The following is a 57,084-nucleotide window of genomic DNA, read 5'->3' on the forward strand; positions in this document are numbered from 1 at the left end:
CAGCGACCGGCGCAGACGCTCGGCGATGTCGACAGCATCGAAGGGCGAGCATCGCGGCAGGATCAGGCCGAATTCGTCGCCGCCGAGCCGGGCCACCACATCATGCGCATGCCGGTCCTGCTGCAGCAGGCGCGAGACCTGGCAGAGCAGGCGGTCGCCGGCGAGGTGGCCGCAACTGTCGTTGACGCTCTTGAACTGGTCGAGGTCGAGCAGGATGAGCGCGAGCGCACCCGCTGCGGCATTGTCCAGCTCGGCTTGCAGGCGCGCCTCGAAGGCGCGGCGGTTGGAGAGGCCGGTCAACCAATCATGCGATGCCTGCCAGGCCAGGCGCTCCTTCTCGGCATGCAAGGCGTCTTCGAAGGTCTGCCGTTGCCGCACCAGGCGCCGCGTATGCCAGATCAGGAGCAGGATCAGCGCCGCGGCCGTGAGGATGTTGATGCCCGTCAGCGTCAGCTTGATCGCCCGGGATCCTTCGCCGAGGACGGTGGAGAATTGCTTGGCGTGCACCGTGAACTGGGCATTGAGCTCCGATAGCCGCGACGACAGGAATTGCAGGCGGTCGTCGTCCTGAATGGGACCTTTCTTCAGCTCGGATCGAATGACCTCGCCGAACACGCTGAGCTCCAGCAGCATGGGATCGGTGGCGGTCCATTCCCTGATCGCGTCCTGGAGGAAGCTGACGCGATTGAAATAGCGAAACAGCCAGATCAGTCCCGGGACGTCATCGGGATGGTTGCCGCCTTGCAGAAAGCCGATGCGGGCGGCCTCGACGTCGACCGGATCGCGTTCCAGCGCCCAGCGCGCGAACTCGTCGCCGATGGGGACGGCGAGTGAAGCCTGATATTGCGCGAACTGGCTCGGTTCGCCCGAATGCAGATAGAGATTGAGGAAGTAGACCGCGTTCTTCTGCGAGCGCGACCAGAGTGCTTCGCCGGCGACATAGGCGCGGACCGACGACATCACCTCGAGACTGAATCCGGCGATCGCCGCCTGCAGCACGACGACCATCACGAAAGGCGAGACGAGCTTGATGACGTGAAGGAAGTTGCCGCCCTCCGCCGACGCCGCTGTTCTGCGAAACACACTGGTCCCCAAGTCGATCGACGCGCCCTAGAGGGCGTTGCGCCTGCAACGCAAAGTAGACGAGATGGTTGCTTAACTGGACCTGAAAAGTGCGAGGGATTGTGACGGAGGGTGAAGGTAATGTGACGTGGGTGCGCGCAGATCGTTTCAAATGCCGCGAAATCGGAGCTGATGCGATATCGCGAACCAATGCCTTGTCAATGCGAGCGCAGCGAAGCAATCCAGCCTGCCTCCGCGGCATCATTCTGGATTGCTTCGTCGCAAGAGCTCTTCGCAATGACGACGGGCGCTACACGCTCTCCGTGGACGTGTGTCCTACACCAGCACCGGCTTGCGCACGCGACCGGCGTCGCCGAACACGCGCAGATAACGCTCGATTTCCGAGGGCAGGCCGGTCGCCTTCTCCGGATTGTCGGAGAGCTTGACGGCCGGACGGCCGTCGACTGATGAGACCTTGCAGACCAGCGAGATCGGATCGAGGCTGATCGAGCCGTCCGGCGTGCAGCCGACGAAATCGTTGGTGAGATTGGTGCCCCAGCCGAAGGAGAGCCGCACGCGCCCTGCGAAGTGGCGATAGGTGTCCTCGATCGAGCCGACGTCCATCGCGTCGGAGAAGACGAGCAGCTTGTCCTTGGGGTTGCGACCCTGCTTCTGCCACCAGGCGATGATCTCCTCCCCGGCCTGGATCGGCGGCGCGCTGTCGGGGCGGAAGCCGGTCCAATCGGCGACCCATTCCGGTGCATCGCGGAGGAAAGTCCTGGTACCGAAGGCGTCGGGCAGCGCGATCAGGAGGTTGCCGCCGTAAGTCTGACGCCACTGGTCGAGAATGCGGTAGGGCGCCCAGCGCAATTCCTCGTCGTCTCTGGCGAGCGCGGCGGCCACCATCGGCAGCTCGTGCGCGTTGGTGCCGATGGCTTCGAGATCGTTGTCCATCGCGAGAAGCACGTTGGAGGTGCCAATGAAGGAGGGGCCGAGGCCTTCCTTCACCGCCTCGACGCACCAGCGCTGCCAGAGGAAGCCGTGGCGGCGACGCGTGCCGAAGTCGGAGAGTCGCAGGTTCTCGAGCTGGCGCAGCCGTTCGACCTTGGTCCACAACTTGGCCTTGGCGCGGGCGTAGAGCACATCGAGCTCGAAGCGGCCGCGGCCCTTCATGGCCGCACGCGAACGCAGCTCGTTGAGGATCGCAAGCGCCGGAATCTCCCACATCGTGGTGTGGGTCCAGGGCCCGTGGAAATGCAGCTCGTACTGGCCCTCGACCTTGCGCAGCTCGTATTCGGGAAGGCGGAATTCCGCCAGCCAGCGGATGAAATCCGCCGAGAACATATGGGTCTTGCCGTAGAAGGTGTTGCCGGCCAGCCAGATCAGCTCCTTCTTGGTGAAGCGGATGGTGCGGGCATGGTCGAGCTGGGCGCGCAGCTCGCCCTCGTCGATGATCTCGGCAAGGCGCACATGGCGCGAGCGGTTGATGACCGAGAAGGTCACATTCTGACTCGGGTAATCCTCCCGAATCATCTGCAACATCAATAGTTTGTAGAAGTCGGTATCGAGCAGGCTGCGGATGATGGGATCCAGCCGCCAGCTGTGATTGTAGGTCCGGTTCGCAATGTCAGTCACTGTCATGGGGGGATTTTAGCGCGGCTCCCCCTGCGCAACCAGTGGGTTTGGGAAGGGCAGTCTTGCGGAGCGCGGCGCCTGCTATCAGGACATGAGAACGGCAGGTCAGAACGTGGCGGCCGTCGCCGCGACGGCCTCGAGCTGGCTCCTGACCCAGCGGTGGGCCGGGTCCTTCTGGTAGCGCTGGTGCCAGACCATGAACATCGGCAGCTCGGCCAGGGTCTTCGTGCGGGACGCCAGTGGGATCGGTGTTTGCGCAAAGCCGCGCATTACGCCGGACGCGAGCAGGCTCGGCATGCTCGCCAGCATCTGTGAGGCGCGCAGGAACGACGGCACGCCTGAGAAGCTCGGCACGGAGATCGCGATGTCGCGGTGCAGCCCGTTCGCTGCCAGCCGGCGGTCGAAGTCGAGCCGCTCATTGTCGGTATAGACCACGGTGATGTGACGCGCCGCGAGATAAGCGCTGCGGCTGGCCGGCGCGGCGCGCGCTTTGGGATCGTAGTAGCAGACGTAGTGATCCCTCAGCAGCCGCTTCTGCACGATGTCGACGCCGGAGGGCGGCAGCGGCGTGATCAGGAGGTCGCAGCGGTTTTCGCGTAGCATCGCGGGCGAGGGCGATTGCGAGGGGATCACGCGCAAATTCAGGCTCTTCACTTGTGCGGCGACGTGATCGAAGAACCGCGGCAGCAGCAGGTCGCGCTGGAAATCGTTGGCCGCGATCGTCAACGACAGCTGTGCGCGGGGCGGCTCAAAGCTGACGCCGCCGGCGAAGCTGCGCATCTCGTCGATCAGCGCGCGTGCCTTGCCGGCCAGTGCCTGCGCATGGGCCGTCGCAACGATGCCACGGCCGGATTTGGCGAACAGCGGATCGCCGGCAATCCGCCGCAGCTTGTTCAACCCGTGGCTGACGGCAGACTGGGTGAGGCCGAGCCGCGTCGCTGCCGCCGTCACCGAGCCTTCCTCCAGCACCGCTAGGAACAGCTCGAGGGCATGGCCGTCGAGGGCCAAATGATCGATTTCCTTCATGCAATTCATTATAATTCATCTATTTATCTTGAGAATAGGCTGGCTCATGCTCTCCCGATAAGCCGCCCGACCTCGGGCTCCCAGGGAGAGACAACGCCGATGAATGCCCAGGCGCCAGCCTTGCGGGATCCCCGCCTTAATCGTCCCGAGCCCTTGACGCCGCCGCTCGGCGACGGCGGCTTCTTCCAGCGCGACCGCGCGATCCATCCGCCGGCGCATGCGCCAGGCTACAAGTCCTCGGTGCTGCGCTCGCCGCGCCAGTCGCTGCTGTCCTTGGAGAACTCGATCTCGGAGATCACGGGGCCGGTGTTCGGCCACAACGATCTCGGCCCGCTCGACAATGATTTGATCCGCAACTACGCCAAGGACGGCGATCCCGTCGGCGAGCGCATCATCGTCCACGGCCGCGTGCTGGACGAGACCGGCCGGGGCGTTCCGAACACGCTGGTCGAGTTCTGGCAGGCCAATGCCGGCGGCCGCTACCGGCACAAGAAGGACACCTATCTGGCGCCGATCGATCCGAATTTCGGCGGCTGCGGCCGCGCGCTCACCGACGACACCGGCTACTATTACTTCCGCACCGTGAAGCCGGGCCCCTATCCCTGGCGCAACTACGTCAACAGCTGGCGCCCCGCCCACATCCACTTCTCGGTGTTCGGCTCGGGCTTTGCGCAGCGGCTGATCACGCAGATGTATTTCGAAGGCGATCCGCTGATCCCGGTCTGCCCGATCCTGACGACGATCCCGGACAAGGACGCGCTCGACCGCCTTGTGGCGCCGCTCGACCTCAACGCCTCGACGCCGTTCGACTCGCTCGCTTACCGCTTCGACATCGTGCTGCGCGGCCAGCGCTCCACCTATTTCGAAAATCGCACCGCGGGGAACTAACGCCCATGCCGCAACCGCTCAACTATCTCAAGGAAACCGCCTCGCAGACCGCCGGGCCCTACGTCCATATCGGCCTGATCCCTGCGATGGCCGGCTTCGACATCTTCGAGAAGAACTTCTCCAACGTGCTGGTGACGCCGAACACCAAAGGCGAGCGCATCACGCTGGAGGGCAAGGTGCTCGACGGCACCGGCACGCCGCTGCGCGACGTGCTGCTGGAGATCTGGCAGGCGAATGCGGCCGGCCGCTACAACCACCCCGCCGATCGCTCCGCCGGCGCGCTGGATGAAGAGTTTCGCGGCTGGGGCCGCGCCGGCTCCGACTTCGACAGCGGCCTCGTCACTTTCGAGACCATCAAGCCGGGTGCGATCACCGACAGGACGGGGCGCAAATGCGCGCCGCACGTCAACGTCTGGATCGTCGCGCGCGGCATCAATATCGGCCTCAACACGCGGCTCTATTTCTCGGACGAAGAGGCGGCCAACGCCGCCGATCCCGTGCTCAACCTGATCGAGCAGCCGGTGCGCCGCAAGACATTGATCGCATCCCGCAGCGAGCGCGCCGGCAAGGTCGTGTATTCCTTCACGATCAATCTGCAGGGGCCGGAGGAGACGGTGTTCTTCGACGTGTGAGGTGTCGGGCCGGCGTCCTTCGATCATTCCACCCGGTCGTCGCGCCTGATCGTTCCGCGCGCGAGGAATTGCGGTGGCTGCCGCATTTCGCGCGATACCGGTCGATCGGGTGGATCGCGCCCCACTTTTGGTTTCAACTCCACCAGATCGATGAATATGTCCGCCTGCCGGCGCAGGTCGTCGGCGATCATGGGCGGCTGAGTGGAGAGTGTGGAGACGACGGTCACGCGCACGCCGCGGCGTTGCAAGGCTTCGACCAGCGAACGGAAATCCCCATCGCCCGAGCACAACACGATCTGATCGACGTGCTGGGCAAGCTCCATCGCGCTTACGGCGAGGTCCACATCCATGCTGCCCTTCACCTTGCGGCGGCCGGTAGCGGAGTCGACGAACTCCTTGGCGAGTTTGGTGACGACGGTGAAGCCGTTGTAGTCGAGCCAATCGATCAAGGGGCGGATCGACGAATATTCCTGATCCTCGATGATGGTCGTGTAGTAGAAGGCCCGTAACAGCGTAGCTCGGCTTTGAAATTCACTGAGCAGGCGTCTGTAGTCGATCTCGAAGCCGAGCGCCTTGGCGGTGGCATGGAAATTGGAGCCGTCGATAAAGAGCGCGCTCTTCCCAAGCGAAGACATTGTGCACAACTCCCCGGGTTCGGCACGAAAGCCGACCGTCGAGCCGAAATGGCGCGACGCATCGGCGGGAATAACTAAAGGCGCCGATGGCTTTGCTGAAAAGGCGGCGCAGACGACCGGACAGGGTTGGCCGCCTTGCGCCGAGGTTAGGGAGGTTCCATGCCACCAGCGCCAGGGCGCCGAATGCCGTCACGCTAGGGCGAGGGCGTGCCCCGCTCAATTGTACGGAGGTAAAGCGCCTCTATCCAAAGGATGGGGCGCTATATACGAAGGTAAGTGGCAACGAGAGACATCGCGGATCCCAGGCGCGTCGATCAGACGTGCCCTGATCCTTTGTCCGGTGGTTCAGCCTTCGCCGCCATGGAGCCGGGCGCGAAAGGCGCGCGGTGAGACCCCCGTGGCGGCGGCGTAGACCCGGCTGAAATAGGCGGGGTCCTCGAAGCCGAGGGCGTAGGCGATGGTCGAGACCGGCAGGTTGGTGTAGACGAGGTTGCGCCGCGCCTCCCGGATCAGGCGGTTGAGGATAAGATGCGAGGCGGTGTCGCCGGTCGCCGCCCGTGTGATCCGGTTGAGATGCGTCGGCGTCACCGACAGCGCCTCGGCATAGTCGGCGACGCTCCAGCGCTCCAGATGATGCTGCTCCAGCAGCGCCTCGAAGCGGCGGAACAACCCGCTTTCCGCGGTGCCGTTGCCGCCGCTCTCGCCCGTGAGCGCGCGGGCCACGAGCCCGATCATGGCCGACGACAAGGCGCGGAGCACATGTGCACGGCCGAAGTCGCGCGCGGCGTGCTCGGCGAAGATCTGCTTCATCGTGGCGCGGATCTGCGGCGTGCCGCGCACCACCGCCGACCGCGACAGCGCACCGCGCAGGCCCTCGGCGGCGAGCAGCGCTTCATCGAGGATCTCCGCGGCGATGGTCAACACCCACCCTTGCGTATCGGGCACGAAGCGGAAGCCGTGGACGTGGCCGACCGGCACGTTGACGATCTGCATTGGCCTCAGCGGCACCACGCGCGCCTCGAGCGTCGCCTCGCCGCCGCCGCGCTCGATCAGCAGCACCTGGTGCAGCCGGGCATGGCGGTGCACGGCCAGCGTCCAGTCGTGCAGCACCGAACGCGAGGCGATCGTCTCGCAATGCACGACATCGGGCAGATCGCCGGACTCGCCGAACAGATTGTAGACCCGGATGGCCGGGGCGGGGGCCGCGCTTCTCATGTTCGAATAGTACAAGACAAAGGCGAAACCCTCCATCGGCTTGCGCCTTAACGTATGCAAAAAAATGCCGACGGGAGGACGCAAAAATGAAAGTTCAGGTCTGTATCATCGGCGGTGGGCCGTCCGGGCTGTTGCTGTCCCAGCTCCTGCACCTCAAGGGCATCGACACCATCGTGCTGGAGAAATACAGCCGCGACCACGTGCTGGCCCGGATCCGCGCCGGCGTGCTCGAGCACGGCTTTGCGAAGCTGATGCGCGAGGCGCAATGCGGCGAGCGGATGGACCGCGAGGGCGAGATCCACAACGGGTTCGAGATCGCCCATGACGGCGTGCTCTCCCACATCGACCTGCACAAGCATTCCGGCGGCAATTCGGTCCTGGTCTACGGCCAGACCGAGCTGACGCGCGACCTCTACGAGGCACGCGACCGGATCGGCGGCAAGGTCGTGCACAATGCCGAGGACGTCACGCCGCACGATCTGACGTCGGATCGGCCCTATGTGACGTATCGCTCGAACGGGCAGACGCTCCGCGTCGATTGCGACTACATCGTCGGCGCCGACGGCTTCCATGGCGTCAGCCGCAAGTCGATCCCGAAGGACGTGCTGCGCGAATATGAGAAGGTCTATCCGTTCGGCTGGCTCGGCGTGCTGTCGCGCACGAAACCGGTATCGCCCGAGCTGATCTACGTGAAGCACGAGCGCGGCTTTGCGCTGTGCTCGCTGCGCTCGCAGGTGCTGAGCCGCTACTACATCCAGGTGCCTTTGACCGACAAGGTGGAGGACTGGAGCGACGATGCGTTCTGGGTCGAGCTGAAGCGCCGCCTACCGGACGAGGTCGCCGGCCGCCTGATCACCGGCCCGTCGATCGAGAAGAGCATCGCGCCCTTGCGCAGCTTCGTCGCCGAGCCGATGAGCTATGGCCGCTTGTTCCTCGCCGGCGATGCCGCGCACATCGTGCCGCCGACCGGCGCGCGCGGATTGAACAGCGCGGCGTCCGACATCTACTATCTCTATCACGCGCTGCTCGCGCATTATCAGAGCGGCGACGATGCCGGTCTCAAGGGCTATTCCGCCAAGGCGCTTGCGCGAATCTGGAAGGCACAACGCTTCTCCTGGTGGATGACGATGATGCTGCACCGCTTCCCCGACCGGATCGAATATGAGGATCGTCTGCAGCAGACGGAGCTCGACTACCTGCTCTCGTCCGAGACGGCGCAGCGTCTGCTTGCGGAGAATTATACGGGGCTGCCGTTTTAGGCGATCTACCCCCTCCCCTGGAGGGGCCCTCCAGGGGAGGGTAAGAAGCCGCTACTTTCCTTCCAGCGTATTGACCGGTGTCCAGTCCGGCGGCGGCGGAGTCTGCGTCAGCACGTTCGCACGTTTGGCGAACCGGGCTGCCGCAGGATCGATCTTCGCGACGCCCTCGAACGCGTCGGCCGCCTTGGCAAACTCCCGTGCCCGCCAGCACGCCAGCCCTTCCGCATAGGCTGCGGCGACCTTGGCCTGCTCGGCGCTTTCCGCGCCGGTTTCCGCCAGCGGCTCGAACACCCTGATCGCCTCGCCGCGTCCCTGCACCCTGATCGCGTCGAGCTCGCGCCAGGCGAAGCTATCGCCGGTCTGCGCCATCGTGGATTCCGAGGCCATGATCGCGGTGCCGTAATATTTGTTGGCGCCTTCGAGCCGCGAGGCGACGTTCACGGTGTCGCTCATCACGGTGTAGTTGAAGCGGCGGCGCGAGCCGATATTGCCGACCACGGCTTCGCCGCTGTTGAGCCCGATACGGTGCGACAGGCCGTGACCGGCGAAGGCGGGATGGCCTTCATTGAGCTCGGCAAGCCTCTCGTGGCACTTCAGCGCGGCTCGCACCGCATTGCCCGCGTGGGCGGGATCGTCGGCCGGGGCGCCGAACATGGCGACGATGGAATCGCCGATATATTTGTCGACGTAACCGCCATGACCTTCGATGATGTCGGTCATGGCGGACAGATATTCGTTCATCAGCGTCACCAGCTCGACCGGCGTCATCGTCTCGGCGATCGACGAGAAACCGCTGAGGTCGGAGAAGAACATGGTGACGTTGCGCATCTCGCCGCCGAGCGCCGGCATCTTGCCGGAGGCGACCATGGTCTCGATCACCTCGGGCGCGAGGTAAAAGGCAAAGCTCTTGCGCAGGAAGCGCTCGTCGCGGTCGGCCAGCACGAAGCGATAGCCGATCATGATCGCGAGCGCGGCAAGGCTGGCGAGCGCCGGCTCGGTCAGCGGCAGCGCCAGGGCATGGACGAATGCGCCGACGGCAGCGACCACCCAGACGATGGTGAGACCGAGCCAGGCGATCAGCGCGCCACTCGGCGCAAACACGCCGGCCGCGCAGGCGATGACGGCCGCGAACGCGATCGTGAGAAGGGTGCGCGAGGGAAAGCCGAGCTCGGTCACGGCGTCGCGCTCGATCAGGTTTCGGACCGCAGCGGCGTGCACGAACACACCGGCGACGTCGCTGCGGGCCTTTTGCGCGGTGCCGGCAGCCTCGGGCAGGGCACATCGCGCCGACGGCGTTCCGTCATGGCCGCCGGACAAGCGCATCGAGGTGAGCTTGCGATCCTCGAAGTTGAGGACGGTCCCGAGCAGCACGACCTTGCCCTCGAAGGCGCGCCGGAAGAAATCGCGGTCGCCTTTTTCGACGCAGGCGCGCAGATCGGCAAAGGAGAAGGTCGGAACGTCGCGGCTGAGGCCGCGGAAGTTGAGCGTCAGCGTGTTCGGTACAGTGCTCGGGATTGCGTAGCCGGACAGCCCGGCCGCGCCGGATGGCGCCATCTCGACCTTCGCGTCGAGCGCGCGGGCGGCGAGCTCGACCGCCATTGTGGGCACCGGCTTGCCCTCGATCGAGAAGCTGAGCGGCATCCGCCGGATGACATCGTCGGCGTCGGTGTGGACATTGAGCGCGCGGACGTTGTTTCGCACCGCCAGCCGCTGCGCACGGTAGGGCACTTCCGGATGGTCGTTGCTCAGGATCTCGCCGAGCACGAGCTTGCCGTTGTCGGAGATCTGCCGCAGTGCGATCAGATAGTCCCGGTCAAATCCGCGCATGCGGGCGCCGAGCGGCGCGTCGCCAAAGGGAATCTCGGATTGCTCGATCGAGTTCTTGAAGATGACGTCGAAGCCGATCACTTTGGCGCCGCCGTCGCTGATACTGCCGAGCACCCGGCCGATCTCGCGCGTCCAGGTCTGCGTCGGCGATCCCTTGAAGGGAGGGGTCTCGTAGGTTTCGCCGTCGATCGCCACGACGACGACCGGCGACGTCGCGGGATCGCGGCGCTCGCCGACAACCTTCCCACGCAGTGCGGTGAGGATGTCGAGCGAGAGGCCTTGCAGCGTCTGCAGTGGTGGGGACGTGAAGACCGCGCCCGCAAGGAGCGCGATCAGGATCGCTGCAACGATGTCCCGTCCCCCGAGCCGCCGCATCGCCCCGTCGCCAGGTCCGCTTATTCGAGCCGCAGCAGGCGGCCGATAATCGGGGTCGGCGAGGAAGTGGCGCTGGCGTCGATCTGGAAGGTGTAGCGTTTGGCACCGAGAATGGCGAGGTAGCTGCCGCCCGGGGTCAGTGTCTTTCCGGCCTTGGCGAAATCATAGAACTTGCCGCCGCCGGTCATGGCGTCGCGCTTGAGCGGCACGCTGATCGTGGGCTCCTTGCCGTCGGTGCGTTCGATCACCAGCGTGCCGCCGGCTTTGGCCTGCACCAGTGGCGAGACGCCGTAGAGCGTCGGCAGCTTGGCCGGTCCGCCCTTGGCGTCCGAGCGCACGGTGCGGAAGGTCGTTGCGGCGCTCTGGTTCGCCTCGCGCTCGGACAGTTTTGCCGCATTGGTATCGCAGGGCACCTTTTCCCGCTTGACCTCGCCCAGCTGCACGGTGCTCTGCTCGGCGCCGACCAGGACGACACCTTCGCTGATGGTCTCGCGCTGGCAGGATTTCAGGTAGCTGAGCGTGATGCTGGCCTTTGGTCCGAGCTTGATGATCTTGCCTGGCGCCACGTAATCCATGAACGCGATTCCGTCGACCTTGCCCTGGACGTCCTCGACGATCGCAGCGGGAGTCTCCGCCCAAGCGGGGGCCGCAAGGCAGAATGCGCCGACACAGGCGCCGATCAGGCTTTTCATGGGAATTCTCATCCAATTCGACGATGCTCTGGTGCCCGTCCTGGTTCGATGCCTAGCAGCAGGGCGCCGGGGCAAGTGTGACCAGAATCACTCTCAGGTCTTGGTGCCACTTTAGCAGGAACAGGTTCAAACCGGCGACCGGAGAAAAATGGTGCCGCGGCAAGATGTTGGCGGATCGATCGGGTCAGGCGGTCGGGACGCGGGATGGCGCGCGTCTGACGAGCTCGCTGCTGCACGCTCTATATCGGGAGCGGGAGGGGCCGCGGCGACCGGCAAGGGACTTGTCCGCTGACCGCCGGCGATCTCGACCACCTCGTCCCAGCGCAACAGGAAAGCCTCGACGCAGCCAGGATCGAACTGTCGCCCGGCGTTCTCGACCAGGTAGCCGCGCGCGACCTCGAGCGGCATTGGCTCCTTGTACGGCCGCCACGCGCCGCGTCGAAGTCGTGGAAACGGCTGACGACGGCATCGAATTGTTTTGACGTCGCCGCCGCCGCGTGCGGCCGCAGAAATTTGACGGATTGATTTTGCAGGGCGTTAACCGTGGCGGAATGCTCGCCGTGTCGGTCATTGTCGCGCCTCAAGCTTCGTTGCAAATACGCGTGGAAATTACGGGTGGATGTTTCCATGCTGAAAGAGGGCAAGTACGCGGCGTGGTTCAGAACAGCGCACGCGCAAGGCACCGGCATCGTGCATCTGGCCCAGGGACGGATCTCGGGCAGCGACAGCTTCTTCAATTATGGCGGCTCCTATCAGTTCGACAACGACCGGCATTTCACGGCCGTCCTGACCACGCGGCGACATGCCGACGGGCCGCCGACCGTGTTCGGGCTCGACGAGGTCGAGGTCGAGCTCTCCGGCGTTTATAGCGGGGCGATGGCGACCTGTTCGGGAACAGCCCGCCAAGCGCCCGACGTGAGGTTCGAAGCGACTCTGATCTACAGCCAGGAAGAGGCGCCGGCTCCCGACCCCCGGGGCGCGGTCGTGAAGCTCAAGGCCGACAAGCTGCCCAAGAGGCTCGACAGCCGTTCACGGCCGCGGCATCCGTTCACGACGGGCGCGCCCAAGTGACAGTGGATCGGCAACAAGCTGCGCCGGTCCACCCGGCTCGCGTCTGCGCCGCGCTTAGCATTGCGTTGACGTTGTTGGCTCGAATTCGCGCTGCAGCAACTCCGCCTTCAGAAGCGAGAGCTATCTAGTCTGCGATAGATCAAGCGTGGTGGAAGAACATGCCTCAAATCTGGATGACATATGACGAACTCGGCGCGCTTTGCGGCTGCGATGCTGTGGAGGCGAGGAACCGCGCGATCCATTTGTCGCTCGATCGTCGCAGGAGTCGCGACGGTGCCACACGCGTCAAGCTCGATCTGGCGCTGACGGCCAAGTTCTTTGCATCCGTCCGCGAGGCGGATTTCGATCTCGACTGCGCCATTGAAGCGCTGCACGACACCCACCGGAAGATGGCCGAGCTCCTGGTTCCCTCCGAGCGTCACACGAGGCGCGGGGCAGCTTGAGCGGCGCGTGTTTCGCTTGCGAAGGCTAATTCCTGCGAGCGTTGTCCCGAATCAGCATAAGCTCTGCGGTGGGCAGTCCTCGGTGTTTTCATCGCGGGGACCAACGAAATCCGCAGGAGGAAAGTGCATGAGCAAAGCCGTGTGTCGACGGTCCGTGGCACTGTTGGGGGCATTGGCGCTGGTCGGAGGCGTCAGCGCGACGAGCGGAACGGCAGGTGCGGAGGTCGTGAAGCTGCGAGCGGATCTCAAGGGAAGCAATGAAGTGCCGCCGAACAGCTCGACCGGGTCGGGCAAGGCGGAGGCGAGCTACGACACCGAAACGAAGGTCCTGACCTACCTCGTCACCTTCATCGGGCTGACGGGACCGGCGATAGGCGCGCATTTTCACGGCCCCGGCGAGGCCGGGAAGAATGCCGGCATCGCCCTGCCGTTCAAGACGGCGCAAAGCCCGATCGAAGGCAGTGCCACCCTCACCGAGGCGCAGGCGGCGGATCTGTTGGGCGGAAAATGGTACGCGAACATTCACACGGCCGCCAACCCAGGCGGTGAGTTGCGCGGCCAGATGATGAAGTAAGGACCGGGTCGCCCGGTCGCTCCGCCGAGGCCATGCTCGCCGTTTCAGGCAGGTGGTCTGGGCAGGAACGCCAGGATCATCTGGGCGAGCATGACGCCCACGGTGCCGCCCGCCGCCTTCTGCAGCACGTCGAGAAAGCCTGGATCGCGATCGGGTATGAACGCTTGCATCAGCTCCAGTCCCATGGCGACTGCGATGACGAGCGAGCAAGCCAGGCTAAACCGTCCCGGCAGCAGGAACGACAGCAGGAAGCCGAGCAGGCCATAGGCGCTGAAGCGCTCGATCACGACGATCCAATAGGCCTCATGGTGACCCATGAGCGCAGGTCGGCCCGACAGCTTCGCCAGCGTGGCATAGGCGATCAGCGCCAGACAGATGCTTGCGGCTGCTATGAGATGGTTCCTGCGCATGGCGCCAACATACAAGGTTGGTCGCCGCTCCGGTTCGAAAGCCGAAAATATCGTTAGAAAGTATCGTTAAAGCCTCTGGGGGCCGGCCAGTCAGGCCACCAAAGCCTTAGCACCGGATGTCGCCGCATCCGGCTGCGCAATCCGACGCGACTCGATGAGCTCATTGAATTTGGCGGCGGGCAGGGGCGGCGCAACCAGATAGCCTTGGCCTTCCTCGACGCCGGAGGCGAGCAATGCGCGGAGCTGCTCCTCCGTCTCGATACCTTCGGCGACCACGCTCATATCGAGGTCCTTGGCGAGCGCCACCAGCATTTCCACGATCGTGGTCGTCGATGCGTCCACTGTGATCGTGTCCACGAAGAACTTGTCGATCTTGATCGTATCGGCGCCGAGGCCCTTCAGCCGCGACAGTCCGCTATGGCCGACGCCGACGTCGTCGATGGCGACGCGGAAGCCGCGGTCCCGCAGCTCGGCGACGACCGACGCGGCGCGGGCGAGATCATCCAATTCGTCGCGCTCGGTGATCTCGACCACAATCTGGCGCGCGGAGACGCGTGCCGTCAGAACCGTGCGCCGCAGTGTTTCGACGAAGCCGGCGCTCAGGAGGTGCTTGGGCACGACGTTCAGCGACAGCTTGAAATTCTTGTCGGCCCTGAGCAATGGCCTGAGTTCGGTGAGCGCCGATCCCAGGATCTGCCAGGTCATTGCCTGGATGCGTCCGCTGGATTCGGCGAGCGGAATGAAATTCATCGGCGGGACCACCGAGCCGTCGCGGCGCAGCCAGCGCGCCAGAATCTCGCAGCCCTTGATCCGACCTGTCCGGAGGTCGAAGATCGGTTGGTAATATGGCTTGAATTCGCCGGCTGTCAGCGCCCGGTCGAGATCGGCCACTGGCCCCTCCATGCGGCGGTTGCGTGCCAGCAGGATGCCGAAGATCGCGCCAAGTCCGAGCGCCACTGCAAGCGTTGGCCAATAGGCCTCGTTGTTCCAGCTCGACAGCACCGCGTCCTCGAGCCGGATCGTGGCATGAAGCGGGAGCCGAGCGGACGCTCGCTCGAAGCCGATCGGCGCCGGCAGAGACTTGCCGGCCTCGGTCTGGAATTCGCCGAGCTTCTCGCCATTGCTCAAGGCGAGGATCACCTGGCTGTGCGCGCGCAGCTCGGCCGGCATGATGTCGAACAGGCTGGCATTGACACCGACAATGGCGACCAGGGCGGAGTTGCCATTGACGTCCCTGAGCACGCCCAGGGCGTCGCCGCCGAACTGCTCCACGCGGAACAGGAAAAGCGTCTTGTCGCGCGAAGGCAGCATGTCGCGGCGATCCACCCATCCCTTGTCGAATTCGAGCGTCTCGGAATAGGCCGAGCAGATCACCGAGCCGTCCGGCTTCACGAGGCGGACGTCCTTGATCGCCGAGCGCTGGTAGACATGCAGGCGGATGGCTTGCAGCGCCGCCGGCTCGCAGCTGGCGAAATTGCGCCGCGCGAGCTCGTCCAGGCTGCCCGCAGCGAAATCGACTGCAAGCTCCGATCGGCGCAGAACCACCTCGGTGAGCTCATTGAGCTGATGCGCCTGGTGCTGGCGAATGACGGCGCCAGCGGCGAAATGACCCGCCAAGGCGAACGCCATCGTGCTCGCAAGCACGAGTGCCACAAACGGGAGGTCTGGTCGCAGCACTCTCATCCGGCTCAGGCGAAAAACAGGGCGGGGCGGAAATTCAAGCAAGGCGTTGAGATTGATCCTAGCCAGCGGGGGCTAAGATAGGGTTTAACGGAAAGACCGGCCCGAAGGGCCCCGCCTGAGCAGTGCCCGGCCAATGGTCTGGCGGCTCGGGGTCAGAAACAAGCATGGAAAGTTGAGCAGTATGATCAGGACGTTAAGTCTCATCGTGGCGTTGACAATCGGGAGCTCTCTGGCCTCGGCGCAGGGGACCAAAGACACGCCATCGGGCACGCAACCCACCTCCGCGACGCGCAGTGGCACGGGCACGAATTCCGGATCCGACACGATGGGCGGCGCCTTCAAGGGAACGGGGACGCCCAGCTACGGAACCAGCCCAGGGATGGGGTCCCAGAAGAGGACGCAGAATTAAGTGTGGCGGCTGGCGGAGCACCGCCGGCAACCCGCTCAATCCACCTCACCGTCCAAGACGATGGCGGACCGGAACGACCCCGGGATAAGGGGCGGCTGGCCTATCGATGCGGGGCCCGTTGGACTGCAGCGGCCGTACATGAAGCCGAGGCGAGCGCCGGCACTTCTAAGATCAGCTCTTCTTTGCCGGCTTCGACTTCAAGGAAAGACCAAGCCGCAACGCCATGCGCTTGATCGCATCGGGCGAGCGCCCGAGAGCTTTCGCTGCCTGCTCCAGCGAGGTTGAAGACTTGGCCAGCTCGATGAGCCGACGATCTTCCTTGAACGACCAGGGCCTGCGCGCCATAACCGAAATGATCCTCTCGTCGACACAACGACAAAGCCGCCAAGCGGACCCATGTTCGCTCGACGGCTTTGCTTGGGTGGGGCCGGGCTTGGGGGAGCCCGGTGCGAGATGGATAAGCAATCGCCGAAAGTTCGCAACAAACAACGCGGGTTAAGCTAACCTCTCAACCTTACCGCGATGAAGTTGGTGCATGGCGCTCCGTAGAAGCACGGATGCTTCTTCAGCGGTCTCGTCCGAGAGGCCGCTCGATACGTTCGAGAACGTTTCGCAAGACCTATCGTGCAGATCGCAACTGTGCCCGATGACAGCGCATCCGGCCGCTTCGTTCGAGGCTGCTGCCGCCGTGAACACGGGTTAACATCGCCGGCTGGATATCGCCCCCGAACGATGCGAGATTTCATCATCCTCCGGGCTCGTGGTTCTCGCGACGGCCAAAATTCAAGCACCACGTTGCACAAACTTCATCTTCCTCTGACAAAACTTTCAGCGCCGATGATCTTGAAGTCGTCAGAACATCACGTTGAAATGTACCGGGAGGAGCGTTCCGATCATTGGGAACATTCCAAATGTTTGCAATTCTGGTTCTGATTTCGATTTTTGCAGCTGGCTTTTGCTGCGGCTACGGCGTGCGGGCATGGCGCTCGCGCAGGCGATCGGCACGATATCGTCTCTATGCGCCCTACACGCCGGCAGCGATGGGCGCCAAGCAGAGCGAGCATCCATCGTAGGCGCACAGCCATGTGAGCGCACACTGATCCTGCCGTGCGGCCAGGTCGGATAAACCATGCGCAGTTAGGTTAACGTGGTGCGGCGCTTGAGAGCTTTGGAAAGGCAACCTAGAACGTAGCAATTCATGGTGAGAGTCTAGCCGCCTGTATTTTCGCGGCTCGCATAGGTGGGCGTGAATGGCGTATTTGATTGCTTTGCTGGGCGCGACTTGCGTCCTCGTTTTGATCGCGTTTGTTCGTGGCTTTGAGCGGCGGCTGAAGGATCGTCCGGGGCCTTGGATCATGAACGAGGGACCTGCGAATGACTGATCAAAGGCACAACGCGCCGCGCAGATACTTCGTCGATGCCCAGGGGCATCGCGTGCTGATCGGCCTGTCTCCGGAAGAGACGGCGGAGTTCGAAGCGCTGGATCTCGCATCGAACGAGACAGGGCAATTTACATCCGAGGTCCGCGCGCGAAAAGGAGCCGCTGCCGACGGCGAGATCCGCTGGCACGAGCTCTATTCCAAGCACGCGGGAGCTTGGCGGGCATGGATTGCACAAAGCCGGACCGCACGGGCGCCGGATTCAGGATTTGTTAACTACGTCTGACCGATGGTACCCGCCTGGATCTCGGATGTGGGATGGCCCGGATGTTTCAGCTGTTCCTGAGAGCGCGCGCACACAATCTTCTCGGCTCCCGCCGCGAGGACAAAACCTTCAAGGCCCGCTCGGCCGAGCGTGATGCGGAGACCGACCGCGGGCGGATCGGTGCCGTTTTGGCCGCGATCGAAACCGCCTTGCAGGAGGCGGAGAGGGAGCAGGCCGGGCTCAACCGGCGTGTCGACGATGCGCTTGCCCGTGCCTCCGTCACCTTCGGAAACGGCACCGATGAGTATCTCGAGCGGGAGCCGCTCGACAATCATCATCAGGATCTCTTTGCGGCCGACATCTCGAACGGCCAGCGCCGGCTCAAGGAATTGGCGAGCAGCATCGCCCACTTGAAGTTCGTCAAGACGGCAATGCTCACGCGCTTTCCGGATTTCAAGCCGCCGCAGCTGAACAGCTAGGAGCGGTGATATTTCTGCGCGCTCTGCGGCCGTGCTTCGAGACGCGGCTCTGGAGCATGGTCCGAACAAGGGCGCAGTGACAATTCAGCGCGCTTTGCCGTTTGGCGCCTCGTTCCTTTTTGGTATGGTCCGGCAAGCATTCACCGAGTGAAGGAGCAACGACGTGCCGGTCAAGAATTTGCGGACATTGGTTGGGCTGGCATTCGCTTTGACATTGGCCGTGCCGGCGACGGCGTCGGCCATCACTGCCGAAGTGGCGCGGGCATGTGACGCCGCGGTGGCCAAGGCCTTTCCGCCCAGGCAGATCGGCAACCCCGCAGCGGGGAGTGCCAAGGGAACGGGCAAGGACCAGCGCGAGTACTTCCAGAAATGCGTCGCCAACAACGGCAAGGTCGACGACATGCCGGCGGATGCGCCAAAGGACAGCAAGCCGGCCAAATAGGAAAGCAAAGGCTGCGTTATCGCCGCGGCGGCGGGCAGGGCGAGTAGAACGCGCCGTTCGCCGCATTGATGCGCTCGACGCATTGGTTGGGATCGGTGATCGTCCCAGCGATGGTGAAGTCATAGCCCATGCCCCTGACCACCACGACGTAGCGGCCGGGCGCGAGCGTGAAGCCGTCTTGCTCCGGTTGCAGCAACAGCATTCTCGACTGGTCGTCGATCGGACCTACCTTGTAGGGGTAGGACATGCTGCGGATGACCCAGGAATCGCCGGCGCTGACCATGGCGGCCTTGCCCGTGGCATCGATGCCCATCGACCGGGACACTTTCGCGATCACCCGAACTTCGGTCCCGGTCGCATCGACACCCCCGTCGGGCCTGAACACGATGAATTTGACGTCGCCGTCCATCAAAGTGGTCGCGCTCGGCGTGTTGATGGCAGCCGAGATCGCGACCCGCCGGTCCGGAATCTTTCCCGGCACTGGCTTGAGCTCATGGAGCTGGCCCTCGCTCAAGGCGTAGACGCCGAACGTCGTCGGCAAAGGCATCGAGGGGTGCGCCGCCGGCGCCGGCTCCTTTGCGCTCTCCGGGATTCGTTCAGCGGCCTCGCTGGCCGAGGGAGTCGGAATCGCGGTCAGCTGAGGCTCCGGGCTCTTGGCCGAACGTTCGGGCTGCGCCATCTGCGACGGTGCCGTCAGTTGTGCCTTCAGCCGCGGCCAATACACGACCGCGGTGCCGGCGCCCGCAATGAGCAGGAGGATCGCGGTCAATCGAACGAGAGACTTGAAAGCGCCGCTCCGTTTGGGGTGGTCGGGTGATCCTGGCGGTGCGGCAGGACGCCGCGGCGTCTCGGCAGCCATCGGAATGGCTGATGATGCCGAGGCAGCGAGTGTCGGAATGGGCGGGGGGACGGGGACGTTCGCCGGTGGAGAATTCGCCACGGGGACCGAGGCATCCCTTGTCGGTGAAGACCTCTCGCTTCGCTCAAAGGCGCGTTCGACCTCCCGAATGGCGCGTTCGAGGACTTGCTGGAGCTCTCGCGCTTCCCGCGCATCGGCGTGGGTGAATTGTTCCAGAAGCTTGACGCGAGCCAGCTCGTAGACGACATCCCGCATTTGCCTGGGGTCGCCGGAGACTTCGCGGATCCGCTCTGACAACAGGCGGACGAGCCCGGCCTTGATCTCTTGCGCCGTCGAGGCGTTGGCTGCGGTGTCGCCGGTCTCGGTCATCAAGAGCGATCAACTAGCCCGGATAGTGCCGTTTCGCTAGGTTTTTTCACCCCGGATCGCGTCGGTTGCGGTGAAACACGCTGATGCTCCGGCCGGAAAGGTCCTGCGCGGTCGTTTCGTAGCGCTTGCTTTTGGGCGGAAACCTGTGACATTTCGACCGGCTCCTTCCTCCGGTGTGTGACCATGCGCGGCATTTTGACAGCAATCATGTTTTTGGCCTTTCTGGTTCAGTCTGCTTCTGCACAAGGGACCAAGGATCAGGCCAACACGACTAGCTCCAGCATCGTGACGACGACCGACAAAAAGAAGCAGACCACCCAGGCTGCCTCGCGGCCTACGGCTGTCCGGAACGTGGGTAGCGGTTCTACCGGACAGGCGGCCCAAGGTGTCTGGAGGAATGGCAAGCTGATCGCGGTGCCTCGCTAGGTCACCCGTGCCGCGGTGAGGTCGCGCAACGAACCGTGATGCCGTCGTGAAGGAACGGTCTTCGCCTCCCTGACGTTCTTGCTCGGGAGATATCGCATGAAACGAATAGTCTTGATCACACTCGCCCTTGTGGTGCCTGCGGGCGCCTGGGCCCAGGGCGTCAGCGATCCGTCGACGCCCAACCGCAATGTGATCATCGTCAACCCGTCGCAGCCCGCGCGCCCCAACGCGACGCCGAATATCCCGAGCCGGATCGAGCCGCCCGTGACGACTTACGGACGAGCCCGGCCCTATCGCGGGAACACAACGCGGGGCAGCGGGTCGAGCCGACGTTACTAAAGCGTTTTCGGGCGAAGTAGATACCCCTTCGCGCGTCGTGGGCCTGCCTATTGCGGGTTGACTTCGACCTCCAGAGTCGACGTCCCGGGATCATGACGGTTCTTGCCCGAAATCAGCAGCGTGAACTTGTCGGCGCCTCGCGCTTCCCTTTCTGCAGAATAGCGAAAGCCGGACCCGACCACCGCCAATTGTCCCCGTGATGGTCCGCTCACGACCGACACGCTGAAGATCTGCATATGAGACCAACGCAGTCCCTGAATGCAGTCGGCTCCAGGCGCGATCGACATCGTCCATTTCACCGTGTCGTGGGACAAGGCGAAGGGCGTGCGCTCCTTGATGCAGAGCGGGCTGGCGTGAGCCGTGAGGGCGGACATGGCATACGCCGCAACGGCAACACGCAACAACGATACCAGGCTTGCACGCATTCTCGGCAACTCCATCAACGGATGCCAAAGTCTAGCAGCGATGGTCTAACGAGGCCTTAGAACGACGCCATTGTGAACGACGCCATTGTGAACGACGCCATTGTCCTTGCGGCGCTCATCCGATGCCGATCGCAGATAGGTCGATCATCGGTCAGCCTCGCTCCGGATCATGCCATATTAGCCCTGTTTTGCCCGACGGATCAACCCGGATTTCGGAAAACGCGTAAGCCATTGATTCGGTTGGTGCCGGCTACTGTGCATGGGGTTGTTTTCTCGCTTTTTGAATGGACGACCGCCGCGTTCCGAAAATGTTGCAATTGGAAGCCGCATCAGCTGAAGTTGCGGCTGCCGCTCGGCCCGCCATCGGAGTCATCGGAGTGCGACCCGTCCGCTGCAAGTCCCTGTCAGAGCGCCGGAGACCGGCGCGCGCCCCGGTTCAGGCGGCCGTGGCTGCCGCTGTCGGATTGGCTCTCTACGCCTGCCCGCTCTCGTGCCATGCTCAGACCGAGCCGGAGCCGTCCATCAACGACTATCTTCCGCCGAGCGAGCCGGAAGTCTCGCGCGACGAATGGCGGCAGCGCATTGAGGATGCGCGGCGCCGTGCCAAGGGGGTTGCGCGCGAGCGGCGCGAGCATCCGGAGCTCTACAAGCCGATCCCGGAAGATCCGGACCTCGTCGCGACCGAACGTCTGCTTCGCGACGACAGCCTGCAGCCAGGCGACATCGTCGCCACCAAGAAGGGCATGTTCGTCTACCAGGGGCGATCCGATCAGCCGCGCCGCGATCAGGACTTCGTGCCGGTCAACCCGAAATCGGTGCGCTGAGTTAATACCGCCGCAAGATCTCGTTGAATCTTGGATCGGTCACCTTCGTCGTCTCCAGCAGCAGCGACTTGCCTTGCGGAGTTGCCTGCACATAGGCCGCGATCAGCAGCGGCTCGTAGCGCGAGCGGTTGACCAGCGCCGAGCGGATGTCGGATTGCGCCAGCAGCTTGATCTCCTCGTCGGTGGCAGCGGCGCTCGAGGTCACGGTGCGGACGCGTGAGAAGGCAACGTCGATCGGCACCGACCCGGTCAGGTACGACATCTTCACCGCAGGCGTGACCGCCTCGCCGGCCTGGGCCTGTAGCGTGCCGAGCGTGAGCCAGAGCGCCGGCCTGATCGGCGAAACTTTCAAGGCTGCCACGACAGCGGCTTGGGCCGTCTTGTTCTCGCTGGCTCTTCCGCCTGCCTCGGCCGACGGACGATGCAGAACGTCGGCGGCCATTGCCGCCGCATGATTTGCCAGGAGGTCGCCATCCCACGAAAAGGATGCCAGGCTGCCTGCGGCCGCGAGCTTGGCCTTGTCCGGCGGAATCTCGCCCGAGAACAAGTCGCTGGCGCGAAAGTTCGGTCGTACGAGATCGCCATAGAATGTCATGCCGGCGTGGAGCGCCAGCGCGATCGCGGTCAAGATGCCAATGGCGCGAAGCGTGATCACCGAAGTTGCGGCCTAAGCTTTCAAATTGCGAGAAGACTATCGCCTTGGATCGTCAACAGGGTCAAGTTGCCGGTCGCATAAGCGCCGGTGTCGATGTTGATGCGGTTCGAGCGGATATCGGGCGCGCTGACCGGCGTATGGCCGTGAACGATGTATTTGCCGAAGCGCTCCTCGGAGGCGAGGAATTCCTCGCGGATCCAGAGCAGATCCTCATCCTTCTGGCGATCGAGCGGGACGCCGGGCTTGACGCCGGCATGGACGAAGAAGAAGTCGCCGCAGGTAAAGGACGAGGGCAATTGCTGGAGGAAGGCGAGGTGCTCCGGCGGGAGCGCACGTCTCAGTCCCTCGATCAGCTCGACCTGCTGCTCGGCGGAAGGGTTCATCGTCGGCGTGATGCCGTAGGAGACCAGCGTCAGGAGGCCGCCATAGTGGCGCCACTCCTGCAGGCGGGAGGGGTCCTTCAGCACCTCGAGCAGGAAGACCTCGTGATTGCCCTTCAGACAAACCGTCTCGTGCGACTTCGAGCGTTCGATCAGGACATCAAGAACGGCGCGCGAGTCCGGTCCGCGGTCGACATAGTCGCCGAGAAAGACCTGAATGGCGCGTTGGGGGGCCGAGCGGGCCAGATCGGCGTCGATCACGGTTAACAGCGATTGAAGCAAGTCGGCGCGGCCATGCACGTCGCCGATCGCATAGACGCGGACGCCGTCGGGAAGCCGCGGCTTGGTCTTCTTGCGAAAGCGGGAGGAAAGGCCCATCGGGTCGGTCGAATCGCATCCAGCGTCACGAGCGGAAGTCGTGACCGCTCTTAGCAGAACAAGTCACACATCGGTATTCTTAATTGTTTCCGACCGATGAGCCCGCATTTTGATTAAAGCCTCGCGTGGCCTTTGAGCCGTATTTCAAGAGGTCTCGCGTAGCGTCTCCCCAACAAGAACGGGGAGCGCGACATGCGCAAAGTTGTGAAGTTCCTGGCGGCCGTCGCCGCCATCGTCGTTGCTGCGGGGGTGCAGCAGAAAGCGGAAGCCGCCTTCGTCGGGGCGCCCCTGGGGCTGCGTGGTGCCATCCACTACATCAAGTTCGACCAGCCGACGCTGCCGCCGATGGCGTTCACGCTCTTCTGCCTGAAGTACAAGGACGAGTGCAAGCCGCGGCCGCAGCGGATCGTCTTCCGGGGCGGCCGCCTGAAGCTGACGGCCGAGCGCATGGCGCAAATGCAAGAGGTCAACCAGCAGGTCAACACCGCGATCCGTCCCGAGGCCAATCTGGAAGGGCTGCGCGGCGAAAAGTGGCTGCTGCATCCGGCGAGCGGCGACTGCAACGACTATGCCGTGACAAAACGCCACGATCTGATCGCCAAGGGCTTTCCGGCGCGCTCGGTGCTGCTGAGCGAGGTCGTGACCAGCTGGGGCGAGCATCATCTCGTGGTCGTGGTGCGCACCTTCTCCGGCGATCTCGTGCTGGACAATCTCTCCGGCCACATCATGCCGTGGTCGAAGAAGCCCTATCGCTGGGTCCGCATCCAGTCGCCCAAGAATCCGAACTACTGGGCCTCGCTCGGCGACCGCGCGGTCTGATCAACCGCGCGCTATCGTGATCCGGATTGGCTGACGCTCTGCGACAGTCCCAGTCCCAAGATCACCGAAAGGCAAAGGATTGCTGCCGGGTGCAGCAATCCGGGACCGGCAAAGCTCTGAACCAGCGCAAACAGGACGCAGGCCGCGGCCGCCGCCGGAAAGAACGAGTCGCGTCCGCGCTGCAGGGCGCCGACGAACAGGCGAACCAAAGCAAGCAGGCTCACCGCGATCATGGCGACCAAGCCGACCCACCCCATCCCCGCGAACACGGATGTGGCCGCCGAGGGCGCCGTCAGGACGGCGCCGGCATCGCTCTGATAGATTCTGCCCACCGCAGCAAAAGTCCCGGCGCCGGCGCCGAACCAGCGGGTGTCGGCCAGCATCCGCTCAAGCGCGGCCTTGGTCTCGGTCCCCATCTCCGGAACGAGCCGCAGGAGGATCGGTCCGGAATTCTTTTCGAACAGGAAGGTCAGCACGATCGCCGCGCCGATCAGGGCTGCCACCGACAACGCGCTCGCGGCCAATGGCGACAGATCGAGTCTGCGGATGACGAGGATCAGCAGGATCAGCACGACGCCAAAGGCTGCTGCCATGGCGCTGTTGGTCCCGGACAGCCCAAAGATCGCGGCGGCACTGACCAAGGCTCCGACCAGACCGCAAAGTCCGATCGCGACCGAGCGAACGATCGAATGATGCGTCTCCGCCCGTTCAGCGGCGAGCTGCATCACCGCCAGATTGAGCATGAGGCCGAGCCCGGCCAGGCTCGTCGTGAGGTCATGGGGCACGGATACGGCAAGCGCCGGCGAGAGCCGATGCAGGTCCAACATCAAGGCGGAGATCGCGGTTACGCCGCTCAGCACGAACAGAACCAGCTCGGCACGGCCGCGGTTGCGAACCACCAGGATCGCGACGCCGAGCAATGAGATCGCGGCGAGCGCCAGCAGCAGCGCGTTCACCGTCAAGCCGATATCAGCCGTGATCGGCCCGAGCGACAGGCCACCGATCCCCTCGTGGGCGCTGGCCCAGATCGGATGCGCAAAGCGCAGCGGAAGCGGAGCGAGCTGGGCCGCGATGCACAGCGGAATGGCGAGCAGAATCCAGCGGCCCCAGGAGGTCGCACGGACGTAGTGCTCGTAGTCGGCCTTGCGCGAGCTCGAGGCCGCGGCCAGCAGGCCTAGCGCTGCGGCGATCGACCCCAGCTGCGCGCCCAATGAGGCGCCGGCGATTTCGAGAGCGGAAGCGGAGACGATGGAAACGATGAGGGCAAAATAAGCGAGGGACAAACGGCGCGCTCGAAGCGAATCCTGAAACGGTCAGGTCACCATACAAGCGAGCGGTGCGTTTTCAAACAGAGGCTTGCGTTGCGATCAGCGCGTGGCCTTGACCGGCCGACCGAAGACGCGGGTGGCGCGTGCGGCGGCAAGGGCAAAGCGCGCCCCCGAGCCGAAGAGGTAACCGCCCTGGAGGGCGATGGCCGCGAACGCCGCAGCCTTCATGCCCTCAAGGAAGCCAAGGCTGGTCATCATGCTGACCGGCAGCATGGTGAGCACCAGCGCAAATGTGACCGGCAGGAGCACGAACACGCGAAAGCGTTGGCCCAGCACGGCACCCGTGAGAAAGCTGAAAATCAAAAAGGCGGTCATCCGAAACACTCTCCGTGCTCCGGACCCTAGATTCCCCGCCTAAAAAGACCCTTAAGTTGTATGGCTAAATTTAGCCTATTGGCCGCAATTTGCCAGCAGCGAATGATAGGCCTCCCGCAGCCCGTTGAGCGCCACCATACCCTTGATTTCGCTGTCGCCTTCCCTGACCACCACGGCCAGGGAGGTCGTCGTCTGCCACTTCCCGGCGGCAAAGGCCGAGACCTCGTCCGGCAACAGCACGGCCGCTCCCGCGGCCGCCATGCTGCCCTCGAACCTCAGGGTGCCGCCACCGCTCGCTGCGATGGTCACCTTGGGGCGGCTCCGGGGCGGGAAGGGCCGGATCAAGGCCACCAGCACGTCGACCTTGCCCTTCGGGGCGCAGCGCACGATCAGGCCGGCGAAGTCCGGGTCCGATTGGGTGGTGTCGGCAGTCTTCATGATGGCTGCGAAGCTCTCGCCGTCCTTGGCCCCTTGGGTCCGGGTGAATTTCCAGACGGAGGAGGACGCAGGAGCGGCGACGGCAACAACGGGTGCGCCGTGACAGGAGGCTGCGCTGCCAGGGCAGGACGTGGCGGAACTCCAGGAGCGATCAGCCGCGCCAAGGAGGGAACCCGCCAATAGCGGGATCAGAAGGAGGCCAGACAAGGGGGATTCCTGCTCTTAACGGGCCCAGCTTTAGCAGACGGCGGCGAGGCTAAGAAGCCTTGCGCTCGACACGCTGAGCCCTCGACTAGGGCGATTTGCGCTCGAAGCGGGCACACGAAATACAACAAATGGTCACAAAGGGTTAAACGAGGCCCCAAACAGTGGCCTGCACGCAACAGTGGCCAACGGATCGCTCCGTTAACCACCGGGAACACTTGTCGCACCACCCCCTAGGCCGTACCAATTTACGTCAATTGGGGACCCTCGGGCGCGATTCATGTCATCTATTGCCAAGACCTACGTGTTGATGCCTGCGTTGCTGGCGGCTGCTTTGGCGCTCGGGGCGTGTTCGACCAATCCGGGGTCGGGACCGCTGACGGACGACGTCAACAACAAGATCCAGACAGAAAACGCGCCGGCTTACGAGCTGGTGCCGCTCAATCCGGCGACCGTGAAGATCCTGCACACCCACGAGCCCAAGGGCCTCGCCGGCGTGTTCACCGACCGCCGCCCGCCTGCCAGCATCGTGTTCGGCATCGGCGACGTCGTCAGCGTCACCATCTTCGAAGCCGCAGCAGGCGGTCTGTTCATCCCGGCGGAAGCCGGTGTCCGCCCGGGCAACTATGTGACGATCCCGGATCAGTCAGTCGACAATGATGGCTTCATCACCGTGCCCTATGCCGGTCAGATCAAGGCCGCGGGCCTGACGGCGGTCCAAATCCAGCGCGCGATCGTCGAGAGGATCGGCAACCGCGCCATCGAGCCGCAGGCGGTCGTGGCGATGTCCTCGCAGCGCACCCAGCTGATCAGCGTGCTTGGCGAGGTCAATTCGCCGGCGCGTTATCCCGCGAGCGCGGCGGGCGCGAAGGATCGCGTGCTCGATGCGATCACCCGCGCCGGCGGCATCAAGGGCCAAGGCTTCGAGACCTGGGTCATGCTGGAGCGTGGCGGACGGCGGGCCACCGTACCGTTCGAGAATCTCGTGATGGCGCCCGAGAACAACGTCTATGTGCGTCCCGACGACAGCATCTACGTCTATCGCGAGCAGCAGAAGTTCCTGGCGTTCGGCGCCAGCGGCCAGAGCGGCGAGTTCAACTTCGACGCCTGGCGCATCAACCTCGGCGAAGCCGTCGGCAAGGCCGGCGGTCTCCTGGACGGCCAGGCCGATCCGGCTGCCGTGTATCTCTATCGTCGCGAGCCGCGCGAGGTTGCGGCCCAGCTCGGCATCGACGTGAGCAAGTACACCTCGGAGACGATCCCGGTCATCTTCAACGTGAACTTCCGCGATCCGGGCGGCTTCTTCCTCGCCACCAAGGTCATGATGAAGAACGGCGACATCATCTACGTCTCGAACTCGCGCAACGTCGAAGTTGCCAAGTTCCTGAACTACCTGCGTGTGATCATGGCGACCGGCGGAGACGCGGTGAACCTCGCCAACGATGCGCTGATCTTCCGCAACAACATCAAGCTGGCGCCGTAAGACGCCGACTTGACCGACCAAAGACGATGGCACCGGGGCTTTGTCCCGGTGCCATTTTCGTTTAGCGGTCCAACCGGTATTGTCGCCGGCCGGCGAGCCGGTTCGGATCAAGGCGTCATCGAGTAGAACGCGCCCGCCGCCGGTCATCCCGTTCTGTTGCAAAGGGCTTCATGCGCTTTCGAACGTTTTTCCTTCTTTTGGCTATCGTCCCGCTTACCTTCGCGCTTGCACCGGTCGGGCCGGTGCTCGGTGCTGCCGCGGAGATGGGCGTGCGTCACCGCATCGATGTGATGGTTTCCGCCGAGCCTGATGCTCCCGTCCTGGCGCACCTGAAGGGCGCCAGGGGCGAGCTGTCCTTCACGGTTCGCCTCTCAGCGAACTCCAAGGAGAGCAAGTTCTTCGGCATGTTGCGTCCGTCCTTCCCCGACATCGTCGTGCCCGATAGCCCGGGCAAGCCACTGGTGCAGCAGACCAAGCTGTGGGAGGAGGATGTCTGCCATCAGCGCCGCGGCCTGCCGAAGGTCACGGTGACCCAGCTCGGCGGGCATTTTGCGCAAGGGGAGGGGCGGATCGAGATTTCCGCCATCAACCGGCACATCGGCGTCCTGGTCCCGCCGGATGAACTAACCCCCGGAATAAAACTCGATCAGGGGAGTGATAGCTTTGGATTATTCTACGCGTTCCGGGCGCAGAGCCGGAGCAGCCGCCTCAACGTCGATCTGAAGATCTATCCGATCGATTGCTTCCTCTAAGCCCAAGAGCAAAGCTCGCAAGACATAACGATGCGCCTTTGGCTTCCCAAGATTCGCTGGTCGTGGAGTTTGCCCGCGGTCTTCATCCTGTTCTTCGTGGCCGCCGGCGCGCCGTTTCCGTTCGGCTCGACCAATGATCTGTCGATCGCGTTCTGGTGCCTGTGTCTCGGCATCGCGGTGATCTTCGCGCCGACGCGCGATTTGCGCCCGCCGCATCTCTGGCTGCTCGCCGGCATCGGCGTGATCGTTGCTGCTTACGCTTTCGTGCTGCACGAGCAGCTTTCCGATCATCCCTGGGTCGCGCCGTTCCAGCCGATCTGGAAGCAGGCCTCGGATCTGCTTGGGGTGCCGATCGCCCCGTCCGCTTCGATCGTCAAGAACGAGGCGTTCTTCGCCCTTGGCGCGCCGCTTGCCAACATCCTCGCCATCGTGCTCGGCATCACAATCGGCGCCGACCGGATGCGCGCGCGCCGCCTGCTCTGGGTCATCGCGATATCGGGCGCGGCTTACGCCCTCTACGGCGTCGCCTCGTTCCTGATCGAGCCGACCATGATCCTGTGGCGGGACAAGACGGCGTATCTCGGCAGCGTCACCGGCACCTTCATCAACCGCAACACGGCGGCGACCTATTTCGGCTCGGCTGCGGTGATCTGGATGCTGCTGATCCTGGAGGACGTCCGCCGCCGCCTGCCGGAGCGGCACATCGAATGGCGCCGCCTGTCGCTCGACCTGCGCGCGATCCCGCCGAAGGAAATACTGCCGCAACTCGCATGCCTGTTGATCTGCCTGATGGCGATGTTCATGACGACCTCGCGCGCCGGCGTCGGCCTGTCGCTGCTGGCGATGATCGTCGCCTTCACGCTGTTCCTGCGCAAGGACCTGCCGCCGCGCACCGGCATCTGGATCTCGCTCGGCTCTGGAGCCGCCGTCGCGCTCGGCCTGTTGCAGCTGCTCGGCGGCCGCGTCTCCAGCCGCTTCGACAGCCAGGGCCTGGTCGACGAGGGCCGCATCGAGGCCTGGAAATCGACGCTCCGGATCATCGCCGACAATCCCTGGTTCGGCACCGGCATGGGCACCTTCCAATGGGCCTTCCCGCCGTACCGCAGCCCGAACATCTCGATTCGCGGCGTCTGGGATGCCGCGCATTCGACGCCGCTGGAGCTTGCCTCCGAGGTAGGCATCCCGATGGCGCTGCTGGTGGCGCTCGGCTGGGCCATCATGCTGCTGGTGTTGGCGAAGGGCGTGTTCACCCGCCGGCGCGAGGTCATCATTCCGCTTTCGGCCGCGGCGACCGCGACGCTGTCGCTGCTGCATTCGTGCCTCGACTTCACGCTCCAGATGCCCGGCTACAGCATTCCGTTCTTTGCGCTTTTCGGCGCCGGCCTGGCACAGTCCTTTTCGAGTCGGGAGGGCCGCGCGAGCGCGGGCGCCAGCGCCACCGCACCGCGAGGCGAGGGCCACCTTGCAACCGCGCCTCCAGCTTCCCGCGCTCGGCCCGAGCTTCACAAAACTGTCTAGATTTGAAGCAGTTGCGCCGTTTACGAAGCTTTTAGTATAAATGGACAGCCCTTCTTTCTTTCGCTAGGTTCTTGCACTGCACAGCCATTTTGCCCGGGCCGAGGACGCAGATCGGGGCAGCTGATTTTTTGGAGGTTGTTTTATGAGAGTTATCAGAAACGCGCTTCGCATGGCTGCCGCCGCGGCGCTCGCCGCCACGATCACTTCGGCCGTCAACGCCGCCATTTACCCGCCGCAGCGCCAGCTGCCGGCCACCGTAATTTCCGAGTTCAAGTCTTCCCCCAACAGCCTGCTGCAGCAATATCCGACCGGCGGCCCGCAACTGATCTCGCGCGTGCGCGACCTCGGCGCCTCCGATCCGACCACGCTGCCCGGCCTGATCGCGCTCCTGAAGGATCCCGCGACCACCAAGGACCAGATGAACGCGATCGTCGCCGGCCTCGCCCAGGTCGCCCGCATGGCCGCGCAGCAGGATCAGGCCTACGCCAATGAGATCCAAACGGCGATCGCCGGTACCGGCAACCCAGACGTGATCGCCGCCTACCAGGCCGCGACCGGCGACGTGGCAATCGCCGCGGCCGGCGGCGCGGGCGGTGGCGGCAGCGGCGGAGGCGGGCCGACAGGTAACGGCTTCCCCAGCGGCGGCGGCAGCAGCGGCATCGTCGTGTTCGGCAACAATACGACCGCCAACATCCCGCCCGGCACCTTCGGCGTCGGTGTCGGCACCGCCGCCAACAGCGTCAGCCCGTTCTGATTGAGGCCGGCCCGCAGGCTGCATTCTAGGAGACGGCAGCGGCGCCAGCGGGCGCCGCTTTGCTTTTGGACCGTTAAGCTTCACATGAAATGTCACGCGGGGGACACTGTGCGGCGCATCAGGCGCGTTCAATTGAACACGAGAGTGTGCTAGTCTCTCGTGTGGCGCGGGTTTGCTACGAATGCAGCTGCGGCAGTTAGTAGATTTTCCAATCCTCAAGAACGCATCGATCCATTTTCAGGAATTACTAGATGTTGCAGGTGAACAAGCCGTCGCCGGAGATCAACCGTGATTTCACCGAGGCTGATGGCTCTGCGTCTCAGACGCTGACCTCCTACCTCGATATCGTTCGCCGTCAGTTCCCGACCATGGTCGCGATCGCGTCGGCCTGTGTGATCCTCGCACTGCTCTATCTCTTCACCGCCGCGCCGCAGTTCACCGCCACTGCCTCCATGGTGATCGACACCCGCAAGGTGCAGTTGTTTCAGCAGCAGTCGATGCTTGGTGACGTTGCCGTAGATGCTGCAGCAGTTGAGACCCAAGTTGAGATCCTGAAATCTGAGAACATCAGCCTCGCTGTGATCCGTGATTTGCATCTCGTCGACGATCCTGAATTTACCGGCTCGGACGCCGGCCTGCTTGGCTCGGTTCTCAGCTTTGCGGGCAGCCTGTTCTCCGAGCAGCATTCGCTGTCTGAATACGAGCAAGTCCGCAATGCGCTGGGACGCTTCGAAAAGAACCGCAACGTCTCCCGGATCAAAGGCACCTATGTGATGGAGGTTGCCTTCACATCGAAGGATCCGGGGAAAGCGGCGAAGATCGCAAATGCGATCGTAGACTCTTATATCGTCGATCAGCTCGAGGCCAAATACCAGTCGACTCGCCGCGCCAGCGTCTGGCTCCAGGACCGCATCAAGGAACTGCGTACCCAGGCATCCGCCGCGCAAAAGGCGGTGGTGGACTTCAAGACCACTAACAATATCGTCGACACCGGCGGACGGCTGATGAACGAGCAACAACTTGCCGAGGTCAACAGCCAGCTTATCCTGGCGCGTGCAGCCACCGCCGAGGCCAGGGCGCGGCTGGATCGCATGAATGACATCCAGAAGCAGGATATCCCTGACGCCAATGTTGCCGATGCGTTGAAGAATGAGACCATCGTCAAACTGCGCGCGCAATATGTCGATATGGCTTCCAAGGAATCGATCTGGTCGGCCAAATATGGCCGGGATCACCTCGCGGCCGTGAATCTGCGCAGTCAGATGGCGGAGATCAAGAAGAACATCCGGGATGAACTGAGACGTATTCAGGAGTCTTACAAGAGCGACTACGATATTGCTATGACCCGTGAGGAAAGCATCAAGTCGAGCCTCGCCAATGTTGTCTCGGAATCCCAGCTCACCAATCAGGCTCAGGTGCAGCTTCGCGAGCTCGAGAGCAATGCGCAGAGCTACCAGGCGATGTACGACAATTTTCTGCAGCGCTATATGGAAAGCGTCCAGCAGCAGTCGTTCCCGATCACCGAGGCGCGCGTGATTAGCGCAGCGACCATGCCGCTGTGGAAGAGCTATCCGAAATCTCTCCTCGTTCTGGGCGTCGGTCTGCTTGGAGGCCTGATGCTGGCCTCTGGTGTGGCGATGGCCCGGGAGCTGACTGACAAAGTGTTTCGTACCACGAAACAAGTCGAGGACACTCTTGGAGTCAGCTGTATCGCGACTCTTCCGGCTCTGAGCACTCTACCTGTCGGATCGCGGTCCGGCTGGAAGATGCCGGGTGGTCGGGGATTTGGAAGTAGCAGCCAGCAGCCTGATCTGCTGCGATATGTCGTGGGCAATCCGTTATCGCGCTTTTCCGAAGCCGTACGTTCGGTGAAGGTTGCTGCCGATCTCAATCAAATCTTGCGCGAGAATCGTGTGCTGGCGACCACCTCGACCTTACCGAACGAAGGCAAGAGCACGCTCTCGAGCAATCTCGCTCAACTCGTGGCGCATGGCGGTGCGCGCGTCATTCTGGTTGATGGTGACCTGCGCAACCCGTCACTCTCGCGTGCGCTGGTGCCGGACGCGGAGGCCGGCCTGGTCGACGTCATCGCGCAGAAGGTCAAGCTCGAGGATGCGCTGTTGCTCGATCCGGAGACGCAGCTCTCGATCTTGCCGGCCGGTACCACCTCGAAATTGTTGCACACCAACGAGATCTTGGCCTCGAAGGCGATGCGTGAGCTGGTCTCTCTGCTCCGCACCCAATTCGACTACGTAGTGATTGACATGCCGCCGATGGCGCCCGTTGTGGACGTGCGTGTCACGTCCAGCTTTGTCGACTCCTACATCTTCGTGCTGGAATGGGGCAAAACCAAAATCGACGTCGTCAGGCATAATCTGCGCACCGCGCCCGAGATCCAGGATAAGCTGCTGGGCGTAGTCTTGAACAAGGCGGATACGAGGGCACTTGCGCGTTATGAATCGTATCACGGACGTTATTACTATCAAAAGTATTACGCGCGCTATGGATACGTGGAGTAGTGGGCCGTCCGCAGATTGGTTCTTGAGCTTCTTGAAATGGCGACTGGGATGTGAGCGATCTTCGTAGAAGATGCCTGGGAAGCGTGCTGCGCGTTTGCCTGCTTGTGTTCGGTCTGGTCGGCCTCTTGTGGACCGCGATCACTTCGCCGGTTTTTGTTTCAGCTTCGCCGGCCCGCGATATCATTGGTCGAGTTATGGCGGCTGAGTACTTCAAGCAAGGCGCGCTAGGAGAAAGCCTGGCGTACCTCGAGGAAACATCGAGGAGCTTGATTTCGGAGCCATCGATTTCACGGGCGAAGGCTCTCATCCGTTTGGAATTGGCGCAGCGAGCAATGGGGCGTCCCGATGGAATGGATGATGGAGAACGCCAGATCGCTGATACCGAACGCGACCTGAAAACTTCGCTTGCCTCGAATCCAAATGACGCTTTTCTGTGGATGTTGTTGTATTCGGTGGCGCTGACTAGAAATGGATTTGATCCAGTCAACATTAAGTATCTTGCTGCATCGTATCGGATAGGTCCGTGTGAGGGTTGGCTCGCGCTGCGCCGGAATCGGATTACTCTTGGACTGTTTCCGTTTCTCGATGGCTCTCTCAGGCGTGTGGCTATCTCAGAGTTCGCTCAAATCGTCGATGCCGGTTTCAGCAGCGAGGCGGCTTTGATCCTGAAAGGGGTGGGCTCGGCACATCGAGAAGAATTGCTTCCGGCTCTCGTGCAGGCGAATTTGGTGTCGCGAGAAAACCTCTACAGACGCCTTGCTGCGGATGGCCTCAAGTTGAGAATTCCCGACGTTCCCTATGACGAGAGGCCTTGGAGATGAAACAATTCCGATCACGATCTTGGTGCGGCATAGCTACTTGGACCCTGCTTGTCACCGTGAATGTCGCGGGGCAGGCACAGTCCGCAAGTTCTAGCCTGACGCTGCAGGGAGCGGCAGAGCAGACCACTGCACCGATCATCAAAAATGCATTTGGTCGCCCCTGTCTGGACGTGGAGGCGGCAGCAAGATCGCGCGTGGTCAATCCCAAGCTTATGGATCACGTCGTGAGCGTCAAAAACAGCTGCCCTCGCGCGATCGGTGTAACGGTGTGCTATTTCAACTCAAGCAAGTGCAACGCATTTCATCTGTCGGGATATGGCCGTGTTGATACGATCCTTGGAACGACGACGGAGCGGAATTTTCGTTATTCGATCTCGCAAAAATAGCGGTTTTGATGTCGGGTCGATTGCAAGCGGGTGTTCAAGAAATATTGTCTAACCAAGCCGAAGACCGGCTTTGCGACATGGAGTCTTCGGGCTTGCGATCGATATGAGGTGCACCTTGGCACGTATGTAAGGAGCAAGATGTTGATATTCGCTTTTGACGAATTGAGATTCTGGAAAGCTCAGAGCATTGAGATGCTCGGTAGCGAAGCGTCCGCATTCTCCCGGCCGCTTGAGCCCGACGCATACTAGTCCATGAAATCGAAGATGACCGTTTTGGACGGGCTCCAGGTAAACAACCCAGCTCTGCGTTCAGCACACTCATGAACTCTCGCGAAGAATCTCTCGTGATGTCGTCTTGCGCAGTCATCGTCGGAAGACAGGTAGACGGAATATGAAGCTTGCTTTCGTCGGTTGCGGCTATGTCTTCGACATCTATATGCGCACACGCTGGGCTTATCCGGAGATGGAAATCTGCGGCGTCTTCGATATCGACCGGCGCCGCTCTGAGATCGTTTCGAAACATTACGGCATTCATGTCTATGCGGACTATGACGCACTTCTCGCCGATCCGCGTGTGGAGATCGTCGTCAACCTGACGACGATTAATTCCCACTATGACGTCACTAGACGCGCTCTGGAAGCAGGCAAGCATGTCTACTCCGAAAAGCCGGTGACGACCGAGCTCAATACGACCAAGGAACTCTTTGCCTTGGCGGAGAGACGCTGCCTCGTATTTGCATGTGCTCCATGCAATCTCTACTGCGACTCCGTCGCCACGATGTGGAAAGCCGTGCTGGACGGTGCTATCGGCAAGCCGGTTCTCGTTTATGGCGAGTTGGACGACAATCCCGCCCATCTGATGAACCTGGAAGAGATGGAAAGTCCGACCGGCGCGCCCTTCCCCTATGTGGAGGAATTGCAGGAAGGCTGCACGGTGGAGCATTTAGCCTATCACCTCGTCTGGATCTGTGCGATGTTCGGTCCGGCAAGAGCGGTCACCGCCTATTCCAAGCATCTGATAGCGCACAAGACGGATACACCGCTCAATCCCGCCGATACGCCGGACCTCTCCGTCGTGTGCCTCGACTTCGAAAACGGGGTCGCCGCGCGTATCACCTGCTCGTGGGTTGCGCCGCGCGACCACCGTTTCCGCATCATCGGTGATGCCGGTGAACTCGGCGCGGACAATATCTTCCACGATCAGACGCCGGTCCATTTGGAGCGGTACTCACGTGTCAGCCTGGCTGCCCGCAAGGCCTATACGGCACGTAATCAGCCGCTCATCGGGCGGATCTTCGGCATTGGCGGCAGAAAGCTCAAGTTGGTGCGGCGCTGGAAATCCCATGCGGTCGAGGCGGAGAAAGGCGTCGGCATATCGCTTAAGCACAAGTTCGTCAGTTGGCTGCGGCGGCGCGAAATTTACGCGCAAGACAAGCTTCTGGGGCTCGCAGAAATGGACCGGGCCATGCGCGATGGACGAAGGCAGCCGGTCCCGGCAGATTTTCTGATCCATATCAATGAACTCACCATGATTGTGCATCGCGCAGGCGCCGGCGGCATTGCGACTGTGCCCCAGACCACATTCGAGAAGATCGCCCCCCTGCCTGACATGATCGCCGGGCAACGCGACTACAAAGCCGGCTACCGGCAGCATCTGATGGAAAGTCGACTCGGCAAGCTTATCGACAAGTTGCAAAAGCGCTGATCGCGCGAAAAGTCAAGGAACCGGAAAGTGGCATCCACCGTGCAAGCGGACGCATCCATCAGCGACATGGCCCGCATCGGGCTTGGTTGCAGCCGGCTAGGTTCGATCGGCGCCAAGAATGGCACACCGCCGGAAAGGCTTCTTCAGACTGCCGCGGAGGTGGGGATCACGTTTTTCGATACGGCCGATATCTACGCACAAGGCGACAGCGAACGTCATATCGGAAGATTGCTTCGAAGCAGCAACGGCAGCTTCGTCATCTGCACCAAGGTTGGTCAATACTTTCCGTGGTACTTCAAGCCTGCCTTCCTGATGAAAGGCATGATCAAGTCGATGATGAATCTGGTCGGCGGCGCATCGGCTGTCCGTACGGTCCGCGCGCGAACCCTGCCGCAGGATTTTTCGAGCGACTATATCGAACGGAAATTCCGCGAAAGCCTTGAGCGGCTGCAAACAGATTCGGTCGATGTTCTCCTATTGCACAGCCCATCGGCGGGGGTCCTGAGACAGAAGGACGCTATTTCAACGCTTCAGGCAATCAAGCGGCGCGGCGCGGCGAAAAGGATCGGCGCGGCCTGCGAAGACGTCGAATCCCTTGAGGCTGCGCTCGACGACGATCGGATCGACGCAGTCCAGGTCACGCTTGACGTCCTGGATGGTGTCGATGCGGAGCGGCTGCGCAAGCGCCGGGCAGCCGGTTTGTTCGTGATCGCACGCGAGATATTCGGTGGTGCCCGCCCGGCCGACAGCGTGCCTCTGTCACCAGAGTTCGTGAGGGATCGGCTCATTTTTGCTGCGAGCCGTGTCGACGTCGATGTCGTCCTTATCGGAACGACGAATGAAAGCCGGCTGCTTCGCCTTATCAACGACTACCAAGCTTCGAAACGCGTGGCCCCGGACGTCGCGTAGCAACGGCAGAGACAGGAGACAACGAGTGCGGGTTCTTTGGCTAGGCCGTTCGGTTGATTTGACCCTGGATGCAGGAGACCGCGTCTACAGCTACAGTTTCGTCTGCGCCGTCGCTGAGCAGCCCGGCGTGACGCTGTCCTATATAGGCCTCACCGACCAAAGCAAAGGACAGTTCCAGCCGTCACCCTCCTCGGTGAACTGGCGGCCCGTCTATGCCAGGACAAACTCGAGCCTGAAATTCCTTTACAGCAGTCTACCCATGTCGGGTGCAAAGAATGACGTGCGGGAATACACGGACGCGATCTTTCAGGCTCTGACGCGCGAAACCTGGGACGCTGTGGTGCTCGACCACTACGCGCTTGCACTTGCGATTCCCCTGATCGACAAGGCGGGCTTCCGGGGAGCGGTCGTTCATGTCGCGCACGATTTCGAAACGCATGTTACCCGGGACATCGCCGAAACCTATTCCGGCAACCCGGTCAAGAGGACCCTTCTCAAGCTGAATGCCAAACGTACCGCAGCCGCCGAACAGTCGCTCGCCGCCCGCTGCGATCTAATGGTCACGCTCACGGAGAAGGATGCTGTCAGCTTCAGAAAGGTCAATCCCAAGCTGGACAGCCTGATCATCCCCCCGGGACATCGTGGCGGCGTCGTCGAATCCCGCACGATTTCAGACGCCGTACCGAAACGGGTGATCGCGATCGGCTCCTATACTTGGCTCGCCAAGCGAATGAACCTGCTGGAATTCGTCGAAAGCGCGGACGAGTTCTTTTTCCAGAACGGAATCGAATTCCGGGTCATCGGCAAGATCCCGGAGGATTTCCATGAAATTCGAGCGCGCCAGTGGAAAGCGACGCGGCTGCTCGGTTTCGTGGACGACCCGACCGCCGAGTTCGACAATGCTAGGATGGGCCTTGTGGTGGACCGGACCGGCGGTGGCTTCAAGCTGAAGATGCTGGACTATATTTTCCAACGCGTGCCGGTCGGTGGTTATACACATGCCCTCGAAGGGCTTCCGGATACGGTGGCTCCTCACGTTGTGAGCCATTCGGAAACGGAACCTTTGCTGAAGGCAATCGTCGAAGCGGTGAACGATCCCGACAGGCTCCAGCGGATGCAGGTCGCGGCCTTCCAAGCCGCGAAAGGGCTCTTCGACTGGTCCAGCAACGGCAAGCGGTTCGTCGAGAAAGTGAGTGAGGTTGGAGCAACGTTGCAATCGCGTAAAAGTCAGTGGCGGGCGAGCTAGGGTGGGCCGTAGCGAACCTCGATCGCTGCAAACTCAACGGTTATCAAAATGGCCTCGGACATTCATAGCAACCCACCCAAGTTCGCTCCGACGGGCTTCATTGTCGGAGATCCTGGCGCGCGAGCCTTCCATACGCTCACCAGAAGAGCTGTGCTCGGCATCATCTTTTCCTTTATTTTTCTTGCCTATTTCGGGATTGGTTTGAAGGAGGATTTTTCCCTCAGCATCAGCATGATCGCGATGTATGCGGCACTGCCGGCTCTGTTTCTCGAAAGAAACCTGGCGCTCGATTGGGCGAAGCTGGGAGCCTACCTCATTTTTGTCTACAGTATTCTACTGACGAAGCTATCGGCGACTGGGCCGAACATTTCTTCAGCGTCGATGTATTATCTCATCGTCCTTTACTTCCCGTTCGTGTTTACGGTTGCTCGAACTGCCATCACGGACAGACTCTATGAAAATGCTATCCGTTTCTTCCTGAACTGTATGATCGTTATCTCCGTTATCGCAGTGGTACAGTTCCTGTCCCAATTCGTCGTACGGCTCTCCTGGGTTTTCAATATTTCGCTGATCATTCCTCGTGCCATCGTGGATAAAGGCGGCTGGAACACGGGGGCCGACGCTGGCAGCTTTTTCAAAGCCAATGGATTCTTTCTGAGAGAGCCTTCGGAGCTGTCGAATCTTCTCGGATTCGCTATTCTCATAGAATTCTTGTACTTTCGCAGGTTGTTGCGTCTCGCAGTGTACGGCGTCGGCATCCTGCTGAGCTTTTCAGGCACCGGAATGTTCGTCGCCGCGGCAGGATTGCTGATACCGACCAAATCGAAGGCGCTTCTCCGTGCAGCGGTCATTCTGGTCGTCGGCTTTGCTATCATACCCCCACTCGATGCATTTGTTTTCGATGGTTACTTCCTGCATAGGTTAGACGAGTTCAACCGGGAAGGTTCAAGCGCTTGGGCGCGCTTCATCGCACCACAGTCGGTCGTCGGAGCGGGAATGAGCTCTTTCGAAAGGACATGGCTTGGCAATGGTTCCGGCAGCCTTGCACCTTCATTGAATATGTATGCCGACATTTGGTATGAGGGCCGATGGGAAATCAACGGCCCGACCTGGGCAAAACTGCTCTATGAGTACGGGATTCTGGGTGCCGCTGCGGGTGTCCTGTTCTTGATCGTCTGCCTTTGGAGATCCCGAGGACCTGCAGAACTGAAGATCGCCGGATTTTATGCTTGGCTCGCTTCCGGAGGACAATTGCTCCAACCTGTATTCCTGGCCGTCATATTCGGTTTGATTATCCTGTGGCCAAAAAACTGGCAACTCCCATCCCGCCGAAGCGCTAAGCTGGGTCGGTCTTACACGGAAGCCAAACGATGATGGCCGCCGTCGATAACGTGCCCTGTCGGATTGCCGCAGTGCGCGGTGACAGTACCGAGCTGGGCATCGAAGACGCCACCTTCGTCAGGGGATAGCGGGAAAGTGTCGGGGCAGAACAACGCGATCTTGATTCTAAGCGACACGCTGGATTTCGGCGGGCATGAGATTGCCTTCTTGAGTTTCCTCGATAAGCTGCTCACTCAGGCCGAGTATCAAACGTATCATTTTATCGTCCCAGCCGAAAACAAGCGCTTCATTCAAGAACTGCAGTCCATATCGGACGGACGTATCGAAATTATTCCAAGTAAGTTCTACAAACTCAGAGGGGAACCTTACCGAGCTCCCTTCCGCATCCGCTACAAGAACTTCATCCGAGAACAATACAACGCGCTGAAGCCGAAGACCGTTCTTTTGTTGCAGGGACGCATCGAGCATCTCTGCACCGCAGCCTTGGCTCTGCCGCGGTGCGCAGATCTCGTGAGCTATTTGCCGATGGCGCATTTGATGCGTGACTTACGCGGCCCCTCATTCTCGTCACGGTTACAAGACGCACTGCGAATGCTTTATTATCGTTTGCCGAAGCGCTACATCGTGCCTTCCAACGCTGTCGCCGCGCAGTTGCGGGAAAATCGCTTCGAAGGCCCTATTCAGGTCGCGAGGAATTTCGTGCCGGCCGCATCCTCCGCTTCGAAAGGCGATGCACGCACCGAGCTGTCGCTGCCGCAGGATAAGAAGATTGCTGCCTTCATTGGCCGCTTTGATGTTAGGCAGAAAGGGATCGACTTACTCCTCCCCCTCGTCGAGCGTTCGACCGAATGGCATTTCCTCTTCATTGGCGCGGGCGAATACGCTGAACGAATTGCCCTGACTCAGAAGCAGTGCGCTTCAGTTTCCATCGTATCCTGGACCGAGAGGGTTGAACTCTATCTACAGGCTATCGACGTGCTTCTGCTGCCATCACGCTATGAGGGAGTCCCTCTTGTCCTCCTGCAGGCACTAAGAGCGGAAACGCCGGTCATGGCGTCGTTCATCGATGCGTATATCGAATATCTTCCCGCCAAGAATCTTTCTACCTTTGATTCCTCGATCAATTTAGACGCCGAATTGGATCGATTGATTGCCCCAGATGCAGCGAGCGAATTTCAGGTTCATGCTCGGCGTGTAGTGAGGGATGCGATTGACTTCGATGCATCGTTTAAGAGTTTTCTGAACGGACTGACAACAAACGATGGGGCGAATTCGTGAGCCTTCATCCAAGGAAGGCGCTTGCCTCCGTTAGCTGGAGTTTTCTTGAGGGCACCTCGCTCGCTGCGCTGTCATTTGCGACACTTGTCATTGTGACACGGCGTGTAACGCCTACAGAGATGGGAGCATTTGCAGTTGGGCTCGCTTTCATTGAGATCGCGACCACGGCCGTCACGATGTTCTTTCACGATGCGGTAATCCGTAAGGCGGAGCTTTCTGAAAGAGATCTAGATACCGCGTTCACAACCACGGTGGTGACAGGCCTCGTAATGGCATTGATCATTGCCGGATCAGCCCCCTTTTTAAGTTTGTTGTTCGAGAACGACCTAACTTGTTACGTCTTGGTGGCGCTCTCTCCATGCGTTCTAATTAGCAGCCTCGGCGCGGTCACTGTCGCCGATAATAAGCGACATCTTGAATTCAAGTCGCTAGCCGTGAGGTCAATCCTTGGCCGCGTTTTGGGTGCACTGATCGCGATCGCTCTGGCATTCGCTGGCGGGGGACTCTGGAGTCTTGTAGCGCAGCAGTTCGTTATGGTGTCGGTCTCGACATTCGTCCTTCTTTGGAGGGCTACAAGAAAGCCAAAGTTGCTTTTTGACCAAGTTTTATTTCGCGAATTGATTGTATTCGCTGCGCAATCAATGACTGTCCTTCTACTGAACTTCTCGTTGCGGCGTATATTCATCATGGTCGTGGGGGTCTTGCTTGGAGTCGCGCAAGCCGGTTACATCAACGTCGCGTTTCGAACGATTGATACGCTCTGGTCGCTTTCCGCAGGCGCCCTGCAGCAGGTCGCCTTGCCGGTGCTGTCGCGAACGCACGAAGATCTCGTAACGTTCAGACGACATTTCGCAACATTCATGTATCTCGCAAGCTTGGCGCTTTACCCTCTGTTTGCGGGCTTGGCATATTTCTCAGAAGAGAGCATATCGCTGCTATTTGGCGAAGCTTGGCTCCCATCTTCTATCTATGTTGTCTATCTGGGCACTCTCGTTCTTCTTCAGGTGCCGCGTATGGTCTTGAGTACAACGCTAATTGCCGCCGGTTTTCCGGGTGATCAAATCGTCTCGAGTATCGCCCAGTTCGTATTGCTCGCAGTCGCTATCTTGGTGTTTGGAGTGGAGCGTCCGCTTGACGCTGTGCTCATCTGGATCAGCGTTGAGGCGATACAAGTGCCGATCCTCAGCCGATGCCTGAAACTCCGGACACAAATTTCCTTCGCAGGTCAGATTCGTCCCCTCGCGCGCCCGTTGCTTGCTTGTGCCGTCATGACGGTCGGCCTTTTCGTGCTGACACCTTTTCTACGACCCAATGTCCACCTTGCGTCGTTTATTCTTGCTGTCGCCGCAGGCGGATGTATTTACGTACTGTGTGCGGCGGCTCTGGACCTGAAATCATGCCGACTGGTCTTCAAGCACGTGCGGTCGCGATTTGACGTCTGAGCCGATCATGCTCCGAGCTCTAGGATGGATCGGTAGGTTTCCGCCAGCTTTTTCGCCTGTGACGCCGCAGAAAACTTCAAGGTCTGGGTGCGGCGTCCGATATTGATGTTCCCTAAAGCGTCGCTGATGAAGCTCGTGATATCGATATCCTTCCGATATTGCTCGTCCGGAATCTCGAACATCTCCGGATTGCCGAATAACGAGACGTTGCTGGCATCGGTAAACATCAGTTCGGTGAATTCTGTCCTCGGTACCACGAGTGAAATACCTGTAGACAGAGCTTCCCAATAAGAAAGGGTGAAAGTCGTATAGATAGCGACATCCGCTGTATTAAACACGGCGCGCAATTGCTCGGTCGGTACTGAGGGAAGCACAATCTCATTGCCCGGTGGTAGTTGCCCAAGGCTGTCTCTAACATCATCAGTCATATCGCCGACGAGCATCAGTCGCAGGCCACGTGCTCGACACGCCCTGACGATATCTGCGATCTTTTTAAGACCGTGTAGTTTGCCTGTGATCACAGCAACACGTTCGAAATCTGCGATGCCGAGATCTTTCCGTCGTTTGGTTCTCTCTTCCGAGCAAAAATAGAAAAGTTTCGGATCAGCGCCGAGTGGTGCGAGCATTTCCGGCACGCGCCTGAAAGTGCAGGATCTAAAATGGTTCCGATTTGCCAATACCGTGTGACGGACCTGAGATACCGCCAACGATCCAATGAAGATGAATAGGCGTCGAAACAAGCTATCTACACGGCTATACCATTTCGATGTCCTGTCGCCGCGCTGCTCATGATCGTAGATGACAGGCTTTCCAAGCGATTTCGCCAGCAGCGCAACAATGGCGGTGATGCCCTGGCGAAACTCGATAACATGGACGATGTCCGCCTCTCGGATAGCCCGGATTATCGGAACGTAGAGTACGAAATCGCTGTAACGGAAGAAGACCTTCCGGCGATACAACCGGACACCGGTCTCGGCCGTAAATAATTGGTCGTTGATGGTTGGATTCGTGACGGGCAGTTTGACGCGACTTCTCGACCATATATGGCTTTTGTCACCACACATCAGTGTTACATTCAAACCGAGCAACGCTAGTTCTTTTGAGTAGGAGTATTCTCTGTAAGAAGGAAGGCTACTTTCGAAGAAGCCGCTGCAAACAAGCACTCTTATGCCGTTCTTCGAAGAAGCGTTGCGTGTTTCCTGCATCTGTCGGCGCTTTCCAGGATTCTAAGAATAAACGCGATATCCAAGCTGACGGCTCCGCCCTAAGGATGGTCCGAAGAGCTATCTGGGACGAGGTGATCTGGGGGGCGTGGCTTGCCGACGCTTGGACGGTGCAACGTTCATGGAGCGATCAACTGGCTCTGCTGCCGGGGACTCACAGGCTGCTGCGCGCGTAACCGTTCTCTTACTGATTTTCCCATGCGCAACATCGGCTTTTCGGCAAACCACCAGCTGATCACTGCCATCGCCGCCGAACCAACAAGAGCCAGGATGACACAATACCAGCCGCTATAGCCAAGTTCCAGAAACAGATTCATAACCGGCCAGTGGAACAGGTAAAGACCGTAGGAATAGTCATTTCCTCCTAGAAGCTTTCGTCCCAGATCCGGATAACGAAATGCGAAGCTGAACACCAGCGCCGCGATCGCGGCCATATTGGCCAAGCCGACATTGTTTCCGAAGGGGCGAAGGACCCCCGGTATCTCCCACAGCGTCCCGACGACCGAGAGAACCAGGAAGATTGCCAAAATTGGAAAGAACCAACGGACGGCGGGCCTGACGATCGTGTCGAACCATAAGGACGCAAGTCCGCCGATGCAGAACATCCATATCCAGCTGATGAAGGACAGCGGCGATACGGTAAGGATCTTCGTCGCGAAGCTTGCCTTCTCGCCTGCTGGCGTCATGAAGTGATGCGCGTAGACATTTACAGCCAGCGAGACTGCGATTACCGAAATGAGAAGGCGCGTGGTTCGGTGGCCATCCCGACCCCAGAGGCCGATTGCAGCCGCACAAGCATAGAACGAAATCTCGACCGGGATAGTCCAGAGCGAGCCATTGACCGTCCCGTTGCCGTACTCTCTCAGAAAATCGGGATTCCAACTTGGGAGAAGGACGATCTGAGCAACGATCCATAGCCCCATTTGCTTTAGATTCTGATGAACCGAATCGCTGTAAAGCAGCAGGATGGACACAAGCGAGAACAAGAACACGGCGTAATAGGCGGGCAGAATGCGAAACGCGCGTGATACGCAATAGCGAAGAATATCGGGGTCGCGACGCCATGCGGCGGCTATGACGAAACCGCTGATGAAGAAGAAAACGGGCACGCCGGGAAAATACTTCAGCGCCTCAATTATCCAGCCGCCGCTCTCGCTCGGTTGAATGCGGGTCCAAACGTGATAGACCGCAACCTGAGCTGCGGCAATTATCCGAATCAAGTCGAGGCTATTGTCGGAGAAGGAAAAGGCTGACTGCACCGAAGTGACTTGCTCACGTGCCATAGCTCTGATCTCAATTCGTCACACAATACGGTTTTCGTAAACGCCAAGTCACCCGAGAGCGGGCCCCATGATGGATGCCCCTGTTCGAGCAGTCTCGGTTTGCGCGATGCGTTGCCGCCTCGTCTTGAAAGGCTTCAATCGGCCCACCGGTAAGATGCGCAGGCGCTTCAATCGGAAACTTCATCGGAAACCGGCTCGAGTCGAGCGAGATGGAGCCGTTACTGGTGACGTTTGCGGAAGTTCGTTCCTACGGCCAGATTGGCCGCGATCTGTGCCTCCGCCGTGCGTGGCGCGATCGCTGAACTTGATCGCACTCTGCATGGGCCTTTCAAGTAGGGCATAACCGATCGAGCCGACGACAATGCCGGCGAGCGCTAGGAATGCAAATGTCGCAATGTCGCCGATTCCCATCACGATCGCCGCCTTCGCGGCGGCAGAGATCGCAAGCGTGTGCCACAGGTAAATCGAGTAGCTTGCGTTGCCAAGGAAACGCAATACCGGCCATTTTCCGACCGCGCCAATTTGTTCGTAACGGAGAGCGCCAATGAAGACAAGCAACATCGGGGCACCATAGAAGAGCAGGCGGTACTGATCGAGCGCAAACCGGCCGTAGAGCATGGTAGCCGATAGCAGCAGCACTCCGACGCCGATTGAGATTACGCCAAAGAATGACGGAATTCGGTAGCCTTCTTTCCAGGCCAAACCGATCCAGCATCCCGCCAAAAACTCAAGGAGCATCGGGTTCGAGAACGTCTTGAGTATGGCTTGCTCCGGCTCCAGTGTTTGCCCCGCTGCAATCAGAACGACAAATACAGTCGTGAGAACGATGAGCCTGCGGCGTTCAGTGGTTCGTAGGCAAAGCATCATACCAAAGCTGAGATAAAAGAACATTTCGTACGCAAGCGTCCATCCTGGAACGAGAAGCGGATAGATGTGTCCGTTACTCGGGGACACGCTTGGAATGAAGAGATAGGAAGAGACAATGTGCCAGACTGTCAGCCTTACACTCGGAAAAAATCCTGCTACTGCCCCGATCAAAAAGACGGTCGTGGCCACCCAATAAAGCGGAACGATACGTTGGAGGCGTTTTTGAAGGAATTCTCGCGGATTGCTGTGCTCGTTGGTAATCACCATCATGAGAAAGCCACTAATGATGAAAAACAGATCCACGCCGGATTGACCGACTGAGAAGTCGATATGTCCCTTGCCGCCGCAATGGAAAAAGACGACCGCGATACTGGCGGTGGCTCTTAAGTATTGTAAGCTATTCATTTCATTCATGCGGCTAAGCTCAAAAGCAGCCTGAACGGAAACGGATTTCGAGCTCGCAGCGAATGCGGTCGCATTTTCATGACCACTTCGTTGAAGTCGCTGGACACCCGTGCATTTCCCGATGGTAAGAGCGCTGGCATGGATGGTGACCCCTGTTCAAGCAGTCCTGGTTTTCGCGTGGCGTCGCCGTCACGTCCCGAGAGGTTCAGTCGGCCGCCGCCAAGATACGCAGGCGCTTCAATCGAAACTTCATCGGAAACTGACTAAAGTCGAGCGGAAAGAAACCGTTGCCGGTGAAGTTCGCGGAAGTTGTTCCGACAGCCAGATTGGCCGCGATCTGCGCTCGTGCCGAGCGGTTGTAGGTGAAATTGCGCGCCCAGACCAAAATGCCGTCGATGTAGTAGAAGACCTGATCGGTGGACCAGATCGCCTGAACCTTGCGGGTCTTCAGCCCCATGTTGTTTCCCACCACGTATTCACCGTTATGAAAGGCGGTGTTGCGATAGATTTCGCTCGTAGGTTTGCCATTGGCGGGGCGATGGCAGTTTGTGCTCAGGTTGGACCAGTAAACGAACAGGTCAGTCATGTCGATTTCCGAGGCGCTGTCCTTGGGAGTAGGCATGTCGGTCAATTGATTGAAGTCACGAAATAGCCAGAAAGCCGGCCATGCGCCGATATCGGCGGTGTCGGGCAGGTCGCATTCCAGTTCGAGGGCGATCCAGTCACGTCCGAACTCGCCAGGCGTATAACCGAGCTTTGACCATATTTGCCCCGAATGGATCGGGGGATGGAAGAGGGCTGTGCCGTCCGCCGGCATGGTGACGCGCCCGCTGAGTGTCACTGTTTGCGGCGAGGACGTCCGGTCGATGGCGACGACTTTGACATTGTTGTTGGGATTGGTGTCCTGCCGGATCATCTGCTGTCCCACGCGCACTCCGGCGGGGATCATCTCGAAGGTGAGTACACTGTTGTTTTTGACCTCGGCGGCGACTTTCGCCAGCCAGATCGGCTGCGAGGTGACGAACAGGCCCTCCGTGACGCTGACGCTGTCGTTGACGGTGATACTGTCGGCCGTCTTCGAGACGATCGGCCGATATTGACGGTCATTGTAACCGAAGGTGACAGCCTGTCCGATCTCCAGCCCCTCGGTATCGGCGAGCGGAATCATGGCGGAAATGCCCTGATAGGCATCGGACCGCTCCATCATTTTTGAAGGCATGAGGAAAAGCCTCTGCCCAGCCTGAGCAGTCACCGGATGGTTGAGAGTGATTTTGTTGCCCTCGCGTCCCGTCACCCAAGTCAGGACGACACTAGACTTGCGCTCATGCGTCACGCTGCCGTTCCGGCTGGCCGAAAGGCTCAGCCATTGCATGGAGCCATTCGCCGCCCTACCGAACGAGGGGCCGCCGGGATTATCGAGGCGGGGATAGGTGATCCAGTAACTGCCGGGGCTGACTCCCTTGACGGCGGCAATGCCGAGCGCCCTCAGCCGCGCATCGGCGTTCACTCGGTCGACGAGATTCTGCGCCAGCGTCCGATAGGTAGAAGTTGCGCTTGCGGTCTCGCTAAACGTGATCCCCTCCCGGCCGATGGCCGAAAGATCGAAGCTCAGCGTGACATTGTCGCCATCCGCCAGTTTGCCGCGGATGCTGCATCCCAGCGTGACGTGCTGGTTTTCGAGCTGCCGTTCTCCGAAAGAAACGACCTGCCCGACGAAGACGGCGCTTGCGTCCGAAATGGCGAGGGTCCGCGAACCGGCCGTATTCGCAGTTACGGTGACCGCCGCGAGACCGCCGCCATGCGGGAGCGTCGCGGTCAGTTCCAGCGCGTCCTCGGCGAAAACGAAGTTTTCCCTTGAAGAAAAGGGCATGTAGCGCTGGTTCTCAGTATTGATCGTCGCGGTCGGCGACCTGAGATTTGCCGCCCAGTGGTTGAAGAAGGAAGCAAGGCTGTCAGCATCGGCGATACGCGTGGCTCCACGGGGTGCTGCGCCCGTTCCGAAGCTATAGTCGGCGAGAGGGGTGTAGTTCTCGACGGCAGCGTCAAACGAGGCCGTGAAGTTCGGCTGACGGGCATTCGCTCGTCTGGCGAAATCGAAGCCGAGCCCGATTCCGGCGCCGTAACCCAATGCGAGAAATCGTCTTCTGGTCGCCTTCATCGCCCAGCTACCGGTTGTCGTTTCGTACTGGAATCTGGCCACAGCATACTATCTGACAGCCTCATCGCTTAGGGTCTAACCCGCTTCAATGCTCGGGGGATCTGCATCAGGCGGCAGTCTTCACGGGCAGCCAACGCTGTTCTCTTATGTTGATGAATCCCCAGAAAAATCCCGATGCCCATGAAAAATGCATACATGCCGCAGCAACACCGGCCAGCAGCCCGCAGACGGATTTGTGCTTGAATGCGAGCAAAAGCGACATGGCCGTCAGCACGACCAAATACAGGAACGGCCAGGCAAGAGCCAGCCAGCTTCCTGCGATAAGCGCGACAAGTAACGAAACGATCGTAAGTACGAAATGGGCCGGCACCACAATCTGGCGCAGTCGCATTGCATGAGGATGTCGGCGCACAGTTCGCGAGCGGCCCTTGCCATAATTGAAATACTGTTTAGCGAGGCTGCGGAACGTATTGCGTGGGTGATATTCTAGGCGGATATCTCCGTCGAGAAAGACCCTTCCACCGCGAGCATTTAGCCGACAGTCGAACTCGGCATCCTCGTTATGGCTGAAGGTCTCGTCATAACCTCCGTTATCGAGGAAACTCGACAACCTGAATGCTGCGTGATGGCCATGGTCGACCAAGCCACTGCGTTTGCCGCCGCGATGCGCCGACCCGCCGGATCCTAAGGGAGTGTCTGAAACCCAGGCCACAGCCTTCTCCAAGCAGTCGCGCCCAATTGAATCCATCGGGACCACGACGGAGTCCGCGCCGGTATTGATAAGTGTCGTGAGCAATTGCTCGACGAAGCGTTCAGGATAGTGCGCATGTGCGTCGCAACGAACCAGCACGTCGGCCTGATTGCACCATTGCCGAGCAACCAGATTGACGGCTGCACTTTGCAAGCGCTTTGGGTTGTTAATGACGTTAACGAAGGAAAATATCTTACCCTGTTCCTTGGCTAACGTGACTGTTCGGTCCGCGCTACCTCCGTCAGCGACGACAATCTGGAGATTGGTTAGTCTGGCCTTTTCGCGAGCAAGCGAAGCAATAACGGCAACGATCGTCCGCTCTTCATTCAACGTCGGAATCACGACGATTATCTTGGAGTTTTGCCGAACCGTCTCTGAAAGGGGGGTGTGATGATTCATGATCTGCGTCGTGCGGTCAAAAGAAAGATAACGTAATCCGTTCGATAGCTCCTCATCGCAAGTACGTACACTCCCTCTCTAGCATGCTCGAAGGAGCAGCTATGTGAACAGTCCGGATGACTCGTCTTTCCAACGGAGCAATGCCGATTGCAATCGTCCAAGCTGCGCTTGACCTTTGGATTGAAGCCAGCCGGGGACAATATCCGTCGACCTGACGAGCTTCATGACACGGTCGGGATGAATGCCCAAACCAAGAGCAGAGAATGGCTTGAGAATGCCTGCTGCAGCCTTCACGGCCGGCTCGGGAATGAGAAACTCGCGCGCATTTGGAAAGGAAGTCGATCGGAACGCGGTTACAATATCCTCAATTGTGTAGCGATCCGGATAACATGCGTTGAACAGCACGAAACGCTCGGGGGACGATCGGGCAAACTCAATGGCATCAAGCAAATCGCCGACGTAAATGCAGGCTTTCACGGTGTTCTTTCGTCCCGGGTAAACGAAGAAACCCTTCTGGAGGAGCCTTGCAAGTCGCGTGAAATTGCCGCCTTCGCCCTTACCGAAGACCACGGCAGGTCTCACGATGGTCAGCCTGCGACTGCTATCTCCGTCGAACCAGTTTTGATGTATGCGCTCTGCGAGCGCTTTGGAGTGCCCATATGAGGAGGCAGGCTCTAACGGAGTTTCTTCTGTCTTTACGGACTCGCCAGGTCCATACACGGAAATCGAACTCGTGAAGATGATTTCAGGAACGCTATGCCGCGCCGCGAAGCTGGTTATCTCCAACGCGCCGGCGACGTTCGTCTCGAAGTACTCGTGGTCCGCATGACCGGGGGTGGTATGGATCGCCGCCAAATTATATATCCGCGAAACGTCGAATTCTACGTTGACGTCGTGCAGGTTGCGCACATCGACAACCCGGTACGTGACTCCTGGCAGCCTTTCCTTGGGATGGTTGAGATCGAAAGAGATGATGCTGTTCGCGCCTTCTGAAACAAGGCGGCGAAGCAAATGGGTGCCGATAAAGCCGGACCCTCCAAAGACAACAATTGACTTAGGCATTTCAATGTTCCGATCTGGAGTTAATAAGCCCTAGCCTGCCCGAGGCTGATCAAAGCAGTCCGTATGACAATCAGGATGTCCAACCACAGCGTCCAATTGTTGATGTACCAGAGGTCGAGTTCGACGCGCTTCTGCATCAAGTCGAGCGTACTGGTTTCTCCGCGATAACCATTAACCTGAGCCCAGCCGGTGATGCCCGGTTTGACGTGGTGGCGGAAGGCATAATTGCCGATGATCTGCTCGTATTCGGTGTTGTGGGCGGCCGCGTGCGGGCGAGGGCCGACCAGCGACATCTCGCCTTTGAGCACGTTCAGGAGCTGCGGCAGCTCGTCGATCGAGGTCTTGCGCAGCCACTTGCCGATGGGGGTTACGCGCGGGTCGTTCTTCTGCGCCTGTTGGATCGTCGGGCCGTCCTCGAGCACGCGCATGGTGCGGAACTTGAAGATCCTGAACGTGCGCCCGCCGAAGCCGTGGCGGGTCTGACGGAAGAACACAGGCCCCGTCGATGTCACCTTGATCAGAAGCGCGGTCACCAGCATGACCGGGGCGAACACAAGCAGCGCGAGGCAGGCGCCGACGATGTCAAGCGCGCGTTTGAGCGCGCGTTCGCGCAACGTGAGCGGGGCGCGGCGCAACTCGGCGGTAAGGGTGCTGCCGGTCCCGACTAGCGGGTAGCGCAGGAAGCGCGCCGTGTTGGCGTCCGGCACCAGATGCACCGGCAAGGGCAGGATCTTTAGCGCGTCCAGAATACTGTCGATCGCATGCTGCCGGCCCCAGTTCATCAACAGGAATATGTGCTCGATACGATTCTCGCGGGCGTAGGTGATCAGTTCTTCGAAGCGCGGCGCCAGCGAGGAGAGCAGGAGCGGCGAAGCGAGCTCCTTCGCCGGGATCTCCATCACCCGCATCAGGCGGTAGCCGTGCTGGCCGAGGTCTTCGACCGCGTTGGACGAGGTGGCAAGGCCGAATTCGGCGATCATAACCGCGCGCCCGTTGGCAAAGGCGCCGGTGCGTAAGGCATGCGCGGTCCAGCGCGCGGCCACGCTCTTCCAGGCGAGCAGGACGGCGAGGCCGACCAGATAGAACGAGATCGTGGCGCCGCGGGAGAACTCTTCGCTGACCTTCATCGTGAACGCGATCGCAAGTAGCGCGCCGAACAGGCCGGTCCACGTCGTCAGTGTCATCCGAAATGTGCGCGGCAGATCGGTGATGATTTTGAGGCGATAGCCCTGCTGCACTAACGTTAGAAGGATGAAGTTTATAGCGACCAGGACGCTAGCCGCTGCGTAGACGTTGGCTTTGCCGACGGTGCCTGCAGTGGACAAGAGATAGCCGACCGCGCAGCCAATTCCGCAAATAACGATCAACGCTCCATCAATTACGGCCATCGAGCGTTCAACAACCAGCGGACGCAGCCAGCTGGGCGAAAAGCCCGCAGATGTTGATGCAGTTTGCTCGACCACGCGAATTCCCGTCGCAGAATCAGAGACGGGCACAGGGCGGATAGTAACAATTGTCATTCTGCCAAATCCATTGACGCAAAATTTATTGCCCGAACAAGCCGTGCTATCGATCAAAGACGCTGGTAAAACAATGTTAAGGGAAAATTAACCTTACCCCGGTCGCATTGTAGCTCACCTCACATCAATTGATATGCCAAATTTACAGCTTGCTAGGAGGTTCTTATTGCCAACGAAATCCCGGCGGCGGATCCGGCCGAGAGGGAATCGTTACCTAGCCATTGGCCTTGCTGCCGTGGCATTCGTGGGTACTGTGCTTCTCCTTCTGCCCGACAAGCCTTTACGAGGGCCGACGGCTTCCATAGGCGTGGCGATTAAGCTCTTCCTGGACGGGACACCTAGCGCACGGTTCGCGGGCGAGCTCGCCGCATTCAAGCAGGGGTTTTTCTCCTCTCGTATTGAAGTGTCCGCCGAGCCCGGCGATCCTGACTTCGTCCAGACGGTCGCACGCCAACATGCCATCGGCGTGACAAGTGGCCAGAAGTTCTTGCTGGCGAGCTGGCGTGGTGTCCCGGTGACCGCTTTCGCTGCGAGCTTTCTCGACACCTCTGTGGCGATCTTCACGCTCCAAGCCTCGGGATTGCGGCGGCCAGCTGATCTGGTCGGAAAGCGAGTTGGATACCGCAGAGCAAGTGAGGGAGACGCTGTTTTCGATGCCATGATGGCGCAGCTCGGGCTTCCCCGCAGCCAAATCACCAAGGTCCCAGACCGCGACAGCTTCGAAGCCCTGAGGGCCGGGGAGGTGGATGCGATCATTGCCGCGATTGACGATCAGCCTGATCCTTCCAGCTCGACCTTCTTGAAGCTGAATGTCATCAAGCCGCAGGACTACGGCATCCATGTACCGGGCCAGGTCTATTTCGCGAGCAATGATCTCATTCATGACAAGCCGTCCGTAATCGCCGACGCTCTTAAGGGGCTCATTCGAGGATGGCAATTCGCCTACGCCGACTATGCAAGGAGCGTGCCTGTTCTTGCCGTCGGCGGTCAGGCCAGGTTGAACCCCGAACGGCTCAAATTCGAGCTCCAGCAGCAGCGCTCGCTCGTGCTGCCGACGGGCGGCCGTATCGGAGACTACGACGAAAGCCGCTGGCGGACGCTTCGGGATGTCCTGCTTTTCGCCAAGCTGGGTGAAGAGGATGTACCGCTGGCACAGGCGGTCAACTACCAGTTTCTTCGGGATGTGTACCGCCGTTCACCCGGCCTCGCTGTTCCGGGCGCCTGGAATGAGGACAAGTAGGACCAAGAAGCCACACCTGCGCGCCATATCGACCTAAAAAGCTCTCGGCCGCCCGGCAGCGGTTGCTTTTCTGCCGGCAGCGTTGGTAAATTTCGTCAACTATTTGGGCTGGCCGCGCGGCTCACCAAGGCGCTTCTATTAACTGGGATGGGGCGGGCGCGACGGGAAGCCGCAGGCTCGAGGAGCTTTTCGGGATGTTTAAGACGTTGATGCGAGCGGGCCTTGTTGCCGTCGCGGTTACTCTGTGCGCAGCGAGCGGAGCTAATGCCGCGATGCAGATGGCGGCACCGGCGGTCCTGCTCGCGGGTCAGGGCCAGGTGACGCCCATTACGTTCTGGGCGCAGCCGTACCCGTACCGCTATGTGCCGGTGCGCCGTTGTCCCTTGGTGCGCGTCGAGACGCCTTATGGTTGGTATATGGACCGGGTTTGTACGCCTGTCGGTGCTGTCCTGCGCCGGGCGTACTAGGTTGAAGTAAGCCGAGCGGCGGGCCGTTTTCAACGATCTTTCAAGGCAGCCGCAGAGCCGATGCGGCTGCCTTACTCGTTTCTGTTTCACTGTGTGCTGACCTTTTATGCGCGCAGCGTAGGTTCACCATGAATATCTTTGTCGGGCCGGGACAGGCTGTCGCATGGCGAAGATTGTGTTAGCTGTTTGGTGGGACTGCATCTCACAGAGGTGATTGGAGCGTGTGTTTTCCTCCGCCCTCAAGCGATTTCAGGTAACTTTGATAACCCAAACTCCGTCCATGCCTGAGCGGCATAGTCGCCCGCCAGCACGAGCTGGGCAAGGCGGCCGACGTCGAGCAGCTTTCGGGGAGTGCCATCGGGACGCGAAGTGTCGAAGCTGATCGCGCCGCCATAGCCGACGATGTCGGCTTTGGCGCGTGCGAATTCAGCGATGGCGATGTCCTCGCCGACGCCGATGTCGACCAGCTCGGCGCCGGAATAGGGTCTTCATCAGGTACAAGCAGGCATCGGCCATATCGTCGACGTAGAGAAACTCGCGTCGCGGTGTGCCGGTGCCCCACACCACGACGTTCTGCGCGCCCGAGACCTTCGCTTCGTGGAAGCGGCGGATCAGGGCGGCGACGACGTGGCTCATTTCGGAGTGAAAGTTGTCGCCGGGGCCACAGAGGTTGGTCGGCATCACGCTGATGAAGTCGCTGGCATACTGGCTGCGATAGGCCTCCACCATCTTGATGCCCGCGATCTTGGCCATCGCATTGGCTCGTTGGTCGGCTCCAGCGGACCTGTGAGCACCGGCTGCGGCGCCAGCTTCGGATAGATGCAGGACGAGCCAAGCAACATCCGCTTCTTGGCGCCGTTCTGATGCGCAGCCTGGATCACGTTGGACGCGATCGCGACGTTGTCGTAGATGAACTCGGCGCGCAACGTGTCGTTGGCGACGATGCCGCCGACCTTCGCCGCGGCGTGGAAGATCACCTGCGGCCGCACGCGCGCGAACCAGTCGAACACGGCGGCTTGATTGCGTAGATCGACCTCGCGCCGGTCAGCTGTGACGAGCTCGACCTCCTCGCGTGCCAGCCGGCGCACGAGCGCGCTGCCGACCATGGGCCGCGATGGCCGGCGACGTAGACGCTTCTTCCCTTCAGTTCAAACGGTGCGCTTGCCATGGGCTGCGTCCTTGTTCGCCTCGGCGAGATCGTTCGCCACCATCTCCTCGACGAGCTGGCAAAGCTCCGCTTCGGCCTCCAGCCGAGCACCTGCCGCGCCTGCTGGCATCGCCGACGAGGAGATCGACCTTGGTGGGTCGGAAATAGGAAGGATCGATCTTCACAACCGTCGTGCCGCTCTTTGCGTCGACTGGCAGCAGCTCAGGCTGCTGACCGCAGCAGATGTTTGTGACCGACCTTCTCGGCTATCCAGCTCGATCTCGCGGCATCGAGACACTCATCATCGTGCGATGCTCCTTGCCATTCAAGCCGCTGACCTGCTGGTTAGGTCGGCCGGCGAGAAATCTCTTCGGCTGATGGCGACCGGAAGTAGTGTACTTGAATAGCCTTCGGCACACCCCGCCGGCTATCCAAATTAATGAACTCGCAGCCGCTCGTACTCGGCCGCCCTGGCACTTCGTTAGCAGTTCAAATGCAGCGCGGTATTGGCCTAGGTTGATCGCTCTTACCGCCAATGCACGAGCGAGCACGAGTTCTCCTAACGCAAACTGTCGAGCGAGGTTAGGGTGTGACGGGAGGAATTCAGCTTCGACCAATCTGCGCGAGCGCATCATCTGAGAAAAGTCATCGGACATTGAGCCAGCTGAGATCCGATATCCAATGAGATATTCCGGTACCATTCCTATTTCATGCATATCAGCAATCTGAAGGTAGAGCTTCCAATCTTCACAACCTTGTGCCCCGCGGGCCCGCAGCGTTTCGTCAAACCCCTCAGCCGCTATTACGGCTTCCCTCCGGATCAAGGCATTACTAGCGCTTATCACGACGTTGCCAAGGCACATCTGCGGAAGTATTTTACCTTCAAGCCGGCACGGTGGAGCGGCGCCCGTGATAACGCCCGATGGGTCGATCCAGCAGCACCATGCGTAGACGAGTGCAGTATTGGAACCCCTCGATGCAAAGCGTTCCATCTGCCGTTCCAACTTCGTGGGATACCAAAGATCGTCGGAGTCGAGCGTCGCGACGAAGTCTCCCTTCGCCTCGGCAATTCCTCGATTGCGGGCCGACGCTACGCCACCATTCTGTTGGTGGATGTAGCGAACTCTCCCGTCGTTCTTGATGAGCTCCGCCGCAATCGCCTTTGTGTCATCTGTTGATCCATCATCAACAATGATTACTTCGATATTCCGATAGGTTTGATCTAGCGCGCTCTTCACGGTTTCGCGAATGGTGCTGTCGGCATTGAACGCCGGTACGATCACCGAAATAAGCTGGTCAATTACGCAATACAAAAAGGCTCTCGGGCGGCTTTAATGGTTAACTTGAATTGAGCTGTACTATGAGCGGCAATCACGTAAGGTCTTATCGGAAAAACCGACATCTTACTCTGAGCATAGCAATATAAGGTAAATATCTGAGTACTATTGAGGGTTAGGCTTAGTGATACGCAAAGGCAAGAACATTCTAGTTACTGGCGGCGCGGGGTTTCTCGGCTCTCATTTGTGTGAAAAGCTGCTTCGCGCCGGACACGACGTTCTCTGCGCAGACAATCTGTACACCGGTTCAAAGGAGAACATCAGAGGATTGCTGAATTCGGCACGGTTCGAATTCCTGAGGCACGATATTACCTTTCCGCTTTACGTCGAGGTGGATGAAATTTTCAACCTGGCGTGTCCTGCTAGTCCGATTCACTATCAATACGATCCGGTCCAAACGACAAAAACCAGTGTGCACGGCTCGATCAACATGCTTGGCTTGGCCAAGCGAGTAAACGCAAAAATCCTGCAAGCCTCCACATCAGAAGTCTACGGCGATCCGGAAGTGCACCCGCAAGAAGAATCTTACTGGGGTAGAGTGAACCCGATCGGTCCCCGATCTTGCTACGACGAAGGCAAGCGCTGTGCTGAGACTCTGTTCTTCGACTACAGACGTCAGCACAACCTTTCAATTAAGGTCGCGCGCATATTCAATACTTATGGCCCGAGAATGCGTCTCAATGACGGGCGCGTCGTTTCGAACTTCATCGTGCAAGCGCTCACAAACCAGCCGATCACGATTTATGGAAACGGCACTCAGACTCGATCGTTCTGCTATGTTGATGATCTGATCGACGGACTGTTGCGCCTGATGGATACTGGTGACGACATCACGGGCCCCGTCAATTTAGGCAATCCGGCCGAGTTCAGTATGATCGAACTCGCCGAACTTGTGATAGAGCTTGTCGGAT

General features: G+C 60.5%; 54 protein-coding genes and 3 pseudogenes (2 of these 57 running past the window's edge). 29 read left to right on the top strand and 28 right to left on the bottom strand.

Annotated elements, in window-relative coordinates:
• From I6F17_RS14375 to I6F17_RS14385, 3 genes are all read right to left on the bottom strand, one after another.
• On the bottom strand, positions 1-1,083 hold the 5' portion of the coding sequence (locus tag I6F17_RS14375; RefSeq protein ID WP_225124565.1) for a GGDEF domain-containing protein. 231 nt of this gene lie to the left of the window's left edge; 1,083 of the gene's 1,314 nt are visible here — the first part of the coding sequence; the start codon lies at positions 1,081-1,083; its stop codon lies beyond the left edge, outside the window.
• Positions 1,084-1,398: 315 nt separating this feature from the next.
• Positions 1,399-2,703 (bottom strand): nicotinate phosphoribosyltransferase, encoded by a 1,305-nt coding sequence (pncB, locus tag I6F17_RS14380; protein WP_036011351.1) that lies wholly within the window; start codon positions 2,701-2,703, stop codon positions 1,399-1,401.
• A gap of 99 nt (positions 2,704-2,802) precedes the next feature.
• Positions 2,803-3,732 (bottom strand): LysR family transcriptional regulator, encoded by a 930-nt coding sequence (locus I6F17_RS14385; protein ID WP_036035564.1) that lies wholly within the window; start codon positions 3,730-3,732, stop codon positions 2,803-2,805.
• Positions 3,733-3,822: 90 nt separating this feature from the next.
• Here I6F17_RS14385 and pcaH point away from each other — a divergent pair, with 90 nt between their 5' ends.
• Positions 3,823-4,611 carry a protocatechuate 3,4-dioxygenase subunit beta gene (gene pcaH / locus I6F17_RS14390; protein WP_036026596.1) on the top strand — a complete coding sequence of 263 codons (789 nt, stop codon included), beginning with the start codon at positions 3,823-3,825 and terminating at the stop codon, positions 4,609-4,611.
• A 5-nt stretch (positions 4,612-4,616) separates the two neighbouring features.
• Positions 4,617-5,243: a protocatechuate 3,4-dioxygenase subunit alpha gene (gene pcaG, locus I6F17_RS14395; RefSeq protein WP_225124566.1), complete on the top strand. Its 627-nt coding sequence runs from the start codon at positions 4,617-4,619 to the stop codon at positions 5,241-5,243.
• A gap of 23 nt (positions 5,244-5,266) precedes the next feature.
• On the opposite strand, the gene I6F17_RS14400 is transcribed toward pcaG, so the two are convergent.
• The gene (locus I6F17_RS14400; protein WP_036035558.1) at positions 5,267-5,878 is read right to left on the bottom strand and encodes an NYN domain-containing protein; all 612 of its coding nucleotides are present in this window, start codon (positions 5,876-5,878) and stop codon (positions 5,267-5,269) included.
• Positions 5,879-6,223: 345 nt separating this feature from the next.
• Positions 6,224-7,129: a helix-turn-helix domain-containing protein gene (locus tag I6F17_RS14405; RefSeq protein WP_225124567.1), complete on the bottom strand. Its 906-nt coding sequence runs from the start codon at positions 7,127-7,129 to the stop codon at positions 6,224-6,226.
• Between the two features lie 50 nt (positions 7,130-7,179).
• Here I6F17_RS14405 and pobA point away from each other — a divergent pair, with 50 nt between their 5' ends.
• Positions 7,180-8,352, top strand: a complete 1,173-nt coding sequence (gene pobA, locus I6F17_RS14410) for a 4-hydroxybenzoate 3-monooxygenase (RefSeq protein WP_225124568.1) — start codon at positions 7,180-7,182, stop codon at positions 8,350-8,352.
• Positions 8,353-8,403: 51 nt separating this feature from the next.
• Here the strand turns inward: pobA and I6F17_RS14415 are convergent, their stop codons facing one another.
• The 3 genes and pseudogenes from I6F17_RS14415 to I6F17_RS14425 form a co-directional block, all read right to left on the bottom strand.
• Positions 8,404-10,554 (bottom strand): adenylate/guanylate cyclase domain-containing protein, encoded by a 2,151-nt coding sequence (locus I6F17_RS14415; RefSeq protein WP_225124569.1) that lies wholly within the window; start codon positions 10,552-10,554, stop codon positions 8,404-8,406.
• 20 nt (positions 10,555-10,574) lie between these two features.
• Positions 10,575-11,246 (bottom strand): hypothetical protein, encoded by a 672-nt coding sequence (locus tag I6F17_RS14420; protein WP_036035538.1) that lies wholly within the window; start codon positions 11,244-11,246, stop codon positions 10,575-10,577.
• A 126-nt stretch (positions 11,247-11,372) separates the two neighbouring features.
• Positions 11,373-11,672: pseudogene (locus I6F17_RS14425) on the bottom strand (hypothetical protein); the annotation flags it as partial.
• 201 nt (positions 11,673-11,873) lie between these two features.
• Here I6F17_RS14425 and I6F17_RS14430 point away from each other — a divergent pair.
• The 3 genes from I6F17_RS14430 to I6F17_RS14440 all read left to right on the top strand — a co-directional run bounded on the left by I6F17_RS14430 (position 11,874) and on the right by I6F17_RS14440 (position 13,334).
• Positions 11,874-12,317: a hypothetical protein gene (locus tag I6F17_RS14430; protein WP_036011297.1), complete on the top strand. Its 444-nt coding sequence runs from the start codon at positions 11,874-11,876 to the stop codon at positions 12,315-12,317.
• Between the two features lie 158 nt (positions 12,318-12,475).
• The gene (locus tag I6F17_RS14435; protein WP_225124570.1) at positions 12,476-12,760 is read left to right on the top strand and encodes a hypothetical protein; all 285 of its coding nucleotides are present in this window, start codon (positions 12,476-12,478) and stop codon (positions 12,758-12,760) included.
• A 127-nt stretch (positions 12,761-12,887) separates the two neighbouring features.
• Positions 12,888-13,334 carry a CHRD domain-containing protein gene (locus I6F17_RS14440; protein WP_225124571.1) on the top strand — a complete coding sequence of 149 codons (447 nt, stop codon included), beginning with the start codon at positions 12,888-12,890 and terminating at the stop codon, positions 13,332-13,334.
• A gap of 44 nt (positions 13,335-13,378) precedes the next feature.
• On the opposite strand, the gene I6F17_RS14445 is transcribed toward I6F17_RS14440, so the two are convergent.
• The 3 genes from I6F17_RS14445 to I6F17_RS14455 all read right to left on the bottom strand — a co-directional run bounded on the left by I6F17_RS14445 (position 13,379) and on the right by I6F17_RS14455 (position 16,181).
• On the bottom strand, positions 13,379-13,744 hold the full coding sequence (locus tag I6F17_RS14445) for a VanZ family protein (protein ID WP_036035545.1): 366 nt from the start codon (positions 13,742-13,744) through the stop codon (positions 13,379-13,381).
• Between the two features lie 90 nt (positions 13,745-13,834).
• Entirely contained in the window at positions 13,835-15,373 is a 1,539-nt protein-coding gene (locus I6F17_RS14450; protein ID WP_225124572.1) for an EAL domain-containing protein, read from the bottom strand.
• 634 nt (positions 15,374-16,007) lie between these two features.
• On the bottom strand, positions 16,008-16,181 hold the full coding sequence (locus tag I6F17_RS14455; protein ID WP_167361675.1) for a hypothetical protein: 174 nt from the start codon (positions 16,179-16,181) through the stop codon (positions 16,008-16,010).
• Between the two features lie 1,089 nt (positions 16,182-17,270).
• Between I6F17_RS14455 and I6F17_RS14460 the strand changes: the two genes are divergently transcribed.
• The 3 genes from I6F17_RS14460 (at position 17,271) to I6F17_RS14470 (ending at position 18,401) form a co-directional block, all read left to right on the top strand.
• On the top strand, positions 17,271-17,501 hold the full coding sequence (locus tag I6F17_RS14460) for a hypothetical protein (protein WP_225124573.1): 231 nt from the start codon (positions 17,271-17,273) through the stop codon (positions 17,499-17,501).
• Between the two features lie 41 nt (positions 17,502-17,542).
• Complete coding sequence (locus I6F17_RS14465) at positions 17,543-17,959, top strand: hypothetical protein (protein ID WP_036011274.1); 417 nt, start codon at positions 17,543-17,545, stop codon at positions 17,957-17,959.
• A 163-nt stretch (positions 17,960-18,122) separates the two neighbouring features.
• Positions 18,123-18,401, top strand: a complete 279-nt coding sequence (locus I6F17_RS14470; protein ID WP_225112340.1) for a hypothetical protein — start codon at positions 18,123-18,125, stop codon at positions 18,399-18,401.
• Between the two features lie 16 nt (positions 18,402-18,417).
• Here the strand turns inward: I6F17_RS14470 and I6F17_RS14475 are convergent, their stop codons facing one another.
• Positions 18,418-19,629, bottom strand: coding sequence for a hypothetical protein (locus I6F17_RS14475; RefSeq protein WP_225124574.1), 1,212 nt, complete (start codon positions 19,627-19,629; stop codon positions 18,418-18,420).
• Between the two features lie 183 nt (positions 19,630-19,812).
• Between I6F17_RS14475 and I6F17_RS14480 the strand changes: the two genes are divergently transcribed.
• Both I6F17_RS14480 and I6F17_RS14485 read left to right on the top strand, forming a co-directional pair.
• Positions 19,813-20,055 (top strand): hypothetical protein, encoded by a 243-nt coding sequence (locus I6F17_RS14480; protein WP_036035522.1) that lies wholly within the window; start codon positions 19,813-19,815, stop codon positions 20,053-20,055.
• A gap of 96 nt (positions 20,056-20,151) precedes the next feature.
• On the top strand, positions 20,152-20,394 hold the full coding sequence (locus I6F17_RS14485) for a hypothetical protein (protein ID WP_225124575.1): 243 nt from the start codon (positions 20,152-20,154) through the stop codon (positions 20,392-20,394).
• Positions 20,395-20,441: 47 nt separating this feature from the next.
• Here I6F17_RS14485 and I6F17_RS14490 read toward each other — a convergent pair whose 3' ends face one another.
• Positions 20,442-20,819 carry a hypothetical protein gene (locus tag I6F17_RS14490; RefSeq protein WP_225124576.1) on the bottom strand — a complete coding sequence of 126 codons (378 nt, stop codon included), beginning with the start codon at positions 20,817-20,819 and terminating at the stop codon, positions 20,442-20,444.
• 446 nt (positions 20,820-21,265) lie between these two features.
• Between I6F17_RS14490 and I6F17_RS14495 the strand changes: the two genes are divergently transcribed.
• Entirely contained in the window at positions 21,266-21,643 is a 378-nt protein-coding gene (locus I6F17_RS14495) for a hypothetical protein (protein WP_225124577.1), read from the top strand.
• Between the two features lies 1 nt (position 21,644).
• Here the strand turns inward: I6F17_RS14495 and I6F17_RS14500 are convergent, their stop codons facing one another.
• Together I6F17_RS14500 and I6F17_RS14505 are read right to left on the bottom strand one after the other, a co-directional pair.
• Entirely contained in the window at positions 21,645-22,298 is a 654-nt protein-coding gene (locus tag I6F17_RS14500) for a hypothetical protein (protein WP_225124578.1), read from the bottom strand.
• 20 nt (positions 22,299-22,318) lie between these two features.
• A complete protein-coding gene (locus I6F17_RS14505) occupies positions 22,319-23,056 on the bottom strand; it encodes a metallophosphoesterase family protein (protein ID WP_036035499.1) in 738 nt (245 codons plus the stop codon).
• 192 nt (positions 23,057-23,248) lie between these two features.
• Between I6F17_RS14505 and I6F17_RS14510 the strand changes: the two genes are divergently transcribed.
• On the top strand, positions 23,249-23,875 hold the full coding sequence (locus I6F17_RS14510) for a transglutaminase-like cysteine peptidase (protein ID WP_225124579.1): 627 nt from the start codon (positions 23,249-23,251) through the stop codon (positions 23,873-23,875).
• Between the two features lie 11 nt (positions 23,876-23,886).
• Here I6F17_RS14510 and I6F17_RS14515 read toward each other — a convergent pair whose 3' ends face one another.
• The 3 genes from I6F17_RS14515 to I6F17_RS14525 all read right to left on the bottom strand — a co-directional run bounded on the left by I6F17_RS14515 (position 23,887) and on the right by I6F17_RS14525 (position 25,956).
• Positions 23,887-25,158: a hypothetical protein gene (locus I6F17_RS14515; protein WP_225124580.1), complete on the bottom strand. Its 1,272-nt coding sequence runs from the start codon at positions 25,156-25,158 to the stop codon at positions 23,887-23,889.
• Between the two features lie 84 nt (positions 25,159-25,242).
• Complete coding sequence (locus I6F17_RS14520; protein ID WP_008561415.1) at positions 25,243-25,518, bottom strand: hypothetical protein; 276 nt, start codon at positions 25,516-25,518, stop codon at positions 25,243-25,245.
• A 75-nt stretch (positions 25,519-25,593) separates the two neighbouring features.
• On the bottom strand, positions 25,594-25,956 hold the full coding sequence (locus I6F17_RS14525) for a hypothetical protein (RefSeq protein WP_225124581.1): 363 nt from the start codon (positions 25,954-25,956) through the stop codon (positions 25,594-25,596).
• A 484-nt stretch (positions 25,957-26,440) separates the two neighbouring features.
• Between I6F17_RS14525 and I6F17_RS14530 the strand changes: the two genes are divergently transcribed.
• The 13 genes from I6F17_RS14530 (at position 26,441) to I6F17_RS14590 (ending at position 42,314) form a co-directional block, all read left to right on the top strand.
• Positions 26,441-27,643 (top strand): polysaccharide biosynthesis/export family protein, encoded by a 1,203-nt coding sequence (locus I6F17_RS14530; RefSeq protein ID WP_225124582.1) that lies wholly within the window; start codon positions 26,441-26,443, stop codon positions 27,641-27,643.
• A gap of 170 nt (positions 27,644-27,813) precedes the next feature.
• On the top strand, positions 27,814-28,395 hold the full coding sequence (locus tag I6F17_RS14535) for a hypothetical protein (RefSeq protein WP_225124583.1): 582 nt from the start codon (positions 27,814-27,816) through the stop codon (positions 28,393-28,395).
• Between the two features lie 30 nt (positions 28,396-28,425).
• Positions 28,426-29,913, top strand: a complete 1,488-nt coding sequence (locus I6F17_RS14540; protein WP_225124584.1) for an O-antigen ligase family protein — start codon at positions 28,426-28,428, stop codon at positions 29,911-29,913.
• Between the two features lie 142 nt (positions 29,914-30,055).
• Complete coding sequence (locus I6F17_RS14545; RefSeq protein ID WP_225124585.1) at positions 30,056-30,667, top strand: hypothetical protein; 612 nt, start codon at positions 30,056-30,058, stop codon at positions 30,665-30,667.
• Positions 30,668-30,918: 251 nt separating this feature from the next.
• Positions 30,919-33,186, top strand: a complete 2,268-nt coding sequence (locus tag I6F17_RS14550) for a polysaccharide biosynthesis tyrosine autokinase (protein WP_225124586.1) — start codon at positions 30,919-30,921, stop codon at positions 33,184-33,186.
• Between the two features lie 50 nt (positions 33,187-33,236).
• Complete coding sequence (locus I6F17_RS14555; protein ID WP_225124587.1) at positions 33,237-34,007, top strand: hypothetical protein; 771 nt, start codon at positions 33,237-33,239, stop codon at positions 34,005-34,007.
• On the top strand, positions 34,004-34,393 hold the full coding sequence (locus I6F17_RS14560; RefSeq protein WP_225124588.1) for a hypothetical protein: 390 nt from the start codon (positions 34,004-34,006) through the stop codon (positions 34,391-34,393). The genes I6F17_RS14555 and I6F17_RS14560 overlap by 4 nt, the downstream gene beginning before the upstream one ends.
• A gap of 391 nt (positions 34,394-34,784) precedes the next feature.
• Complete coding sequence (locus tag I6F17_RS14565) at positions 34,785-36,098, top strand: Gfo/Idh/MocA family oxidoreductase (RefSeq protein ID WP_225124589.1); 1,314 nt, start codon at positions 34,785-34,787, stop codon at positions 36,096-36,098.
• 27 nt (positions 36,099-36,125) lie between these two features.
• Positions 36,126-37,007 (top strand): aldo/keto reductase, encoded by an 882-nt coding sequence (locus I6F17_RS14570; RefSeq protein ID WP_225124590.1) that lies wholly within the window; start codon positions 36,126-36,128, stop codon positions 37,005-37,007.
• Positions 37,008-37,032: 25 nt separating this feature from the next.
• A complete protein-coding gene (locus I6F17_RS14575; RefSeq protein WP_225124591.1) occupies positions 37,033-38,253 on the top strand; it encodes a glycosyltransferase in 1,221 nt (406 codons plus the stop codon).
• 48 nt (positions 38,254-38,301) lie between these two features.
• On the top strand, positions 38,302-39,627 hold the full coding sequence (locus tag I6F17_RS14580) for a hypothetical protein (RefSeq protein ID WP_225190431.1): 1,326 nt from the start codon (positions 38,302-38,304) through the stop codon (positions 39,625-39,627).
• A 102-nt stretch (positions 39,628-39,729) separates the two neighbouring features.
• A complete protein-coding gene (locus tag I6F17_RS37945; protein WP_225130579.1) occupies positions 39,730-40,872 on the top strand; it encodes a glycosyltransferase family 4 protein in 1,143 nt (380 codons plus the stop codon).
• Positions 40,869-42,314 carry an oligosaccharide flippase family protein gene (locus tag I6F17_RS14590; protein WP_225130580.1) on the top strand — a complete coding sequence of 482 codons (1,446 nt, stop codon included), beginning with the start codon at positions 40,869-40,871 and terminating at the stop codon, positions 42,312-42,314. Before I6F17_RS37945 ends, I6F17_RS14590 begins: the two co-directional genes overlap by 4 nt.
• A 5-nt stretch (positions 42,315-42,319) precedes the next feature.
• Here the strand turns inward: I6F17_RS14590 and I6F17_RS14595 are convergent, their stop codons facing one another.
• The 7 genes from I6F17_RS14595 to I6F17_RS14625 form a co-directional block, all read right to left on the bottom strand.
• Positions 42,320-43,519, bottom strand: coding sequence for a hypothetical protein (locus tag I6F17_RS14595; protein ID WP_225130582.1), 1,200 nt, complete (start codon positions 43,517-43,519; stop codon positions 42,320-42,322).
• Between the two features lie 137 nt (positions 43,520-43,656).
• Complete coding sequence (locus I6F17_RS14600; protein ID WP_225130584.1) at positions 43,657-44,820, bottom strand: acyltransferase; 1,164 nt, start codon at positions 44,818-44,820, stop codon at positions 43,657-43,659.
• A 180-nt stretch (positions 44,821-45,000) separates the two neighbouring features.
• The gene (locus tag I6F17_RS14605; protein ID WP_225130586.1) at positions 45,001-46,101 is read right to left on the bottom strand and encodes an acyltransferase; all 1,101 of its coding nucleotides are present in this window, start codon (positions 46,099-46,101) and stop codon (positions 45,001-45,003) included.
• A 196-nt stretch (positions 46,102-46,297) separates the two neighbouring features.
• Positions 46,298-48,250, bottom strand: a complete 1,953-nt coding sequence (locus I6F17_RS14610; protein WP_225130588.1) for a hypothetical protein — start codon at positions 48,248-48,250, stop codon at positions 46,298-46,300.
• A gap of 106 nt (positions 48,251-48,356) precedes the next feature.
• Positions 48,357-49,400, bottom strand: coding sequence for a glycosyltransferase family 2 protein (locus tag I6F17_RS14615; RefSeq protein ID WP_225130590.1), 1,044 nt, complete (start codon positions 49,398-49,400; stop codon positions 48,357-48,359).
• Between the two features lie 99 nt (positions 49,401-49,499).
• A complete protein-coding gene (locus I6F17_RS14620; RefSeq protein ID WP_225130592.1) occupies positions 49,500-50,462 on the bottom strand; it encodes an NAD(P)-dependent oxidoreductase in 963 nt (320 codons plus the stop codon).
• Positions 50,463-50,482: 20 nt separating this feature from the next.
• Complete coding sequence (locus I6F17_RS14625; RefSeq protein WP_225130594.1) at positions 50,483-51,925, bottom strand: undecaprenyl-phosphate glucose phosphotransferase; 1,443 nt, start codon at positions 51,923-51,925, stop codon at positions 50,483-50,485.
• Between the two features lie 223 nt (positions 51,926-52,148).
• On the opposite strand from I6F17_RS14625, the gene I6F17_RS14630 reads away from it, so the two are divergent.
• Positions 52,149-53,222: an ABC transporter substrate-binding protein gene (locus I6F17_RS14630; RefSeq protein ID WP_225190432.1), complete on the top strand. Its 1,074-nt coding sequence runs from the start codon at positions 52,149-52,151 to the stop codon at positions 53,220-53,222.
• 194 nt (positions 53,223-53,416) lie between these two features.
• Positions 53,417-53,689 (top strand): hypothetical protein, encoded by a 273-nt coding sequence (locus I6F17_RS14635; protein ID WP_225130596.1) that lies wholly within the window; start codon positions 53,417-53,419, stop codon positions 53,687-53,689.
• A gap of 202 nt (positions 53,690-53,891) precedes the next feature.
• On the opposite strand, the pseudogene I6F17_RS14640 reads toward I6F17_RS14635, so the two are convergent.
• From I6F17_RS14640 to I6F17_RS14650, 3 genes and pseudogenes are all read right to left on the bottom strand, one after another.
• Positions 53,892-54,857: pseudogene (locus tag I6F17_RS14640) on the bottom strand (GDP-L-fucose synthase).
• Positions 54,838-55,036, bottom strand: a pseudogene (locus I6F17_RS14645) (GDP-mannose 4,6-dehydratase); the annotation flags it as partial. The pseudogenes I6F17_RS14640 and I6F17_RS14645, both read right to left, overlap by 20 nt.
• A 66-nt stretch (positions 55,037-55,102) precedes the next feature.
• Entirely contained in the window at positions 55,103-56,149 is a 1,047-nt protein-coding gene (locus I6F17_RS14650; RefSeq protein WP_225130597.1) for a glycosyltransferase family 2 protein, read from the bottom strand.
• Positions 56,150-56,300: 151 nt separating this feature from the next.
• Here I6F17_RS14650 and I6F17_RS14655 point away from each other — a divergent pair, with 151 nt between their 5' ends.
• On the top strand, positions 56,301-57,084 hold the 5' portion of the coding sequence (locus tag I6F17_RS14655; protein WP_225130657.1) for a UDP-glucuronic acid decarboxylase family protein. The gene runs 179 nt beyond the window's last position; only the first 784 of its 963 coding nucleotides appear in the window; its start codon is at positions 56,301-56,303; its stop codon lies beyond the right edge, outside the window.

Source organism: Bradyrhizobium sp. NBAIM18, from assembly GCF_020193825.1.
In the GTDB taxonomy this organism is placed as follows: domain Bacteria; phylum Pseudomonadota; class Alphaproteobacteria; order Rhizobiales; family Xanthobacteraceae; genus Bradyrhizobium; species Bradyrhizobium yuanmingense.

Bases quoted from the DNA above. Each gene is read 5' to 3' on its own strand.
- pncB (WP_036011351.1), bottom strand. From the start codon at position 2,703: ATGACAGTGACTGACATTGCGAACCGGACCTACAATCACAGCTGGCGG.
- I6F17_RS14385 (WP_036035564.1), bottom strand. From the start codon at position 3,732: ATGAATTGCATGAAGGAAATCGATCATTTGGCCCTCGACGGCCATGCC.
- pcaH (WP_036026596.1), top strand. From the start codon at position 3,823: ATGAATGCCCAGGCGCCAGCCTTGCGGGATCCCCGCCTTAATCGTCCC.
- pcaG (WP_225124566.1), top strand. From the start codon at position 4,617: ATGCCGCAACCGCTCAACTATCTCAAGGAAACCGCCTCGCAGACCGCC.
- I6F17_RS14400 (WP_036035558.1), bottom strand. From the start codon at position 5,878: ATGTCTTCGCTTGGGAAGAGCGCGCTCTTTATCGACGGCTCCAATTTC.
- I6F17_RS14405 (WP_225124567.1), bottom strand. From the start codon at position 7,129: ATGGAGGGTTTCGCCTTTGTCTTGTACTATTCGAACATGAGAAGCGCG.
- pobA (WP_225124568.1), top strand. From the start codon at position 7,180: ATGAAAGTTCAGGTCTGTATCATCGGCGGTGGGCCGTCCGGGCTGTTG.
- I6F17_RS14415 (WP_225124569.1), bottom strand. From the start codon at position 10,554: ATGCGGCGGCTCGGGGGACGGGACATCGTTGCAGCGATCCTGATCGCG.
- I6F17_RS14420 (WP_036035538.1), bottom strand. From the start codon at position 11,246: ATGAAAAGCCTGATCGGCGCCTGTGTCGGCGCATTCTGCCTTGCGGCC.
- I6F17_RS14430 (WP_036011297.1), top strand. From the start codon at position 11,874: ATGCTGAAAGAGGGCAAGTACGCGGCGTGGTTCAGAACAGCGCACGCG.
- I6F17_RS14435 (WP_225124570.1), top strand. From the start codon at position 12,476: ATGCCTCAAATCTGGATGACATATGACGAACTCGGCGCGCTTTGCGGC.
- I6F17_RS14440 (WP_225124571.1), top strand. From the start codon at position 12,888: ATGAGCAAAGCCGTGTGTCGACGGTCCGTGGCACTGTTGGGGGCATTG.
- I6F17_RS14445 (WP_036035545.1), bottom strand. From the start codon at position 13,744: ATGCGCAGGAACCATCTCATAGCAGCCGCAAGCATCTGTCTGGCGCTG.
- I6F17_RS14450 (WP_225124572.1), bottom strand. From the start codon at position 15,373: ATGGCGTTCGCCTTGGCGGGTCATTTCGCCGCTGGCGCCGTCATTCGC.
- I6F17_RS14455 (WP_167361675.1), bottom strand. From the start codon at position 16,181: ATGGCGCGCAGGCCCTGGTCGTTCAAGGAAGATCGTCGGCTCATCGAG.
- I6F17_RS14465 (WP_036011274.1), top strand. From the start codon at position 17,543: ATGTTTCAGCTGTTCCTGAGAGCGCGCGCACACAATCTTCTCGGCTCC.
- I6F17_RS14475 (WP_225124574.1), bottom strand. From the start codon at position 19,629: ATGACCGAGACCGGCGACACCGCAGCCAACGCCTCGACGGCGCAAGAG.
- I6F17_RS14480 (WP_036035522.1), top strand. From the start codon at position 19,813: ATGCGCGGCATTTTGACAGCAATCATGTTTTTGGCCTTTCTGGTTCAG.
- I6F17_RS14485 (WP_225124575.1), top strand. From the start codon at position 20,152: ATGAAACGAATAGTCTTGATCACACTCGCCCTTGTGGTGCCTGCGGGC.
- I6F17_RS14490 (WP_225124576.1), bottom strand. From the start codon at position 20,819: ATGCGTGCAAGCCTGGTATCGTTGTTGCGTGTTGCCGTTGCGGCGTAT.
- I6F17_RS14505 (WP_036035499.1), bottom strand. From the start codon at position 23,056: ATGGGCCTTTCCTCCCGCTTTCGCAAGAAGACCAAGCCGCGGCTTCCC.
- I6F17_RS14510 (WP_225124579.1), top strand. From the start codon at position 23,249: ATGCGCAAAGTTGTGAAGTTCCTGGCGGCCGTCGCCGCCATCGTCGTT.
- I6F17_RS14520 (WP_008561415.1), bottom strand. From the start codon at position 25,518: ATGACCGCCTTTTTGATTTTCAGCTTTCTCACGGGTGCCGTGCTGGGC.
- I6F17_RS14525 (WP_225124581.1), bottom strand. From the start codon at position 25,956: ATGAAGACTGCCGACACCACCCAATCGGACCCGGACTTCGCCGGCCTG.
- I6F17_RS14530 (WP_225124582.1), top strand. From the start codon at position 26,441: ATGTCATCTATTGCCAAGACCTACGTGTTGATGCCTGCGTTGCTGGCG.
- I6F17_RS14535 (WP_225124583.1), top strand. From the start codon at position 27,814: ATGCGCTTTCGAACGTTTTTCCTTCTTTTGGCTATCGTCCCGCTTACC.
- I6F17_RS14540 (WP_225124584.1), top strand. From the start codon at position 28,426: ATGCGCCTTTGGCTTCCCAAGATTCGCTGGTCGTGGAGTTTGCCCGCG.
- I6F17_RS14545 (WP_225124585.1), top strand. From the start codon at position 30,056: ATGAGAGTTATCAGAAACGCGCTTCGCATGGCTGCCGCCGCGGCGCTC.
- I6F17_RS14550 (WP_225124586.1), top strand. From the start codon at position 30,919: ATGTTGCAGGTGAACAAGCCGTCGCCGGAGATCAACCGTGATTTCACC.
- I6F17_RS14560 (WP_225124588.1), top strand. From the start codon at position 34,004: ATGAAACAATTCCGATCACGATCTTGGTGCGGCATAGCTACTTGGACC.
- I6F17_RS14565 (WP_225124589.1), top strand. From the start codon at position 34,785: ATGAAGCTTGCTTTCGTCGGTTGCGGCTATGTCTTCGACATCTATATG.
- I6F17_RS14580 (WP_225190431.1), top strand. From the start codon at position 38,302: ATGGCCTCGGACATTCATAGCAACCCACCCAAGTTCGCTCCGACGGGC.
- I6F17_RS14595 (WP_225130582.1), bottom strand. From the start codon at position 43,519: ATGCAGGAAACACGCAACGCTTCTTCGAAGAACGGCATAAGAGTGCTT.
- I6F17_RS14600 (WP_225130584.1), bottom strand. From the start codon at position 44,820: ATGGCACGTGAGCAAGTCACTTCGGTGCAGTCAGCCTTTTCCTTCTCC.
- I6F17_RS14605 (WP_225130586.1), bottom strand. From the start codon at position 46,101: ATGAATGAAATGAATAGCTTACAATACTTAAGAGCCACCGCCAGTATC.
- I6F17_RS14610 (WP_225130588.1), bottom strand. From the start codon at position 48,250: ATGAAGGCGACCAGAAGACGATTTCTCGCATTGGGTTACGGCGCCGGA.
- I6F17_RS14615 (WP_225130590.1), bottom strand. From the start codon at position 49,400: ATGAATCATCACACCCCCCTTTCAGAGACGGTTCGGCAAAACTCCAAG.
- I6F17_RS14620 (WP_225130592.1), bottom strand. From the start codon at position 50,462: ATGCCTAAGTCAATTGTTGTCTTTGGAGGGTCCGGCTTTATCGGCACC.
- I6F17_RS14635 (WP_225130596.1), top strand. From the start codon at position 53,417: ATGTTTAAGACGTTGATGCGAGCGGGCCTTGTTGCCGTCGCGGTTACT.